At 72.0% G+C, this 54,748-nt stretch carries 56 protein-coding genes (2 of these 56 cut by a window edge); 24 read left to right on the top strand and 32 right to left on the bottom strand.

What is annotated here, in order from left to right; translation table 11 throughout:
* A protein-coding gene (locus ABIA36_RS01375; RefSeq protein ID WP_369960482.1) for an ROK family protein crosses the window boundary here: on the bottom strand, positions 1-451 show its 5' portion. Its footprint begins 506 nt before the window's first position; 451 of the gene's 957 nt are visible here — the first part of the coding sequence; it begins with the start codon at positions 449-451; its stop codon lies beyond the left edge, outside the window.
* An 80-nt stretch (positions 452-531) separates the two neighbouring features.
* Between ABIA36_RS01375 and ABIA36_RS01370 the strand changes: the two genes are divergently transcribed.
* Genes ABIA36_RS01370 through ABIA36_RS01350 form a run of 5 tightly spaced genes read left to right on the top strand, consistent with a single transcriptional unit; the run spans position 532 to position 5,593 of the window.
* On the top strand, positions 532-1,503 hold the full coding sequence (locus ABIA36_RS01370) for a sugar-binding transcriptional regulator (protein WP_369960481.1): 972 nt from the start codon (positions 532-534) through the stop codon (positions 1,501-1,503).
* Entirely contained in the window at positions 1,500-2,540 is a 1,041-nt protein-coding gene (deoC, locus tag ABIA36_RS01365) for a deoxyribose-phosphate aldolase (protein WP_369960480.1), read from the top strand. Before ABIA36_RS01370 ends, deoC begins: the two co-directional genes overlap by 4 nt.
* A 17-nt stretch (positions 2,541-2,557) precedes the next feature.
* Positions 2,558-4,084, top strand: coding sequence for an aldehyde dehydrogenase family protein (locus tag ABIA36_RS01360; RefSeq protein WP_369960478.1), 1,527 nt, complete (start codon positions 2,558-2,560; stop codon positions 4,082-4,084).
* Positions 4,081-4,941: an aldehyde dehydrogenase gene (locus tag ABIA36_RS01355; protein WP_369960476.1), complete on the top strand. Its 861-nt coding sequence runs from the start codon at positions 4,081-4,083 to the stop codon at positions 4,939-4,941. Before ABIA36_RS01360 ends, ABIA36_RS01355 begins: the two co-directional genes overlap by 4 nt.
* Positions 4,942-4,999: 58 nt before the next feature.
* Positions 5,000-5,593 (top strand): SGNH/GDSL hydrolase family protein, encoded by a 594-nt coding sequence (locus tag ABIA36_RS01350; protein WP_369960474.1) that lies wholly within the window; start codon positions 5,000-5,002, stop codon positions 5,591-5,593.
* Between the two features lie 26 nt (positions 5,594-5,619).
* Here the strand turns inward: ABIA36_RS01350 and ABIA36_RS01345 are convergent, their stop codons facing one another.
* The 3 genes from ABIA36_RS01345 to ABIA36_RS01335 form a co-directional block, all read right to left on the bottom strand.
* A complete protein-coding gene (locus ABIA36_RS01345; protein ID WP_369962053.1) occupies positions 5,620-6,894 on the bottom strand; it encodes a M20/M25/M40 family metallo-hydrolase in 1,275 nt (424 codons plus the stop codon).
* A 68-nt stretch (positions 6,895-6,962) separates the two neighbouring features.
* Positions 6,963-7,490, bottom strand: coding sequence for an O-acetyl-ADP-ribose deacetylase (locus ABIA36_RS01340; protein WP_369960472.1), 528 nt, complete (start codon positions 7,488-7,490; stop codon positions 6,963-6,965).
* Between the two features lies 1 nt (position 7,491).
* Positions 7,492-7,770 (bottom strand): metal-sensitive transcriptional regulator, encoded by a 279-nt coding sequence (locus ABIA36_RS01335; RefSeq protein ID WP_345836414.1) that lies wholly within the window; start codon positions 7,768-7,770, stop codon positions 7,492-7,494.
* A gap of 153 nt (positions 7,771-7,923) precedes the next feature.
* Here ABIA36_RS01335 and ABIA36_RS01330 point away from each other — a divergent pair, with 153 nt between their 5' ends.
* The 3 genes from ABIA36_RS01330 to ABIA36_RS01320 all read left to right on the top strand — a co-directional run bounded on the left by ABIA36_RS01330 (position 7,924) and on the right by ABIA36_RS01320 (position 11,181).
* Positions 7,924-8,349, top strand: a complete 426-nt coding sequence (locus ABIA36_RS01330; protein WP_369960469.1) for an RbsD/FucU domain-containing protein — start codon at positions 7,924-7,926, stop codon at positions 8,347-8,349.
* A 112-nt stretch (positions 8,350-8,461) separates the two neighbouring features.
* Positions 8,462-8,797: a DUF6804 family protein gene (locus ABIA36_RS01325; protein ID WP_369960467.1), complete on the top strand. Its 336-nt coding sequence runs from the start codon at positions 8,462-8,464 to the stop codon at positions 8,795-8,797.
* A 218-nt stretch (positions 8,798-9,015) separates the two neighbouring features.
* Positions 9,016-11,181, top strand: coding sequence for a DEAD/DEAH box helicase (locus tag ABIA36_RS01320; protein ID WP_369960465.1), 2,166 nt, complete (start codon positions 9,016-9,018; stop codon positions 11,179-11,181).
* Between the two features lie 21 nt (positions 11,182-11,202).
* Here the strand turns inward: ABIA36_RS01320 and ABIA36_RS01315 are convergent, their stop codons facing one another.
* The gene (locus ABIA36_RS01315) at positions 11,203-11,394 is read right to left on the bottom strand and encodes a hypothetical protein (protein WP_369960463.1); all 192 of its coding nucleotides are present in this window, start codon (positions 11,392-11,394) and stop codon (positions 11,203-11,205) included.
* Positions 11,395-11,438: 44 nt separating this feature from the next.
* Entirely contained in the window at positions 11,439-11,834 is a 396-nt protein-coding gene (locus ABIA36_RS01310; RefSeq protein WP_369960461.1) for a DUF3224 domain-containing protein, read from the bottom strand.
* Positions 11,835-11,909: 75 nt separating this feature from the next.
* Between ABIA36_RS01310 and ABIA36_RS01305 the strand changes: the two genes are divergently transcribed.
* From ABIA36_RS01305 to ABIA36_RS01295, 3 genes are all read left to right on the top strand, one after another.
* Positions 11,910-12,530 (top strand): CYTH domain-containing protein, encoded by a 621-nt coding sequence (locus ABIA36_RS01305; protein ID WP_369960459.1) that lies wholly within the window; start codon positions 11,910-11,912, stop codon positions 12,528-12,530.
* A gap of 79 nt (positions 12,531-12,609) precedes the next feature.
* Entirely contained in the window at positions 12,610-13,638 is a 1,029-nt protein-coding gene (locus ABIA36_RS01300; protein ID WP_369960457.1) for a 6-phosphofructokinase, read from the top strand.
* Between the two features lie 68 nt (positions 13,639-13,706).
* Positions 13,707-14,633: an NADP-dependent oxidoreductase gene (locus tag ABIA36_RS01295; RefSeq protein WP_369960455.1), complete on the top strand. Its 927-nt coding sequence runs from the start codon at positions 13,707-13,709 to the stop codon at positions 14,631-14,633.
* Between the two features lie 7 nt (positions 14,634-14,640).
* Here ABIA36_RS01295 and ABIA36_RS01290 read toward each other — a convergent pair whose 3' ends face one another.
* Positions 14,641-15,933, bottom strand: a complete 1,293-nt coding sequence (locus ABIA36_RS01290; RefSeq protein ID WP_369960453.1) for an alpha/beta hydrolase — start codon at positions 15,931-15,933, stop codon at positions 14,641-14,643.
* Between the two features lie 137 nt (positions 15,934-16,070).
* Between ABIA36_RS01290 and ABIA36_RS01285 the strand changes: the two genes are divergently transcribed.
* On the top strand, positions 16,071-16,478 hold the full coding sequence (locus tag ABIA36_RS01285) for a hypothetical protein (RefSeq protein WP_369960452.1): 408 nt from the start codon (positions 16,071-16,073) through the stop codon (positions 16,476-16,478).
* Here ABIA36_RS01285 and ABIA36_RS01280 read toward each other — a convergent pair.
* Positions 16,456-17,769: an alpha-hydroxy-acid oxidizing protein gene (locus ABIA36_RS01280; RefSeq protein ID WP_369960450.1), complete on the bottom strand. Its 1,314-nt coding sequence runs from the start codon at positions 17,767-17,769 to the stop codon at positions 16,456-16,458. The two genes, ABIA36_RS01285 and ABIA36_RS01280, sit on opposite strands and share 23 nt — an antisense overlap.
* 95 nt (positions 17,770-17,864) lie before the next feature.
* The gene (locus tag ABIA36_RS01275; RefSeq protein ID WP_369960449.1) at positions 17,865-18,536 is read right to left on the bottom strand and encodes a LysR substrate-binding domain-containing protein; all 672 of its coding nucleotides are present in this window, start codon (positions 18,534-18,536) and stop codon (positions 17,865-17,867) included.
* Between the two features lie 53 nt (positions 18,537-18,589).
* On the opposite strand from ABIA36_RS01275, the gene ABIA36_RS01270 reads away from it, so the two are divergent.
* Positions 18,590-18,976 (top strand): DUF5997 family protein, encoded by a 387-nt coding sequence (locus ABIA36_RS01270; RefSeq protein ID WP_369960447.1) that lies wholly within the window; start codon positions 18,590-18,592, stop codon positions 18,974-18,976.
* A 1-nt stretch (position 18,977) separates the two neighbouring features.
* On the opposite strand, the gene ABIA36_RS01265 is transcribed toward ABIA36_RS01270, so the two are convergent.
* The 6 genes from ABIA36_RS01265 to ABIA36_RS01240 form a co-directional block, all read right to left on the bottom strand.
* Positions 18,978-19,391, bottom strand: a complete 414-nt coding sequence (locus ABIA36_RS01265; RefSeq protein ID WP_369960445.1) for a DUF1622 domain-containing protein — start codon at positions 19,389-19,391, stop codon at positions 18,978-18,980.
* Positions 19,392-19,456: 65 nt separating this feature from the next.
* Positions 19,457-21,436: an amino acid transporter gene (locus ABIA36_RS01260; RefSeq protein WP_369960443.1), complete on the bottom strand. Its 1,980-nt coding sequence runs from the start codon at positions 21,434-21,436 to the stop codon at positions 19,457-19,459.
* Positions 21,437-21,758: 322 nt separating this feature from the next.
* Entirely contained in the window at positions 21,759-23,255 is a 1,497-nt protein-coding gene (locus ABIA36_RS01255; protein ID WP_369960441.1) for an SDR family NAD(P)-dependent oxidoreductase, read from the bottom strand.
* An 85-nt stretch (positions 23,256-23,340) separates the two neighbouring features.
* Complete coding sequence (locus ABIA36_RS01250; protein WP_369960439.1) at positions 23,341-23,604, bottom strand: DUF6510 family protein; 264 nt, start codon at positions 23,602-23,604, stop codon at positions 23,341-23,343.
* On the bottom strand, positions 23,601-24,353 hold the full coding sequence (locus ABIA36_RS01245) for a ferredoxin reductase (protein ID WP_369960437.1): 753 nt from the start codon (positions 24,351-24,353) through the stop codon (positions 23,601-23,603). Before ABIA36_RS01245 ends, ABIA36_RS01250 begins: the two co-directional genes overlap by 4 nt.
* Positions 24,350-24,943 carry a sulfite oxidase-like oxidoreductase gene (locus ABIA36_RS01240; protein WP_369960435.1) on the bottom strand — a complete coding sequence of 198 codons (594 nt, stop codon included), beginning with the start codon at positions 24,941-24,943 and terminating at the stop codon, positions 24,350-24,352. The genes ABIA36_RS01245 and ABIA36_RS01240 overlap by 4 nt, the downstream gene beginning before the upstream one ends.
* Positions 24,944-25,004: 61 nt before the next feature.
* Between ABIA36_RS01240 and moaA the strand changes: the two genes are divergently transcribed.
* The 3 genes from moaA to ABIA36_RS01225 are packed head-to-tail and all read left to right on the top strand — an operon-like array spanning position 25,005 to position 26,713.
* Positions 25,005-26,087: a GTP 3',8-cyclase MoaA gene (gene moaA, locus ABIA36_RS01235; protein ID WP_369960433.1), complete on the top strand. Its 1,083-nt coding sequence runs from the start codon at positions 25,005-25,007 to the stop codon at positions 26,085-26,087.
* Positions 26,080-26,331 carry a MoaD/ThiS family protein gene (locus ABIA36_RS01230; RefSeq protein WP_369960431.1) on the top strand — a complete coding sequence of 84 codons (252 nt, stop codon included), beginning with the start codon at positions 26,080-26,082 and terminating at the stop codon, positions 26,329-26,331. Before moaA ends, ABIA36_RS01230 begins: the two co-directional genes overlap by 8 nt.
* Before the next feature lie 43 nt (positions 26,332-26,374).
* Positions 26,375-26,713: a hypothetical protein gene (locus tag ABIA36_RS01225; RefSeq protein WP_369960429.1), complete on the top strand. Its 339-nt coding sequence runs from the start codon at positions 26,375-26,377 to the stop codon at positions 26,711-26,713.
* Positions 26,714-26,781: 68 nt separating this feature from the next.
* Here ABIA36_RS01225 and ABIA36_RS01220 read toward each other — a convergent pair whose 3' ends face one another.
* From ABIA36_RS01220 to ABIA36_RS01180, 9 genes are all read right to left on the bottom strand, one after another.
* Complete coding sequence (locus ABIA36_RS01220; protein WP_369960427.1) at positions 26,782-27,828, bottom strand: sulfate/molybdate ABC transporter ATP-binding protein; 1,047 nt, start codon at positions 27,826-27,828, stop codon at positions 26,782-26,784.
* Positions 27,825-28,622, bottom strand: a complete 798-nt coding sequence (locus ABIA36_RS01215; protein WP_369962052.1) for an ABC transporter permease — start codon at positions 28,620-28,622, stop codon at positions 27,825-27,827. The genes ABIA36_RS01220 and ABIA36_RS01215 overlap by 4 nt, the downstream gene beginning before the upstream one ends.
* Positions 28,623-28,648: 26 nt before the next feature.
* Positions 28,649-29,458 carry a molybdate ABC transporter substrate-binding protein gene (modA, locus tag ABIA36_RS01210; RefSeq protein ID WP_369960426.1) on the bottom strand — a complete coding sequence of 270 codons (810 nt, stop codon included), beginning with the start codon at positions 29,456-29,458 and terminating at the stop codon, positions 28,649-28,651.
* Entirely contained in the window at positions 29,455-29,874 is a 420-nt protein-coding gene (locus ABIA36_RS01205; protein WP_369960424.1) for a molybdopterin-binding protein, read from the bottom strand. The genes modA and ABIA36_RS01205 overlap by 4 nt, the downstream gene beginning before the upstream one ends.
* Before the next feature lie 57 nt (positions 29,875-29,931).
* Positions 29,932-30,345 (bottom strand): molybdenum cofactor biosynthesis protein MoaE, encoded by a 414-nt coding sequence (locus tag ABIA36_RS01200; RefSeq protein ID WP_369960422.1) that lies wholly within the window; start codon positions 30,343-30,345, stop codon positions 29,932-29,934.
* Positions 30,342-31,460, bottom strand: coding sequence for a bifunctional molybdenum cofactor biosynthesis protein MoaC/MoaB (gene moaCB, locus ABIA36_RS01195; RefSeq protein ID WP_369960420.1), 1,119 nt, complete (start codon positions 31,458-31,460; stop codon positions 30,342-30,344). Before moaCB ends, ABIA36_RS01200 begins: the two co-directional genes overlap by 4 nt.
* A complete protein-coding gene (gene glp / locus ABIA36_RS01190) occupies positions 31,457-32,671 on the bottom strand; it encodes a gephyrin-like molybdotransferase Glp (protein ID WP_369960418.1) in 1,215 nt (404 codons plus the stop codon). Before glp ends, moaCB begins: the two co-directional genes overlap by 4 nt.
* Positions 32,672-32,794: 123 nt before the next feature.
* Complete coding sequence (locus tag ABIA36_RS01185) at positions 32,795-34,012, bottom strand: ThiF family adenylyltransferase (protein WP_369960416.1); 1,218 nt, start codon at positions 34,010-34,012, stop codon at positions 32,795-32,797.
* 4 nt (positions 34,013-34,016) lie between these two features.
* A complete protein-coding gene (locus ABIA36_RS01180) occupies positions 34,017-35,633 on the bottom strand; it encodes a molybdopterin-dependent oxidoreductase (protein WP_369960414.1) in 1,617 nt (538 codons plus the stop codon).
* Between the two features lie 69 nt (positions 35,634-35,702).
* Between ABIA36_RS01180 and ABIA36_RS01175 the strand changes: the two genes are divergently transcribed.
* The 3 genes from ABIA36_RS01175 to ABIA36_RS01165 all read left to right on the top strand — a co-directional run bounded on the left by ABIA36_RS01175 (position 35,703) and on the right by ABIA36_RS01165 (position 39,971).
* Positions 35,703-38,258: a DEAD/DEAH box helicase gene (locus ABIA36_RS01175; protein ID WP_369960412.1), complete on the top strand. Its 2,556-nt coding sequence runs from the start codon at positions 35,703-35,705 to the stop codon at positions 38,256-38,258.
* Between the two features lie 169 nt (positions 38,259-38,427).
* Positions 38,428-39,642, top strand: a complete 1,215-nt coding sequence (locus ABIA36_RS01170) for an anion permease (protein WP_369960410.1) — start codon at positions 38,428-38,430, stop codon at positions 39,640-39,642.
* On the top strand, positions 39,639-39,971 hold the full coding sequence (locus ABIA36_RS01165) for a peptidase (RefSeq protein ID WP_369960408.1): 333 nt from the start codon (positions 39,639-39,641) through the stop codon (positions 39,969-39,971). The genes ABIA36_RS01170 and ABIA36_RS01165 overlap by 4 nt, the downstream gene beginning before the upstream one ends.
* A 7-nt stretch (positions 39,972-39,978) precedes the next feature.
* Here the strand turns inward: ABIA36_RS01165 and ABIA36_RS01160 are convergent, their stop codons facing one another.
* From ABIA36_RS01160 to ABIA36_RS01140, 5 genes are read right to left on the bottom strand one after another with little or no spacing between them, the layout of a single operon-like run.
* On the bottom strand, positions 39,979-40,722 hold the full coding sequence (locus ABIA36_RS01160; RefSeq protein ID WP_369960406.1) for a GolD/DthD family dehydrogenase: 744 nt from the start codon (positions 40,720-40,722) through the stop codon (positions 39,979-39,981).
* Positions 40,719-41,174, bottom strand: coding sequence for a ribose-5-phosphate isomerase (locus ABIA36_RS01155; protein WP_369960404.1), 456 nt, complete (start codon positions 41,172-41,174; stop codon positions 40,719-40,721). The genes ABIA36_RS01160 and ABIA36_RS01155 overlap by 4 nt, the downstream gene beginning before the upstream one ends.
* Entirely contained in the window at positions 41,171-42,949 is a 1,779-nt protein-coding gene (locus ABIA36_RS01150) for a dihydroxyacetone kinase family protein (RefSeq protein ID WP_369960402.1), read from the bottom strand. Before ABIA36_RS01150 ends, ABIA36_RS01155 begins: the two co-directional genes overlap by 4 nt.
* Positions 42,946-44,268 (bottom strand): RbtT/DalT/CsbX family MFS transporter, encoded by a 1,323-nt coding sequence (locus ABIA36_RS01145; RefSeq protein ID WP_369960400.1) that lies wholly within the window; start codon positions 44,266-44,268, stop codon positions 42,946-42,948. Before ABIA36_RS01145 ends, ABIA36_RS01150 begins: the two co-directional genes overlap by 4 nt.
* 31 nt (positions 44,269-44,299) lie before the next feature.
* Positions 44,300-45,418, bottom strand: a complete 1,119-nt coding sequence (locus tag ABIA36_RS01140; protein WP_369960398.1) for an alcohol dehydrogenase catalytic domain-containing protein — start codon at positions 45,416-45,418, stop codon at positions 44,300-44,302.
* Between the two features lie 254 nt (positions 45,419-45,672).
* On the opposite strand from ABIA36_RS01140, the gene ABIA36_RS01135 reads away from it, so the two are divergent.
* Entirely contained in the window at positions 45,673-46,632 is a 960-nt protein-coding gene (locus tag ABIA36_RS01135; protein WP_369960395.1) for a sugar-binding transcriptional regulator, read from the top strand.
* A gap of 21 nt (positions 46,633-46,653) precedes the next feature.
* Here the strand turns inward: ABIA36_RS01135 and ABIA36_RS01130 are convergent, their stop codons facing one another.
* Positions 46,654-47,931 (bottom strand): uracil-xanthine permease family protein, encoded by a 1,278-nt coding sequence (locus tag ABIA36_RS01130; protein ID WP_369960393.1) that lies wholly within the window; start codon positions 47,929-47,931, stop codon positions 46,654-46,656.
* A gap of 149 nt (positions 47,932-48,080) precedes the next feature.
* Between ABIA36_RS01130 and ABIA36_RS01125 the strand changes: the two genes are divergently transcribed.
* The 4 genes from ABIA36_RS01125 (at position 48,081) to ABIA36_RS01110 (ending at position 53,397) form a co-directional block, all read left to right on the top strand.
* Complete coding sequence (locus tag ABIA36_RS01125) at positions 48,081-49,481, top strand: NCS2 family permease (protein WP_369962051.1); 1,401 nt, start codon at positions 48,081-48,083, stop codon at positions 49,479-49,481.
* 35 nt (positions 49,482-49,516) lie between these two features.
* Positions 49,517-50,200, top strand: a complete 684-nt coding sequence (gene trmB / locus ABIA36_RS01120) for a tRNA (guanosine(46)-N7)-methyltransferase TrmB (RefSeq protein WP_369960391.1) — start codon at positions 49,517-49,519, stop codon at positions 50,198-50,200.
* Between the two features lie 24 nt (positions 50,201-50,224).
* Positions 50,225-51,649, top strand: a complete 1,425-nt coding sequence (locus ABIA36_RS01115; protein ID WP_369960389.1) for an aldehyde dehydrogenase family protein — start codon at positions 50,225-50,227, stop codon at positions 51,647-51,649.
* 179 nt (positions 51,650-51,828) lie between these two features.
* Positions 51,829-53,397: an aspartate ammonia-lyase gene (locus tag ABIA36_RS01110; protein WP_369962050.1), complete on the top strand. Its 1,569-nt coding sequence runs from the start codon at positions 51,829-51,831 to the stop codon at positions 53,395-53,397.
* A gap of 78 nt (positions 53,398-53,475) precedes the next feature.
* Here the strand turns inward: ABIA36_RS01110 and ABIA36_RS01105 are convergent, their stop codons facing one another.
* Positions 53,476-54,381, bottom strand: coding sequence for an alpha/beta fold hydrolase (locus ABIA36_RS01105; protein WP_369960387.1), 906 nt, complete (start codon positions 54,379-54,381; stop codon positions 53,476-53,478).
* A 64-nt stretch (positions 54,382-54,445) separates the two neighbouring features.
* On the bottom strand, positions 54,446-54,748 hold the final stretch of the coding sequence (locus tag ABIA36_RS01100) for a fumarylacetoacetate hydrolase family protein (protein WP_369960385.1). Its footprint extends 573 nt past the window's final position; only the last 303 of its 876 coding nucleotides appear in the window; its start codon lies beyond the right edge, outside the window — the gene reads right to left on this strand; it ends in the stop codon at positions 54,446-54,448.

Here is a 54,748-nt window from a genome sequence, read left to right as displayed (position 1 = left end):
CGATGCCGGTCGAGATCACCATGCCCATCACGTTGTCGACGCCCTGCGCGGCGCCGACCCAGTGCTCGGCCATCGTGATGGCCACGCCGTCCATCTCCAGCGTCACCGGCACGTCGAGGCCGAGAGAGGCCGCCACCGAGCCGATGAAGTCGCGGAGCGGGTAGTCGCGCCAGTCCGGCACATTCAGCGGCGAGACCAGGCCGCGTCTGCGGTCGATCGGGCCGGCGCAGCCGATGCCCACGCCGACGATCGTCGCGCCGTCCGGGAGCGCGGCGAACGCGTCGCGCACGACACCGCCCACCGAGGCCTCCAGGTCGGCGACCGTCGCGCCGCGGCCGGTGGGGAGGCGGTGGCGGGAGCCGGGGAGGAGGACGCCGTCCGCGTCGACGAGGGCGGCTTCGACCTTGGTTCCGCCGAAGTCGACGGCGAGTGCGAGGGGAGTGGCAGACACGAGCCAACGATAAACGAAAGCAGCCCTGCTCATTTGAGCGTAGAGCGCGCAACCGTTGCACACCGACCTAAGCTGGTGGGGTGGCCCTGAACGATTCCGACGAGATCCTCGCCGTCAAAGCCGCAGAGCTGTACTACGAAGCCGGCAAGACCCAGGACGAGATCGGCGTCGCCCTGAACGTCTCCCGCTGGAAAGTCGGGCGGCTGCTGGTGGCGGCGCGCGAGCACGGCTTCGTGCGCATCGAGATCGTCCACCCGAGCGCCAGGAAGTTCTCGCTGGAGCGCGAGCTGTGCGGTTTCTACGGGCTCCAGGACGCCGTCGTCGTGCCCGCCGCCGAGTCCGACGCGGACTCCCAGGCCCGCGTCGCGCAGGCCGCGGCCGACTACCTGACCACCTTGCGCCCCGTCCCGCGCACCCTCGGCGTGAGCTGGGGCCGCACGCTCCACGCCGTCGCCGCGCGGCTGCGCCCGGGCTGGGCGGTCGGAGTGAACCCCGTGCAGATCAACGGCAGCGTGTCGAGCACCCGGCAGGCCACGGCCGCCGCCGACACCGCCGTCGTGATGGCCCGCAAGGCCCAGGGCACCGCCACGCTGCTGCCGAGCCCTGCGATCTTCGAGCACGAGTCCACCCGCCGTGCCATCGAGGCGGACCGGTCCGTCCAGTCGGTGCTGGAGCTCGCGCGCAGCGCCAACGCCTACCTGTTCAGCGCGGGCGTGGTCGACACCAGCTCGGTCCACGTCGACTCGGGGTACCTGTCGCCGGAGGACGTGCTCGCGCTGGCGGCCAAGGGCGCCGTCGGCGACGTCGTGGGCCGCTTCATCGACGAGGACGGGCAGGTCGCCGACCCCGAGCTGGACGGTCGCACCCTCGGCCTCAGCCTGGACGAGCTCCGCAACGCCGGCACCGCCATCGCCGTCATCGCGGGGGAGGCCAAGCACGGCATCGCTCATGCGGTCGTCGCCAGCGGCCTGTGCACCATCCTGATCACCGACGAGTCGACCGCCAACGACCTCCTCGGCCGTGCGCCGAACATGAGAAAGCAGACGCCATGACCATCGAAACGACACCGCCCGTGCGCACCCTCGCGCCGGCGGCCCGCGCCGTCGAGGTGCTGGGCGGCGACCTCACCGAGGGCTCGCTCCGGCGCTACCTCGGCGGCATCCCCGGCGTGGATGCCGTCGGCCTGGAGCAGCGCGCCGCCGGCCTCGGCACCCGCTCCATCAAGACCACCAGCAAGGCGTGGGCGCTCGACAAGATCATCGAGCTCATCGACCTGACCACGCTGGAGGGCGCCGACACGCCCGGCAAGGTGCGCTCGCTCGTCGCGAAGGCGCTCACGCCCGACCCGAGCGACCTGACCGCGCCGCGGCCCGCCGCGGTGTGCGTGTACGGCGACATGGTGCCCTACGCCGTGGAAGCCCTCGGTGCCGCCCACGCCGGCCGCGTCGCCCGCGAGACCGGGCAGCACGGCGGCATCAACGTCGCCGCGGTCGCCACCGCCTTCCCGTCCGGCCGCGCCTCCCTGCCGGTCAAGCTGGCCGACACCGCCGACGCGGTCGCGGCCGGCGCCGACGAGATCGACATGGTCATCGACCGCGGTGCGTTCCTCTCCGGCCGCTACGGCCTCGTGTTCGACGAGATCGTGGCCGTCAAAGAGGCCTGCCGCCGCGACGACGGCAGCTACGCCCACCTCAAGGTCATCCTGGAGACCGGCGAGCTCAACACCTACGACAACGTGCGCCGGGCATCCTGGCTGAGCATCCTCGCCGGCGCCGACTTCATCAAGACCTCCACCGGCAAGGTCTCCCCGGCGGCGACGCTCCCGGTGACGCTGCTGATGCTGGAGGTCGTGCGCGACTGGCACCGCCTGACCGGCGAGGAGATCGGCGTGAAGCCGGCCGGCGGCATCCGCTCGTCGAAGGACGCCATCAAGTACCTCGTGACGGTCGCCGAGACCATCGGCGAGCGCTGGCTGCAGCCGCACCTGTTCCGGTTCGGCGCCTCCAGTCTCCTGAACGACGTGCTGCTGCAGCGCCAGAAGCTGCACACCGGGCACTACTCCGGCGCCGACTACGTGACGATCGACTGAGACGGGACGACAACACCATGAGCTTCCTCGAATACGCCCCGGCCCCCGAGTCGCGCGCGATCCTCAACCTGCGCGACCAGTACGGCCTCTTCATCGACGGCGAGTTCGTCGACGGGCACGGCACGCCGTTCCAGACCATCTCCCCGGCGACGGAGGAGCGCATCGCGACCATCGCGACCGCCGACTCCGCCGACGTCGACCGCGCCGTCGCCGCGGCCCGCCGCGCCTACGAGCGCACCTGGTCGCGGATGAGCGGCAGCGACCGCGGCAAGTACCTGTTCCGCATCGCGCGCCTCATCCAGGAGCGCGCCCGCGAGCTCGCCGTGGCCGAGAGCCTCGACAACGGCAAGCCGATCAAGGAGAGCCGCGACGTCGACGTCCCCCTGGTCGCGGCCTGGTTCTTCTACTACGCCGGCTGGGCCGACAAGCTGGAGCACGCCGGCCTCGGCCCCGCGCCCCGCGCACTCGGCGTGGCCGCCCAGGTCATCCCGTGGAACTTCCCGCTGCTGATGCTGGCGTGGAAGATCGCTCCGGCCCTTGCCGCGGGCAACACGGTCGTCCTCAAGCCCGCCGAGACCACCCCGCTGACCGCGCTGCTGTTCGCCGAGATCGTGCAGCAGGCCGACCTCCCCGCCGGTGTCGTCAACATCGTCACGGGCGCGGGGGAGACCGGCCGCGAGCTGGTCGCCCACCCGGACGTCAACAAGGTGGCCTTCACCGGCTCCACCGCCGTCGGCCGCGAGATCGCGCGGTCGGTGGCCGGCACCGAGAAGAAGCTCACGCTGGAGCTCGGCGGCAAGGCGGCGAACATCGTCTTCGACGACGCGCCGATCGACCAGGCCATCGAGGGCATCGTCAACGGCATCTTCTTCAACCAGGGCCACGTCTGCTGCGCGGGCAGCCGCCTGCTGGTGCAGGAGAGCGTGCACGACGAGGTCGTGGACCGACTGAAGCGCCGCCTCTCAACGCTGCGCCTCGGCGACCCGCTGGACAAGAACACCGACATCGGCGCGATCAACAGCGCCGAGCAGCTCCAGCGCATCCGCGAGCTCTCCGACATCGGTGAGGCCGAGGGCGCCGACCGCTGGACGGCCGAGTGCGCCATCCCGGAGAACGGCTTCTGGTTCGCGCCGACCATCTTCGACAACGTGTCGACCAGCCACCGGATCGCCCGCGAGGAGATCTTCGGCCCGGTGCTGTCGGTGCTGACCTTCCGCACCCCGGCGGAGGCCATCGCCAAGGCGAACAACACGCCGTACGGCCTCTCGGCCGGCATCTGGACCGACAAGGGCAGCCGCATCCTGGCCGTCGCCGACAAGCTCCGCGCCGGCGTGATCTGGGCGAACACCTTCAACCGGTTCGACCCGGCCAGCCCGTTCGGCGGCTACAAGGAGTCCGGCTACGGCCGCGAGGGCGGCCGCCACGGCCTCGGCGCCTACCTGGTGCCCGGGCGCTCGCTGCCCGCCGCACGCTCGCTGCCCGCCGAGCGCACCTCCACCCGCACCACGACCCGCACCACGACCCGCAAGGGAGCGACGAAATGAGCCGCCTGGCCGTGCCCAAGACCTACAAGCTCTACATCGGCGGGAAGTTCCCGCGTTCCGAGTCCGGCCGCACCTACGAGGTCGTCTCCGCGAAGGGCGCGTTCCTGGCGAACGCCGCCAAGGCCTCCCGCAAGGACGCCCGTGACGCCGTGGTCGCCGCGCGCGGCGCGCTGTCCGGCTGGGCCGGCGCTACGGCGTACAACCGCGGCCAGGTGCTGTACCGGATCGCCGAGCTGCTGGAGGGCCGCCGGGCCCAGTTCGTCGACGAGATCCAGCAGGCGGAGGGCGTCTCCGCGGCCGCCGCCGGCGCCCAGGTGGACGAGGCGATCGACCGCTGGGTCTGGTACGCCGGCTGGGCCGACAAGTTCGCCCAGGTGGTGGGCAACGCCAACCCCGTCGCCGGCCCGTACTTCAACATCTCGGTGCCGGAGCCGACCGGCGTGGTCGCGATCGTCGCCCCGCAGGACTCCGGCCTGCTCGGCTTCGTCAGCGCCGTCGCCCCGGCGCTGGTGGCCGGTAACACGGTCGTCGTCGTGGCCAGCGAGCGCTTCCCGCTCTCGGCGATCAGCCTGAGCGAGGTGCTCGCGACGAGCGACGTGCCGGGTGGGGTGGTCAACATCCTCACCGGGTCGCCGGCGGAGATCGCGCCATGGCTGGCCTCCCACGCCGACGTCAACGCGCTCGACCTGGTCGGTGCGGGAGCGCTGGAGTGGGTGGACCTGCAGATCGCCGCGGCGGACACGCTGAAGCGCGTGCTCACCCCCGAGAACGGCCCCGACGCCGCAGCGCCCTCGCTCGACCGCATCGCGTTCTTCACCGAGACGAAGACGGTCTGGCACACCAAGTCGCTGCTGTAACGGCCTGGTCGCCGTCGGCACCCTTCCGACCTCCCGCGATCTGAGGGAGGATGGGAGGATGAGCGACGGGTGGGGAGCGGGGCACGGAACTCTCGTCCTGGTCGGCGACAGCCTGACCCAGGGCGGCGACTGGGCGGCCTGGCTGCCCGGTGAGGACGTCGTCAACCTGGGCGTAGCGGGGGACACCTCGGACGACGTGCTCGCCCGCCTGGGCGACGTGGTGGAGGCCCGCCCGGCGGTGGTCGCCCTGCTCATCGGGACCAACGACCTGGCCTGGCGCCGGTCGGTCGAGCACGTCGTCCGCAACATCGAGAGCATCCTGGTCACGCTCCGCAAAGAACTGCCCGAGGTGCGCATCCTGGTGCAGTCGGTGCTGCCGCGCGGCCACGAGTTCGCCGACCAGATCCGCGACATCAACCGCCACCTGTGGCAGTTCGCCCCCACCGTCCACGCTGCCTGGCTCGACCTCTGGCCGGCGATGGCGCTGGAGGACGGCGAGCTGAACCCGGCCTACACCGACGACCGCCTCCACCTCAACGCGGAAGGGTACCGGGCCTGGCTGGGGGAGCTGGTGCCCGGCCTGGAGCGGGCGCGGCAGTTGCCGCCGAGCAGTCGGGCGATCCAGTTGCCGGATCTGGGCGGGGCGGCGTAGGCGGGGCAGCGTAGGCGGGCCTGGGCCTACCGCCCCCGCAACAGCGACTCGTAGAACCGGATCCCGCGCAGCCACGTCGCCACCCGGATGCGCTCGTTGCGCGCGTGCAGCGTTCCGCGCTCCTCGCCGCTCATCTCGAACGGGGTGAACCGGTAGACCGCGTCGCTGATCGCCGTGAAGTGGCGGCCGTCGCTCGCGCCGAGCATGATGTACGGCGTCACCACCGCGTCCGGGTGCACGGCCGCGATGCTTGCCGCCACCTCCTCCCACTCCGGGCCGGTCGTGGGGGAGACCGGGGACGGTTCGCTCGCGTCGACCGCCTCGATGCGCACCAGCGGGTCGTGGATCGCGCGGCGCAGGTGCGCGAGGGTCGCCGCGACGCTCGACCCGACCGCGATGCGCACGTTGACCACCGCCGAAGCGGTCTCCGGCAGCGCGTTGGCGGCGAGACTGCCGCTGAGCTGCGTGACCGCGGTCGTGGTGCGGACGATCGCGCGCGTCTCGTCGCTCAGCCGGCCGAGCACGGCGACCAGGGCCGGCTTCAGCCGGCGGGCCCGCGTGAAGACCGCGCGCAACGGGCCGGTCGCGTGGGCGCCGAGCGTCTCCACCATCTGCAGGTTCGTGTCGCTGAGGCGGGCCGGGAACGGTCTGTCGTTCAGCCGGGTGATCGCCCTCGCCAGCCGCACCGTCGCCGTCATCCTCGGCGGGGTGGACGCGTGGCCGCCGTGCTGCTCGACCGTCAGCCGGACGCTCGTGATGCCCTTTTCACTCACGCCGACCACGGCGATCGGCTTGGTCACGCCCGGGAAGATGCCGTCGACCACCGCGCCGCCCTCGTCCAGCACCAGGGCCGGCCGCACGCCGCGCTCGGCGAGGGCGGCGACGATGGCCTGGGCGCCGGAGCCGACCGTCTCCTCGTCGTGGCCGAAGCTGAGGTACACATCCGCCGCGGGGGTGTGGCCGGCGGTCACCAGGGCCTCCACCGCTTCGAGGATGGCGACGAGCGCGCCCTTGTCGTCCAGCGTGCCGCGGCTCCACAGCACGCGCTCGTCACCGGACCCGGTGAGCTCCGCGCCGAACGGCGGGTGCTGCCAGCCCTCGTCGGTGGCGGGGACGACGTCGTAGTGCGCCATCAGGACGGTCGGGGCGCCGTCCCCAGTGCCGCGCCAGCGGTAGAGCAGCGAGTGGCCGTGCTGCTCCCGCTCCAGCGCCGAGTGCAGCCTCGGGTACAGCGCGGGCAGCGCCGCCACGAACGCGTCGAACGCTGCCCAGTCGGTCTCCTCGACCGCGTTTCGTGACATCGTCGGGATGCGCAGCAGCGTGCGGAAGCGCTCGACGGCGGCGTCGCCGTCGAGGGGGGCGGCGTCGCTCACTCGCCCGCCGCCGCGCGGAACGCCGCCAGTGCGTCGTCGCTGAACAGCACGAAGCGCACCAGCTCCACCGAGCCGACGCCCGACGACAGCACCGCGCGCACGGTGCTCACCGCGATCCGCGCCGCGTCGTCCATCGGCCAGCCGTAGATGCCGGCGGAGATGGCGGGGAACGCGACGGTGGCGGCGCCCAGCTCGCGGGCGACCCGGAGGGAGGACCGGTAGGCGTTCTGCAGCTCGGGGGTGCGGTCCTCACGTTTCGCCCAGACCGGGCCGACCGTGTGGATGACCCACTGGGCGGGGAGGTCGCCCGCCGTGGTCGCGACCGCCTGGCCAGTCGGCAGCCCGTCGGGCAGGGTGGTGGCGCGCAGCTCGCGGGTGGCGGCGAGGATGGCGGGCCCGCCACGGCGGTGGATGGCGCCGTCGACCCCGCCCCCGCCGAGGAGCGAGCTGTTGGCGGCGTTGACGACCGCGTCCACGGCCTGCTCGGTGATGTCGCCGCGGACGATCTCGATGGGGTCCGCCACGTCAGCCCCGGTTGTTCGAGAGCTCGTACACCTTCAGGAGCTCGAGGATGGCGTCGTCGCGCTGGTCGCCGCCCTCCTCGAACATCGTGGAGATGTGCGTCTTCAGGTGGTTCTCGACGAGCAGCTTGTTGAGCGAGCCGAGGGACTTCTGGATGGCGAGCGACTGGGTGATGATGTCGACGCAGTAGTCCTCGTTCTCGATCATCTTCTCGAGGCCGCGAAGCTGCCCCTCGAGGATGCGCGTGCGGTGCAACGCCCGCTTCTTGATGTCTGCGATCACGCCTCCCAGGATACCGCGCGAAGCCGGATACCCCGGCGAGGTATACGGAAGTCGGGCGTGCACCCCCTAAAGGGGGGTGTGAGAGGACATACGGCCGGGTCTATCCTCCCAACAGGGGTTGAGAAATATTCGTTTTACAGGAAAGGCCCGACTTTGCTGAAGAACCTCAGCCCGCTGCTGTCCGGTGCGCTCTTGAGCGCCTTGGACGCTATGCACGATGGCGACACGCTTACCCTTGTCGGCAGCGGCTATCCCGAAGAAGCACTCACCGCGCCCGTCGTCCTCCTCGGGGACGCCACCACCGAAGCAGCCGCCGAGGCGATCCTCAGCGTCTTCCCGCTCGACACCGCAGACCCGTCTCCGATCGTGTTCCTCGACCTCGCCGACGAGCCGTACGACGTCCCCGACGTCGCATTCGCGGTCGCCGGCATCGCTTCGGACGCGGAGCTGCGCCGCATCCCGATGAGCCGGCTCGACCTCGAGCCGTTCGTCGAGCTGGCCCGCCGCTCCGCCGTCATCGTCCGTGTCGGATCGGACGCGCCGCCGTGCGCGTTCCTGTTCCGCAGGGGCGCACTCTGAACAAACTTGCGCCGCACGCCGTCCGCGCCCCGGGGATGAGGTCTCGTCCCAGGGGCGCGGACCGTTCGGGGGCGCGGCCGGCGCCTCGCGGTCGGTCGCTTAGAGTTGGACGGTGCCCTACACCCCGCAGCCGCCCGCCTACAACCGTGCCGCCCTGGCGCCCGGCGTCCTCGGCGCGCTGGTGCTGCTCTTCGGGCTCGCGTTCGCGGACTGGTACACCTACGTGGAATACGCGGTCTGCATCCTGGCGCTCATCCTCTGCGTGTTCTCCTGGCAGGCCAAGCGCCGGTGGTGGCCCGCCGGGCTGATCCCGATCGCCGTGCTCTGGAACCCGATCTTCCCGATCCCCGGCCTCACCCCGGTGCTGCCCCTGCTGAGCCTCGCTGCGGCCGCCGTTTTCGTCGCAGCGGGGCTCCTGATCAAGATTCCGGCCGACACACGCCGCTGACCTCTCCCGATACGGTAAAATGGCAGTTGCACGGCCGTCCTGCGTCGTGCGCCCGGCGTTCTGCGATGCTCGGTCCGGACCACTCGGTTCCGCTCCCCGCCGCCCCGCCGGCCCTCACGCCAAATGGCGTCGCGTCCGCTGTCGGCGCGTGACGCATCCACTGGAGGACCATGTCTCGTTCGGGTCAGCGCATGCCGGGTCAGCGCACGGATAAGCGCATGTCCGGCCAAGGAGCGTCGCAGCGCACGTCGTCGCGGCCGCAGCAGCAGCGCCGCAACCGCCACGCCAACAACGACGGGCTCATCCCCGTGCTCGCACGCAAGGTGCGCGAAGTGGAGGCCAAGGCCGCCGACGGCAAGAAGCTCGGCCCGACCAACCGCACCAAGTTCCAGGTCATCGCCTTCCTCATGCGCGAGGAGCGCGCCCGCGCCAAGGCCGACACCGAGCTGAGCGACGCCGCCCGCGCCGAGCAGCTCAAGCGGCTGGACGGCATCGCCACGATCCTGGCCAAGACCGCGGCCCGCGACACCTCGCTGATCTCCCTGCTCGAGAGCGAGGCCCCGCCGACGGCGACGGCCCAGAAGATCCGCCGCGACTGGCTGCTGGAGTCCGGCACCGAGCTGAAGCCCGACGACCTCATCATCACCGTCGAGCGCGTGATCGCGCCAGAGAACATCATCCCGCCGGAGCTCGCCGAGAAGCAGGTCGTGCCGGCCTCCGTCAAGGCCCGCCAGCTCTCCAACCCGTTCCTCGCCCCCGACTTCAGCAAGGCCGCCGCGCCCGCCCCGGCGCCGCGCCGCCGCCTCGACTCGTGGGAGCTGCTCGGCCCGCTGTTCAAGTCGTTCGAGTACGGCGCGGGAGGCCAGGCCGCGAGCATGGAGCTCCCGCCCGCGCCGAAGATCGACCGCTACTCGCCGCAGGGGCTCGAGCTCATGCACCACCAGTCGCGGTTCATCGAGAGCGTGCGCCAGGGCCACCGCCGCTTCCTGCTCGCCGACGAGCCCGGCCTCGGCAAGACCGCGCAGTCCATCCTCGGCGCCTCCGTCGCCGGCGCGTACCCGCTGCTGGCCGTCGTGCCCAACGTGGTCAAGATGAACTGGGCGCGGGAGGTCGAGCGCTGGACGCCGCTCCGCCGCGCCACCGTCATCCACGGCGACGGCGAGGGCCTGGACGCGTTCGCCGACGTCGTCATCGTCAACTACGAGGTGCTCGACCGGCACCTGTCCTGGCTGCGCACGCTCGGCTTCCAGGGTATGGTCGTCGACGAGGCCCACTTCATCAAGAATCTGCACTCGCAGCGCTCGCGCCTGGTGCTGGGGCTCGCCGAGGCGATCCGCGAGAAGGCGGCCGACCCGCTGCTCATCGCGCTCACCGGCACGCCGCTCATCAACGACATCGACGACTTCAAGGCGATCTGGCAGTTCCTCGGCTGGATCGACGGCAACAAGCCGGGCGCGGAGCTGATGGAGAGCCTGGAGGAGACCGGCCTCACCCCGGCCGACTTCGGCTTCTACGCCGCCGCGCGCGAATCCGTCATCGACCTGGGCATCGTCCGCCGCCGCAAGGTCGACGTGGCCGCCGACCTCCCGAGCCGCCGCGTGGTCGACCTGCCGGTGGAGCTGGACGACGACCTCGGCCGCTCGATCAAGCAGGCCGAGAAGGAGCTCGCCGCGCGCCTGGTCACGCGCTTCCACCGCGCAGCGGCGGCCGGCCGTCCCGACTCGTTCGACGGCGACGACGAGGCGCACCGGAAGCACCTCATCCGCCTGGTCGCGCAGTCCGAGCTGGAGGAGGCCAAGTCGTCCAAGACCGGCGACAACGTCTTCACGATGGTCCGCAAGATCGGCCAGGCGAAGGCGGGGCTGGCCTCCGACTACACCGCGCAGCTCGCGCGCTCGGTCGGCAAGGTGGTCTTCTTCGCCAAGCACATCGACGTGATGGACGCGGCCGAGGAGGCCTTCGCCGCCCGCGACCTCAAGACCATCTCCATCCGCGGCGACCAGAGCGCTCTCGCCCGGCAGAAGGAGATCGACGCCTTCAACAACGACCCGGAGGTCGCGGTCGCGGTCTGCTCGCTCACCGCGGCGGGCGTCGGCCTCAACCTCCAGGCCGCGTCGAACGTCGTGCTCGCCGAGCTGTCCTGGACGGCCGCCGAGCAGACTCAGGCGATCGACCGCGTGCACCGCATCGGCCAGGACGAGCCGGTCACGGCGTGGCGGATCATCGCCGCGCAGACCATCGACTCCAAGATCGCCGAGCTGATCGACTCCAAGCAGGGCCTCGCGGCCCGCGCGCTCGACGGCAGCGACGTGGAGCTCGGCTCGGCCGACTCGGTGCAGCTCGACGCGCTCATCCACCTGCTGGAGGACGCGCTGGAGGCGTAGCCCGGGGATGCGGCGGACGTGTCAGGCGATCTCGGCGTCGTCGGGGTCGAGCGGCACGGGCCGGTCGTCGTCGGGCAGGATCTGGTCGTCGTCCTCGTCGTCGTCCACCGGCAGGTCGTCCTCGTCGCGGATGACGCCGGCGGGCTCGTAGTCGCCCTCCTGCGCCTCGAGGAAGTCGTCGTCGTCCTCGCGGCTGCGGTCCGTCTCGCTCATGCACCGAGGGTACCGCGCACACCGACGGCGCACGAGAGCTCGGCTCAGGCCAGCGCGAACTCGAAGTAGGCGCCGCGGGCGTCGTGGCGGATGCGCGCGGCGCCGACGAAGCCGACGAAGTCGTCCGTACCGGTGCCGGGCACGATGTAGCCGAACGCCGACGGGTCGTCGGGGTGCTGCAGCGCGCCGTGGTGGACCGTGAACGAGCCGGAGCGGCCGTCCGCCAGCGTCCCCGTGATCCGCTCGGCCGCGAGGTAGCCGCGGCCGCCCTCCTCCGTGCCCGAGGACACGAAATGCGCGACCGACTCGCCGACCAGCCCCTCGGTGTAGGTCTTGCGCATGACCACGGCGCCGAGCCAGTCGCCCGGGATGCCGGGCAGCTCGACCGGGTCCCAGCCGGTGACGTCGAAGCGGGCGGTGACGATGGTGTCGTTCTCCATGCCGCGAGCCTATTGAGTGTGCTCGCGCAGAGCTTGCAATTTCGCGACAGCGCCGAAGTGGACTAAACAGGGGACATGGCGCAGCACCAGACCCAGCTCGAGATCGAGCGCAAGTACGACGTGGACGGCGACCTCCGGCCGCCCCCACTCGTCGGCGTCGGGGCGATCGCGGTCGAGAGCGGGCCGGAGACCGCCGAACTGGTGGCGACCTACTACGACACGGCCGACCTGCGGCTGGCCCGCCGGCGCGTCGCCGTTCGCGCGCGGCGCGGCGGCTCCGACGAGGGCTGGCACGTCAAGCTGCCGCCGACGGACGAGGGCCGTCCGGAGCTGCAATGGCCGCTCGGCGACGGCCAGGAGCCGCCGGCGGAGCTGCGGGAGACCATCCGCGAGCAGCTCGGCGACGGCGTGCTGATCCCCGTGGCGCGGGTGACCAACAGTCGCGACACCACCGTTCTCAAGGACGCGGCGGGCTTCGAGCTCGCCGAGCTGTGCGACGACCATGTGCGCGGCGAGAACCTGCAGACCGGCGCGAGCGACGCGTGGCGGGAGTGGGAGGTCGAGCTGCTCAGCGGCGCCCCCGACTCGCGCGAACGCCGCACCGCGCTGCTCGACGGCATCGAGGCGGAGCTCCTCGCGGCGGGCGCCCGGCCCTCCGCGAGCTCGTCCAAACTCCAGCGGGCGCTCGGTCTCTGAGTCGCCGGGAGTCGCGGATTTTGGCGCTCCGGTCTCCCTCGTGCATGATGCTCAAGGGCGCAACGAGAAAGAGAGCAGCATGAAGATCGGCATCCTCACCAGCGGCGGCGACTGTCCCGGACTGAACGCGGTCATCCGCGGCGCGGTCCTCAAGGGCGACCGCGTGTACGGGTCCGAGTTCGCCGGCTTCCGCTACGGCTGGCGCGGCGTGGTCGAGGGCGACATCATGCCGCTCGACCGGCACAGCGTGCGCGGCCTCTCGCGCCAGGGCGGCACCATCCTCGGCTCCAGCCGCACCAACCCGTTCGAGGGCGACAAGGGCGGCCCGGAGAACATCCAGCGGATGATGGACGCCAACGGCATCGACGCGATCATCGCGATCGGCGGCGAGGGCACGCTCACCGCCGCCCGCCGGCTCACCGACGCGGGCCTCCGGATCGTCGGCGTTCCGAAGACCATCGACAACGACCTCGCCGCCACCGACTACTCGTTCGGCTTCGACACCGCGGTGGAGATCGCGACCGAGGCCATCGACCGGCTCCGCACCACCGCCGAGTCGCACCAGCGCTGCATGGTGGTGGAGGTCATGGGCCGCCACGTCGGCTGGATCGCCCTCCACTCGGGCATGGCCGGCGGCGCGCACGCCATCCTCATCCCGGAGCAGCCGCAGTCCATCGAGCAGATCTGCGAGTGGGTGGAGTCGGTGCGCGACCGCGGCCGCGCCCCGGTGATCGTCGTCTCGGAGGGCTTCCACCTCGACACCATGGAGGAGGCGCACTCGCACAAGGGCCTCGACGCCTTCAACCGTCCGCGCCTCGGCGGCATCGGCGAGATGCTGGCCCCGATGATCGAGGAGCGCACCGGCATCGAGTCGCGCGCCTCCGTCCTCGGCCACATGCAGCGCGGCGGCGTGCCGAGCGCCTACGACCGCGTGCTCGCCACCCGCCTCGGCATGGCGGCGGTCGACGCGGCCTACGAGGGCCGGTGGGGCTCGATGGTGTCGCTGCGCGGCACCGATGTCGTGAACGTGTCGATCGCCGACGCGACCGGCGGCCTCAAGACGGTGCCGCCGGCGCGGTACGAGGAGGCGGCGCTGCTCTTCGGCTGACCTGCCGGCCCTCCCTTCCCACGAGGAGCGGGGTTAGGCTCCACCGTATGAGCGGAAGGAGCCCGCAGGTGCCCAGATTCGTCCAGCTCGAGGAGTTCGGCTCGCGCGAGTTCCTGCACCTCGTCGGGCGGGAGCGACCGTGGCCCGGGCCAGGACAGGTGCTGGTGCGGGTGATGGCCGCGGGCCTGAACCCGATGGACTACAAGGCGTACCGCAGCGAGAAGGCGGCCGCCCGGATGGGCGTGACCCTGCCGAGCGGGATGGGACAGGACTTCGCCGGCTTCGTGGAGGAGCGCGGGGAGGGCGCGGAGCGTTTCGCGCTCGGTCAGGCGGTGCTCGGCACCGCACCGTTCGCCGCGCTCGCGGACTTCGTCGTGGTCGCCGAGGACGGTCAGATCGTCGAGAAGCCCGACCCGCTCACCTTCGAGGTGGCCGGGTCGCTGGGCGTGGTCGGGCGCACCGCGATGGCGACGGCGGCCTCCCTCGACCTCGGCGAGTCCGACACCGTGCTGGTGAGCGCGGCGGCCGGCGGCGTGGGGGTGCTGGCGGCGCAGCTCGCGATCCGTTGCGGCGCGACGGTCGTCGGCACCGCGAGCGAGGAGAACCATGAGTTCCTGGAGACGCTGGGGATCATCCCGGTCGCCTACGGGGACGGCCTGGCAGACCGGGTGCGGGAGGTCCTCGACGACGGTCAGCGGGTCACGGCGGTCCTCGACAACCACGGGCCGGACACCATCGACGCCGCGCTCGAGCTCGGCGTCCCGCCGGAGCGGATCAACACCATCGCCGCCTTCGGCCCCGATGCCCGCGGCGCGCGCACCGTCGGCGGCCGGGCGGCGGGCAACGCCGAGTTGGCGGAACTCGCCGAACTGCTCGCGCAGAACGAGCTGGTGCTGCCGATCGACTCGATATTCCCGATCGAGCGCACCGTGGAGGCCTACGGCCGGCTGGAGGCGGGGCACGTCCGCGGCAAGATCGTGATCGTCACCGACTGAGCGTCGGCTACGCGGGTTTCTGCAGCCCCAGGGTCCCGAACAGCAGCGGGAGCCCGCCGTTCAGCCCGCCCATGAGCGCGCCCATGCCGTGGCCTCCGGTCGGGAGGTCGACGAACGTGCTCGAGACGCCCGCGCGCTGCGTCGCCCGCACCTCCAGTTGCGCGATGCTGTGGTACCAGGGGTCGTCGCGGCAGGCGGTGAAGATGATCGAGCCGGGGAAGACTCCTGGCACGAGACGACTGAGCGGCTTGGACCGATCGTAGGCGGCCTTGTCGCCGTGGAAGATCTCGGCGAGCGTCGCCGCCGGATGCTCGGCGCCGGGGTACTCCTCTCCGGAGATGTCGAGGACGTTGGCGAACAGGTCGGGATGGTCGATGCCGAACGACAGTCCGCACAGGCCGCCGTTGGAGTACCCGGCGACGGACCAGAACCGGTGGTCGTGGGTGATCGGGAGGTGCCGGCTGGCCCAGTCGGTGACGTCCTGCGTGATGTAGGTTGCTGCATTGCCGTACCGTGCCGTGTCCAGGCACAGGGTGTCGGGCATCCCGGGGCCGAGCTGGTCGGCCACGACGACGACGGGCGCGAGGCCGTGATGCTGTGCGGCGAGCCCGTTCAGCACCGCCGCGATGGGCTCCGGGTCGGGGTTGCCGGGCTGTCCCATCATCATCACGACGAGCGGCAGCGCGGGCGGGTGCTTCACGAGGGCGGCCGGCGGCAGGTAGACGCCGGCCTCCCTGGCCTGGAAGCCGCTGATGGTCCCGGGGATGTGCGCCGTCCCCGTCCGGCCCTTCAGCGGCATCCCGGCCGGGGCCTTCCAGTGCTTCCAGAGCGCGCTGTCGTAGGCGGTGCTCCGGTCCGTGAGCGGCTTGGCCTTGATCGGGTTCGGGACCGTGATGGCGAGGACGTTTCCGACGGTGCGGTCGAGTCCGTAGTTCAGGTTGATGCCGAGGGTCGCCGCCAGGAGGAACACCGGGACGGCCACCGCAGCAACGATCGTGCGCCAGCGCGGGGTGCGGCCGAGGCTGGCCACGCAGAGCGCGACGCCGCAGAACACCGCGGCCACCCAGAGGTAGTTGCCTGCGCCGAGCGATTCGCCGAACAGGTCGAGCCAGCGGATGCAGACGAGCCAGGCGATGACCGCGCCCAGCAGGCCGATGGCGCCGGCGAGGCCGAAGCGCCGGAGCAGTGCGAGCGAGGGTCGGCGCGCCAGGAGGACGACCAGGAGCGCGGCCGCGAGGGCGAACACCAGGATCGGCGCTGGGCCGGAGAGGACGTCGATCGAGAGCAGCGCGTCAAACACGGCGTCTCGTCGGCATTCCCATGAACCGAATCTATGGCCGAGAATCGAACGGACGGTGAACGAAACCCGTGCGCCAGGGCGTATTCTCCGGGTTTGCACCCGAACTGGGGGTGCGCCGGAACGCGAGAGGAGCGGCAATGATCGACGAGGACACCGCACGGCTGCTGCGCGCCGCCGGCCTGCGCTGGCAACCGGCATCGGGGGACACCTTCGCCATCGACCGGCCCGGCATGGCGGGCGAGCACTTCACCGTGAGCGAGATGACGATCGAGCCGCACCACTTCGACACCGGCACGATCCTCGGCTTCAACGGCACCACCGAGTGGGCGCTCGACTCCCTCGCCGTCGAGGACGCGCTGTGGATCCCGCGCGAGGACCAACTCAGGGAACTGCTCGGCGGCTCCTTCCGCCACCTCGCCCGCACGGCCGACGGCTACCGGGTCACGCTGGAGCTGGAGGGCGTCGAGCGCTACTTCGAGGAGGAGGAGGCAGCGTCGGCCTACGCGCAGGCGCTGCTGTCGCTCATCGCCCGGGCGGTGGCGTAGCCAGCGCCGAGCGGTCGAGGTCGGCCACCCGGGCTACGCCGCAGAGGCCGAGGGTGATGTCGAGCTCGGCCAGCAGGTTGCGGAGCAGCTCGCGCACCCCGCGCTCGCCGGCCAGGGCCAGCGCGTAGGCGTAGGGCCTGCCGACGGCGACGGCCCTGGCGCCGAGCGCGAGCGCGATCACCGCGTCCGCGCCGCCGCGGATCCCGCTGTCGAACAGCACGGGCAGGCGGCCGGCGACCGCGTCGACCACCCCGGGCAGCGCGTCCAGCGCCGCGATCTCCCCGTCGATCTGCCGGCCGCCGTGGGTGGACACCTGCACGGCGTCCACGCCCGCCTCGACCGCCCGCCGGGCGTCGTCGGGGTGCAGGACGCCTTTGAGCACGATCGGGAGACTGGTCTGCTCGCGCAGGAAGGCGAGGTCGTCCCAGCCGAGCGACGGGTCGGCGAACACGTCGAGGAACGTCTCGACCGCCGCGAGCGGCTCGCCGGAGCGCAGGTTCTCGCGCAGGTCGCCGGGATGGCGGCGCAGGATGCTCGCGAACGACGCCAGCGCGGCCGGCGTGACGGCGGTGCGCTCACGGGGCCCTGCGGCCGCCATCCGCTCACGCACCAGCCGGCGGAAGACGGGGTCGCTGGTGTACTGGGCGATGCCGAGGCCGCGGCTGAACGGGAGGTAGCCGAGGTCCAGGTCCCGCGGGCGCCAGCCCAGCACGTGCGTGTCCAGGGTGACGACGATCGCCTCGCAGCCGCTCGCCTCCGCCCGGGCGACGAGGCTCGCGACCAGGTCGCGCGACGAGCTCCAGTAGAGCTGGAACCAGCGGGCGGCGCCCGGCCGGGCGTCCTCCATGGCGGCGGCCACGGACTCCATCGGCGCCGAGGCCTGGGTGGAGAGCACGGCCGGGATGCCGTGGGCGGCGGCGGCGCGCGCGGCGGCCAGGTCGCCGTCGCGCCGGGCGAGCTCCAGGACGCCGATGGGCGCCAGCAGGAGGGGAGCGGGCAGCCGGCGGCCGAACAGCTCGATCGAGAGGTCGCGCTCGGAGACGTCGCGCAGCACGCGCGGCACGAGCCGGTGCCGCGCGAACGCGTCGGTGTCGGCCCGGTCGGTGCGTTCGAGGCCCGCGGAGCCCGCGATGTACGCGAAGGCCGCGCGCGACAGCCGGCGGCGTGCTGCGCGCTCCAGCTCGGGGAACGCGACCGGGATCGCCGGCCGCCTCCCGCTCACGCCCGCGCGGTACACGACGCTCTGCGCCGCGCGCCCGATACTGGTGCCCAGCGTCGTCGTGGTGGTCATGCGCCCATTCTGCCCATCGATGTGGCAGGACACGCCGCCTCGCGCCGCGCGCAGACGGCGTGTCCTGCCAGGCAGATGGTGCCAGCGGGATGGTGTCAGCGCTTGCGCGGGCGCTTGGCGGCGCCGCGCTTGGCGGGCGTGCGGGCCGTCGCGCCCTTGGCGGCCCGAGTGCCCGTGGCGCGCTTGGCGCCCTTGGCGGACTGTTCGGCCTGCGCCGCCTCGGTCGCGGCGACCTCCGGGTTGCGCGAGCTGTGCGCCGTGCGGCCGCGCACGATGCCGATGAACTCGTCCACCAGCGGATGCTGCCCCTCCCGCGGCCAGGTGAGGCCGATCTGCGAGGTCGGGCCGTCCTCCAGGCGCATCGCCGTCACGTCCTTGCGGCGCAGGGCCTTGGCGACCGAGGCGGGCAGCAGCGCGATGCCGTCGCCCGCGGCCACGCTGCGCATGAACGCCTCCGACGGCTCGCCCGTGACGCGCGCCTCGCCGTCGAGGTCGGCCACGTGCAGTTTCTCCTCCAGGGTCAGCAGGTGCTCGTGGTGCATCACGACCACCACGTCCTCCGTGTAGAGCGGGATGAGGTGGCGGTCGTCGGCGGCCTCGGCGTCGCGCGCGAACACCATGTCGGCCTCGCCCGCCGCCAGGGCGGCCAACGGGTCGGCAGACGGCCGCACCACCAGCTCCACGCCGGGCTGCCGCTCGGCGAAGGCGCGCGTCCACTTGCCGATCGTGACACCGAGCGGGAAGGCGAGGACGAAGCGGGAGGCCATGCACGCCAGGCTACCGTCCGGCCGAGGGCCCGGCGGACGATACCCTGGAAGGCATGAAGCCCCAGACCATGAAGGCGGCCACCGCGGCCAAGAAGCTCGGCATCCTGCTGTCGGCGGCGCCGGAGGAGTTCCGCGACCGCGAGATCAGCCGCACCGAGCTCGACGAGCTGAACGCGAACCCGCCCGCCTGGCTGGTGACCCTCCGCGCCGACGGTCCGCACCCGCGCGACGTCGTCGCCCACAAGCTCGGCGTGAGCAACTCGGGCCTGGCCCGCGGCGGCGTCACCGAGCCGCTCACCACCGCCGAGATCAAGGCGCTGCTGGAGGAGAAGCCGGAGTGGCTGGTCGCCGAGCGCGCCACGCAGGCGCAGGTGCACGCCGAGAACGCCCGGGTGAAGCAGCGCAACGCTGAGCGCGCCGCACGGGCCGAACGCGACTGAGCTAGCCCCGCTCCGGCGTCTCCGCCGCACCGGCCTTCCGGACGGCGTGCGCCAGCACCTCCGGACCGGTGACGAACGCGCGGCGCCACGGTGCGACGCCGTCGATCTCGACCTGCAGCGAGAAGCTCAGGATGGTGCGGATCAGCACGATGATGCCGAGCACCAGCGCGTCGGTGAGCGTCGGGTTCGAGGTCACGGTCTTGACGAGGTCGGCCGCGACCAGGAGTTCGAGGCCCAGCAGGATGACGCCGCCGAAAGCCTCCCGCAGCGTGCGGAAGGCGTCCGCCCCGCTGCGCGTGCGCAGCCAGACCGCCAGCGCGATCGCGAGCGCCACGACGAACCCGACCGCCAGGGCGGCGACGCCGGCGAACTCGAAGGCGATGCCGACCGCCTCGAAGACCGCGTGGGTGTCCATGCGCACATGGTGCCACAGCGCCGCCCACGCTGGAGAGGGGGCGCGCAGGCTCAGTGCGCGCGGCCTCAGGCCACGTGGACGGCCGGCCTCCGCTTGACGTCCTTCTCGGCCTCGCGCAGCACCTCACGGGTCACCGGGGCGACCTCGCCGACGCCGGTGATGAGGTAGCGGAACATGTTCGAGATCGGGTTGCCCTCCGTCCACTCGAAGTAGATCGTCGGCACCACCCCGGTGATGTCGCGGATCTCCAGCAGGACCGCCGCGATGGTGTTCGGCACGTTGCCGCTCTTCACCTGCAGCACGCGGTAGCCGTACTTGACGACGCCGTGCACGACCAGGTCCTCCTCGAAGTCGGAGGAGTCGGACTTCAGCACCTCCAGGAAGATGGTGCGTGACCGCTGCGGGATGTGGCTGAACCGGCGTTCGTCCTTGTTCTTCTGCTCGTATTCCTTCGTGGTGTCGACGTCCGGTTCGTGCGAGATGATGCGGATCTCGCCCTCCTCCGCGTCCTCCAGGATGAAGTCGAGGGCGGTGACGTCGAAGGTGACGCTCGTCGCGCGCACCTGGAACGACCGGCCGATACGCGACACGATCGACACCACCAGGATGCCCAGGATGAACAGCGTGGCGATCCTGAGGCCGTCGGGACGCTCGATGATGTTGTCGATGGTCGTGTAGACGAAGATCGCGGTGATGATCGCGAACAGGACCGTGCGCTTCGGCTGCTTCTTGCGCCACGCCGACAGGCTCACCGCGAGCGAGGCGGACGTGATCAGCACCAGCACGCCGGTCGCGTACGCGCCGCCCTGGGCGTCCACATTCGCGTCGAAGACCAGCGTGATCAGGAAACCGATCGCGGTGAAGACCAGAACCAGCGGACGCACGGCGCGCGCCCACTGCGGCGCCATCCCGTAGCGGGGGAGGTAGCGCGGCACCAGGTTCAGCAGGCCGGCCATCGCGGAGGCGCCGGCGAACCACAGGATGAGGATGGTGCTGATGTCGTAGACCGTGCCGAAGCCGTTGCCCAGATACTCGTGCGCCAGATAGGCGAGCGCGCGGCCGTTGGCGGCGCCACCGGGCTGGAACTCCCTCTGCGGGATGAGCAGCGTGGTCGTGAAGCTCGAGGTGATGAGGAACACGCTCATGATGATCGCGGCCGTGGTGAGCAGCTTGTGCGCGCCGCGGATCCGGCCTTCGGGCTGGGCGGGGTCGTCGCCGGGCTTGCCCTTGATCTGCGGCATGACCGCGACGCCGGTCTCGAAGCCGGAGAGGCCGAGCGCGAGCTTCGGGAACACCAGCAGAGCGACCCCCACGACCAGCAGCGGATCGCCGTGCGTCACGAACACCGCGGTCCACCAGTCGTCGATGGCGGTCGGGTGCTGGACCACCTGGACGATGGAGGTGGTCACGACGACCACGTTCAGCGCCAGATACACGGCCACCAGCACGACGGCGATGCCGATCGCCTCCTTGAAGCCCTTGAGGAACACCGCAGCGAGCAGCGCGAGCAGGAAGAGCGTGATGAGGACGTTGTTGCCGTGGAACCACGATGGCGCGAACGGGTTCTCGATCGCGTGCGCCGAGGCGTCGGCGGCGGACAGCGTGATCGTGATCATGAAGTCCGTCGCGGCGAACCCGAGCAGCACGAGAACGAAGAGCTTGCCCGCCCACCACGGCAGGAACCGCTCCAGCATGGCGATCGAGCCGGAGCCGCGGAAACTCTCCCGGGCGACCCGGCGGTACACCGGGAGCGCGCCGAGAAGGGTCAGCGCCACCAGGACGATCGTCGCGAACGGCGAGATCAGGCCGGCCGCCAGGGCCGCGATCGCGGGCTGGTAGCCGAGGGTGGAGAAGTAGTCGACACCGGTGAGGCACATGACCTGCCACCACGAGTGGGTGCGCTCCGGGTTGCGACCGTGCGGGCCCTGCTGCGTGCCGCGCTCGTCGACCATTCCGCGCAGCAGCCAATGCTTGAAGCGGCCGCCGTGCGTCGGCGGGAGAACCGCGTGCGCCTGCCCCGGGATGGGGATCGGCTGCTTGGGCATGACCCGGGGTGCTACGCCGCCGGCTCGTTCGGCCGGGACGGAAGCCGCACCGCCCGAGGACGGTTCGTCCGATGTCGCAGAGCCTGTGCCCTGCGCCTTGTCACCGGACGGGGAAGTGCTCGACATCGGCTGCCCTTCGTTCACCTTCGTGCCTCACTGTACGTTCACCGCACTGGCGGCCGGAAGAGGCCTTGCAGAGGGCGCTCCGGCGGCCTCCCCGCGATGCCTTGGAGAGTCTAACCAGGGCGCCGTCACCATTCGTGACGAATGTGGGCTTACACAGCGGCGAAGGCGACATTCGTTACGAATCGTGATGCGCCCGTCACCACGCGGACGACCTGTAGTCCTTCAGGAACACCCCGCGCAGATCCTCCCCGGCCTCCCCGCGCACGATCGGGTCGTACACCCGCGCCGCACCGTCGACGAGGTCGAGCGGGGCGTGGAAGCCCTCCTCCGCGAGGCGGACCTTCGTGTAGTGCGGGCGCTCGTCGGTGATCCAGCCGGTGTCGACGCTGGTCATCAGGATGTTGTCCGTCTCGAACAGCTCTTCGGAGCTGGTGCGGGTGAGCATGTTGAGGGCGGCCTTGGCCATGTTGGTGTGCGGGTGGCCTGCGCCCTTGTAGCGGCGGCCGAAGACGCCCTCCATCGCCGAGACGTTCACCACGTACGCGCGGCCCGCGGCGGCCATCGCGGGGCGGAGCCGGTCGATCAGGATGAACGGCGCCGTCGTGTTGCAGAGCTGCACCTCCAGCAGCTCGAGCGGGTCGATGCCGCCGACCGCGCGCGTCCACGTGTTCACGCGCTGGACGTCGGGGACGAGGCCGCCGGCGTCGATCGCGGTGCCGTCGTGGTGGCGTTCCAGCGACGACGAGCCCGCGGCCATCGCGGCGGAGGCGAGGTCGTTCGCGGTGAGGGCGGCCGCGCCGACCAGCTCGGCGACGGTGCCGTGCACGTTCGCCGACGACAGCAGCGGGTGCGCGGCGACGGAGGCCTCCAGCGCCTGCGGATGCGGGTCGGCGGTGTGGCCGAAGGTCTCCAGCTCGGGGAGCGGACCATCCGGCAGCGGGTGCGACTCGGCCTCCGCCAGCAGCGAGTAGGCGCCGGGGGAGCGGCGGACGGTCTGGGCGGCGTTGTTGATGAGGACGTGCAGCGGCCCGCGGGCGGCGACGGAGTCGGCGAGGCCGATCACCTGGGCCGGGTCGCGGAGGTCGATGCCGACGACGCGGAGGCGGTGCAGCCAATCCTTCGCGTCGGGGAGCTGGGAGAACCGGCGCACCGCGTCGCGCGGGAAGCGGGTGGTGATGGTGAGGTCCGCGCCGTCGCGCAGCAGGCGCAGCGCGATGTGCATGCCGATCTTGGCCCGGCCTCCGGTGAGCAGGGCGCGCTTGCCGGTCAGGTCGGTGCGCGCGGTGCGCTTGGCGTGGCTGAACGCGGCGCAGGACGGGCAGAGCTGGTGGTAGAACCAGTCCACCTCGGTGTAGTGCTGCTTGCAGATGTAGCAGGCCTGCGAGTTGATCAGCGTGCCGGCGGTCGCGGAGCCGGAGGTGGGGGAGGTCAGGTCGCGGCCGCGGGTCTCGTCGTCGATGCGGTCGGGGGCGCCGGTCGCGGTGGCGGCGATGACGGCGCGGTCGGCGGCGAGCTCGGCCTCCCGCAGCTCGCGCCGCCTGGCCTGCTTGACGGCCTTGAACATGTGCGCGGTCGCGCGGCGCACGGAGACGAAGTCGGGGTGCTCCTGGTCGAGCTCGTGGAGCTGCGCGAGGACGCGGAGGGTGGTCGCGAGGTCGTCGGGGTCGAGGCTCGCGGGGGTTTCGGCTGGCACCGGACGATTGTACTGGGGAGCGGTTGACCGTCGGCTGAGGGCGCCGACCCCTCCGCGCGGGAGGCCCAGTGAGGTTCAGGGAGGCTCAGACGTCCAGTTCGAGCCAGTCCAGTCCCCGCAGGTCCAGGCAGAGTCGGCCCTCGCGCTCGGTCGCCATGGCGATCACGTCGCCGCAGACGCGGCAGCGCAGCACCATCCCGTGGTCGTCGGGCCAGAGGTGCGCTTTCGCGATCACCGTCACGTCGCCGCAGTGCGCGCACTTGCCGCGAGCTACCGTCACGTCCACGGCGAAGACCTCCGACAGGAGGCCTGCCGCTGCGTTGCCGTCCAGGTAGTCCATCTCGCTCATGCTGCCCCTCCGATCCCGCCGTAGCGTTCGGTGCGGATGCGGTCGGGGTCGTGTCCGGCGTCCACCAGCCAGTCGGAGACCGCCTCGACGAACGGGGTCGACCCGCACAGGTAGAACCGCGGGGAGTCCGCTGCGGGCAGCACGAGAGCGCCGAGCGCCTCCTGCGTCAGCCGTCCCGCGGCGACCGGCCAGCCGGCCGGCGCCTGGCGCGTGTACACGTAGTCCACGCGCAACGGAGCGGTCGCCTCGCCGAGCGCCATCAGCTCGTCGCGGTAGTAGACCGACATTGGGGTGCGCGCCGAGTACAGCAGCCGGAACGGCGCGGCGCTCGCCGCGGCGGCGTGCGCGCGGGCCATCGACATCAGCGGCACGACGCCGGAGCCGCCCGCGATGAGCTGTACGGGGTCGTCGTCGCCGTCGCGCCAGACGAACCAGCCGCCGACCGGTCCGCGCACCTCGAGCTGGTCGCCGACCGCGAGGCCGTGCACCAGGTAGGGCGAGACCTCCCCGTCGGGCAGCTCCTCCACGGTCAACTCCAACTCGTCCGGGGCGAGGCCGCCCGCACCGGAGGCGGACGCGATCGAGTACGACCGCACGGCCTGGTAGCCGTCCGGCGCGGTGAGCCGCACGTCGACGTGCTGACCGGCGAGGTGGCCGGCGAGCCCCGGGAGGCGCAGCCGGATCGTGCGGGCCGTCGCGGTCTCCTGGTGCGCGGCCACGACGTCCGCCACCCGCCACGCGCTGCTCACCAGTAGCGCTCTTCCTTCCAGGGGTCCCCGTACATGTTGTAGCCGTTCTGCTCCCAGAAGCCGGGCTGGTCGTTCGGGAGCATCTCCAGTCCGCTCACCCACTTGGCGCTCTTCCAGAAGTACAGGTGCGGCACCAGCAGGCGGGCGGGACCGCCGTGCTCGGGCGGGAGGTCGGCGCCGTCGAAGGTGTGCGCCACCCAGGCCTTGCCGTCGAGGAGGTCCTTCAACGGCACGTTCGTGGTGTAGCCGCCGTAGGAGTGCGCCATCGTGTACTCGTAGTCGGTGTCCACGTTCTCGAACAGGGTGTCGAGCGCGACGCCGCGCCACGACGTCCCGAGCTTCGACCAGCTCGTCACGCAGTGGATGTCGGTGGCGACCTCTGCCTGCGGGAGGGCGAGGAACTCGTCCCAGCTCCAGCGGTGCACCACGCCCTTCTCGGTCGTGATCGTGAACGCCCAGTCGTCTGTGGCGATGCGGGGCGTCGGGCCGGCGGACAGCACGGGGAAGGTCTCCGTGACGTACTGCCCGGGTGGAAGGCGGGGGTCCTCGGTTCTGCGCCGGCCGAGGAAGCCGGACGAGATGATTCCCATGCGCGGAGCCTATTACCGGCACGGTGCGGCGGTCTATGGCCGGCCGGTCTAGGGTGAGGACATGACCGCGGTGAATCTGGGGCTCCCGCGCAGCACGTCGCTGCGGGATGGGACGAGCGCTGCCGCGCCGAGCCTCGACGGCCGCCCCGATGTCGCCGGTCTGGTGGACCGGTTCGGCCGGGTCGCCCGCGACCTGCGCGTCTCGGTGACCGAGAAGTGCTCCCTGCGCTGCACCTACTGCATGCCGGCGGAGGGCCTGCCCGCCATTCCGCGCGAGGAGCTGCTGACGCCCGCCGAGATCGCCCGGCTGGTCGGCATCGGCGTGCGGGACCTCGGCATCCGCGAGGTGCGCTTCACCGGGGGCGAGCCGCTGATGCGCGCCGACCTCGCCGAGATCATCGGGCTGTCTGCCGCCGCCGCGCCCGGCATCGACCTGAGCATCACGACCAACGGCATCGGCCTCGACCACCGCGTGCGCGAGCTCGTCGCCGCCGGCCTGACCCGCGTGAACATCTCGCTGGACACCGTGGACCGCGAGCACTTCGCCGCGCTCACCCGCCGCGACCGGCTCCCGGCCGTGTTCGCCGGGATCGCCGCCGCGCACGCCGCCGGACTGACGCCGCTCAAGCTGAACGCCGTGATGATGCGCCAGACCCTCGCCGGCGCCCCCGACCTCCTGGCGTGGTCGCTGGAGCACGGCTGCCGGCTGCGCTTCATCGAGCAGATGCCGCTGGATGCCGACCACACCTGGCTGCGCGACAACATGGTCTCCGCCGAAGAACTGCTGGCGGTCCTCCGCACCCGGTTCGACCTGGTGGAGGTCGGCCGCCCGGACGACCCGTCGTCCCCCGCCGAGGAGTGGCTGGTCGACGGCGGTCCCGCCACGGTCGGCATCATCGCCTCGGTGACCCGCTCGTTCTGCTCGGCCTGCGACCGCACCAGGATCACGGCGGAGGGCACGGTGCGCTCGTGCCTGTTCGGCGACGACGAGACCGACCTGCGCGCGCTGCTGCGCGGCGGCGCGGACGACGCCGAGCTCGCGCGCTGGTGGCGCGGAGCGATGTGGGGCAAGCAGGCCGGGCACGGCATGGAGGCCGCCGGGTTCGTCCCGCCGGTGCGGAGCATGGGGGCGATCGGTGGTTGAGCGCAGCATCCTCGTCCGGTACTTCGCGGCCGCCGAGGAGGCCGCGGGACGCGAGGAAGAGCGGCTCTCACTCGACGTCGCGACCGTCGGCGCCCTCCGCGAGCTGCTCGACGAGCGCTACGGCGAAGCCATGCGGCTCGTGCTGCGCAACGGATCGTTCCTGGTCGACGGCGTCGTGTCGCGCGACCCGGACGCGGTGATCGGCGAGAGAGTGGATGTGCTGCCCCCGTTCGCCGGGGGCTGACCCGCAGCACGCGCTTCGCTAGGCTGCGGCGAAGGGGGACACCATGAGCGTGCACATGCGGGAGCTGGCGGCCGTGCGGCGCAGGCAGGGGAGGTTCGCGGCGCTCGTAGTCGCGGCCGCGCTGACCGGGGTCGGGACGTGGCTCGCGCTGCCATTCGGCGTCGTGCTGCTGACCCGCGGCGCGGTGTTCGGGCTGGCGCTGGTGGTCGCGGGGGTCGTGCTGCTGGCGGCGTGCGTGGTCGCGATCGTCGGCGCTTCGCGGGCGCGGGTGGCGCCGCAGAGCCTCCCGGGCAAGCCGAACCCGGCGTTCGACGAGCCGCGGCCGTCGGCGAACCCCGACGGCGGCTTCTCCACCGCCGGGATAGGGATCGGCTCGCACTAGCCCCGCGCCATTCGTGCCGAATGTCGGGAATCGCGGCGGCATTCGCGACATTCGTCCCGAATCGCGCGTCAGGCGGGGGAGATGCGGACCTCGGCGGCCGGCACCGTCAGGGTCACGCGGGCGCCAGGAGTGAGCCGCAGCTCCGCGACCACGGCCGCGGGGACGAGCGCGGTGAGCCGGTCGGTCCGCACCCGCACCAGGTCGTCGCGCGGCTCCAGGGCGGTCACGGTCGCGGCGATACCGCCCTCCATCGGGGCGCCGATCCGGACCGCGACGGTCGAGGGCCGCACCACAGCGGTCACCGGCAGGCCCTCCGGGATCGGCGTCGTCGGCGTGCCGTCGAGGGCGAGACCGTCGCCCGTGACCAGCCCGGTCGCCGTGCGTCGCCCGGTGAGGAGGCTGAGGCCGGTGAGCTCCGCGGTGAACGGGTGCCGCGGCTGGGTCAGCACGTCGCGCGCCGCGCCCTCCTCGACCACCCGGCCGCCGCCCAGCACCGCCACTCGGTCCGCGAGCAGGTAGGCGTCCAGCGCGTCGTGGGTCACGACGACGGCGGTGCGCCCGGCGAGCACCTCGGCCAGCATCCCGCGCAGCTCGCCCGCCACGCTCACATCGAGGGAGGCCAGCGGCTCGTCCAGGAGGATCAGGTCGGGCTCGGCGGCCAGCGCGCGGGCGATGGCGACCCGCTGCGCCTGGCCGCCGGACAGCTCGTCCGGGCGACGCTCCGCCAGCGCGCCGACGCCCGTGCGCTCCAGCCACTCGTCGGCCTTCGCGCGCGCCTCCGCCCGGGAAGCTCCCGCCGACCGTGGCGCGAACTCCACGTTGCGGCGCACGGTCAGGTGCGGGAAGAGCAGGGCGTCCTGGGCAAGCAGCGCGATCCCGCGGCGATGGGGAGGCAGCCACACCGCCGGCCGATCCAGGCCGGGGAGGTCGAACAGCGTCTCGTCCGCGAGCGTCGCGCGCCCCGAATCCGGGCGGATCAGCCCCGCCAGCACCCCGAGCACCGTCGACTTGCCCGCGCCGTTCGGCCCGAGCAGCGCCAGTGTCTCGCCCGTGCCGAGCCGCAGATCCACCGCGACATCGCGCTCGGCGACCGCGGCGGAGAAGTCGAGGCTCACGTCGACGCCCCACGGACCGGCCGCGGCCTCCGGCGCAGCGGCTCGCCGGCCCCGTGCGCCACCGCCACCACGGCGATGGCAACCGCGATCAGCACCAGCGACAGCGCGACTGCGGCGTCCGGGTCGGTCTCGCGCTGCAGGTAGATCTCCAACGGGAGCGTCCGCGTCGTCCCCTGCAGGCTCCCGGCGAAGGTCAGCGTCGCCCCGAACTCGCCGAGTGCGCGCGCGAACGACAGGATCGACCCCGACACGATCGCCGGCACGACCAGCGGCAGCGTCACCCGGAACAGCACAGCCGACGGCCGCGCACCGAGCGTGGCGGCGACGGCCTCGTAGCGCCGGCCGGTGGTCCGCAGCGCGCCCTCCAGGCTGAGCACCAGGAACGGCAGCGCCACGAACGTCTGCGCGATGACCACCGCGGGCGTCGAGAACGCGATCGGGATCGCCCCGTCCAGCAGTCCGCGCCGGCCGTAGAGGGCGAGGAGGGCGAGGCCGCCGACCACGGGAGGCAGCACCAGCGGCAGCAGTACGATCGCCCGCACGAGGGCTCGGCCGCGGAACGGCACCCGGGCCAGCACGATCGCCATCGGGATCCCGAGCACCAGACAGCCGATCGTGGCCGCGACGGAGGTGCGCAGGCTGAGCAGCAGCGAGTCCACCGACGACGGCGAGGCGATCAGCGCGAGGAAGTGCGCCCAGTCCACCCGGGTGACCATCGCGACGATCGGGAGCAGCACGAACAGCGCGCCGAGGGCGGCGACGACGAGCACCCAGCCGGGGATGCCGGTCCCCATCTCCGGGCTCGCGGGCGGCCGGCGGGTCACGGCTTCCCGAAGCCGGCGGCCCCGAGTACCTTCCTGCCCTCCGGGCCGGTCACGTACGCGATGAAGGCGGCGCCGCCGGTGACGTTCTGCCCCTGCTTGACGTCGGCGATCGGGTAGGTGTTGACCACGTCCTTCGCCTCCGGGAACGGCACCGATCCGACGCTCTTCCCCGCGCCCTTCACATCCGTCGCGTAGACGATGCCGGCGTCGGCCTCGCCCGAGGACACCTTGCCGAGCACGTCCGTCACCGACGACTCCTGGCTGACCGGCTTGAGCGTGACGCCGGTCTTCGACTCCACCGTGGCGGTGGCGGCGCCGCAGGGGACCTGCGGAGCGCAGACGACGACCTTCAGACCGGGCCCCGCGAGGTCCGCCCACTTTGTGACGTGGGCGGGGTTCCCGGGAGGCACGGCGATGGCGAGCACGTTCGTCGCGAAGTCGACCGGGTCGCCGGAGACGACGCCCGCACCGACGGCCTTGCCCATGTTCTTCTGGTCGGCCGAGGCGAACACGTCGGCGGGGGCGCCCGCGCCGAGCTGGGTGACCAGGTCGGACGAGCCGCCGAAACTGAAGCTGACGGTGCTGCCCGGGTTGGCCTTCTCGAAGCCGTGGCCGAGCTCGGTGAAGGTCTTGGTGAGGGAGGCCGCAGCGAAGACGGTGATCGTGCCGGTGATGGCGTGCTTCGTCGGCGTCTGGGTGGGTGTCGTAGAGCCCACGCCGGCCGAGCATCCCGCCAGCGCGACGGCGAGAGCCACCGCCGCCAGCGTCGCCCCTGCGACTCCGGCCCGCCTGCCTGCGCCGCTCACTCCGCCGCCCCTCGCTCGGCGGGCCTGGTCGTCTCCACGATGACGTTGGTGGCCTTGACCACCGCGACGGCGACCGAGCCCAGCTCCAGGCCGAGCTCGCGGACGGCCTCGCTGCTGATCAGCGACACGACGCGGTGCGGGCCGCACTGCAGCTCCACCTGAGCCATGACCCGGTCCATGACGATGTCGGTCACGATTCCCACGAAACGGTTGCGGGCCGACCGGCCGACACCGGACGGGTCGGCGGGCAGCACGGCGTTCTGCTTGGCGAGCTGCGCGAGCTCGAGTCCGTCCACGACGGTGCGCCCGGCGTCGTCCTTGGCGCTGGAGAGCACCCCGGCGTCGACCCAGCGACGCACGGTGTCGTCGCTCACCCCCAGGAAGCTCGCGGCATCCCTCACCCGTATCTGCGGCACGAACAGCACTCTAGACCGGCAGGAGCGTCAAAATCGACCCCACGCGCGGGTTGCGGGTCAGAGCCCGACCCACTCCGAGGCGCCGTCGCCGAAGTGCTGGCGCTTCCAGATCGGCACCTCCGCCTTGATCCGCTCGACCAGTTCGGCGCACGCGGCGAACGCCTCCGCCCGATGCGGGGCCGCGACCGAGGCGACGAGCGCGAGGTCGCCGATGGTCAGCGAGCCGACCCGGTGCACCGCGGCGACGCGCAGCCCGGTGCGCTCGGCGACGTCCTCGCAGCAGCGCCGGAGGAACTCGGCGGCTTCGGGATGCGCGCGGTAGTCGAGCGAGACGACCGAGCGGCCGCCGTCGTGGTCGCGCACGATGCCCTGGAACGACACGACCGCCCCGGCCTCCCGGCGCCAGACGAACTCGTCCAGCGTGGACGGGTCGAGCGGCCGGTCGGAGATGTCGGCGAAGACGGCGCTCATCGGCGTTCTCCGTGGTGGCTGGGCTCTCCGGCGTGGCCGCGCTCACCGTCGTGGCCGCGTTCTCCGTCGTGGCCGCGGTCGCTGTCGCCGCGGAGCTGGTCGAGGAGGTGGGCCAGCACGTCGTCCAGGACGGCGAGCCCGTCGGCCACGCCGCCGCGGGAGCCGGGGAGGTTCACGATCAGCGTGCGGCCGGCGACGCCCGCCCGGCCGCGGCTCAGCGCGGCGAGCGGGGTGGAGGCCGCGCCTCTGGCCCGCAGCGCGTCGGCGAGCCCGGGCAGCTCCCGGTCGAGCACCGCGGCGGTGGCCTCCGGGGTGCGGTCGTCGGAGGCGACGCCGGTGCCGCCCGTGGTGAGGACGACGGCGGGGCGCTCGGCGACGGCGGCCTTCAGCGCGGGCGCGATGTCGGCGTCCGCCACGACGCGCACCTCGGCTTGGAGGCCGTGGGCGTCGAGCCAGGACGCGATGACCGGGCCGGTGGTGTCGGCCGCTGCGCCAGCCGCGGCGCGGGTGGAGGCCACGAGGACGACGGCGGCGGTGGTGGGTGCTGCGGTGGTGAGTGCGGAGGGGTTGGATGCAGAGGTGGCGGATGCAGTGCTCGCGGAGTCGCGCTCTGGCGCCGCCGGCACGGGATCAGCCTCGCCCTCCCGCCGCCACTGCCCGCGTTTCCCGCCGCTCTTCGCCACCAGCCGCACCTCGGTCAGGCTCGCCGCCGGGTCCACCGCCTTCACCATGTCGTGCAACGTCAGCCCCGCCACGGCCACCGCGGTCAGCGCCTCCATCTCCACGCCGGTGCGGCCGTGCGTGCGCGCGACCGCCTCGATCGCGATCGACCCCGACGTCTCGTCGAGCGCGAAGTCCACGCGGAGCGAGTTCAGCGGAAGCAGGTGGCAGAGCGGGATGAGGTCGCTGGTGCGCTTGCCGCCGGCGATCCCCGCGATCCGGGCGGTCGCGAGCACGTCGGCCTTCGGGAGGTCGTCCGCGGCGACCAGGCGCACCACCTCGGGTGTCGTCACCAGCCGGCCCCGGGCGACGGCCTCCCGGTCGGTCTCCGGTTTCGCGCCGACGTCGACCATGCGGGCGCGGCCGTCGGCGTCCAGGTGGGTGAGCTCGCTCATAGGGTCCAGACTGTCACGTCCGAGCCCGACTCGACGGCCTCCACCTCCGGGGGCAGGTCGATGAGCACGTCCGCGGTGGCCATCGCCGCGACGAGGTGCGAGCTCGGCCCGGACACCGGCGCCACGCCGTCCTCGCAGACCCGGCCGCGCAGGAACTGCCGCTTGCCCGGCACCGAGCGCACCGACTCGGCCAGTCGTTCGCGCCGGAGTGGCAGCGGCGGCAGCCCGGCAGCGTCCCGCAGCGGCCCACGCAGGAACACGGCGAACGACACCTGCGTGCTCACCGGGTTGCCCGGGAAGCACAGCACCGGTACACCGTCGATGACCGCCGTCGCCTGGGGGCCGCCCGGCTGCATCGCAACCGTGGTGACCTCCGCGCCGCGCGGCAGGAGCACCTCCCGCACCACCTCGTAGGCGCCCTTCGAGATGCCGCCGGAGGTGACGACCAGATCGGACGAGGCGACCGCCGCGTCGAACACGCGCGCGAACGCCGCAGGGTCGTCGCTGCTGCTTGCCCGCAGCGACACGACGGCTCCGGACTCCTCGACCAGCGCGGCGAGGGCGACACCGTTGGCGTCGAAGACCTGCCCGAACCGCACGCCGCGGCCGGGCGCCGCGAGCTCCGAGCCGGTGGTCAGGACGGCGACCCGCAGCCGCGCCCGCACCGCCACCGAGCTGACGCCCGCCGCCGCGAGCGCCGCCAGGTGCCGGGCCGCCAGCCGGGTGCCGGCCTTCACGAGCACGTCGCCGCGCTCCAGGTCGCTGCCGCGCTCCCGCACGAACTCGCCGCGCTTCCGCGAGCGCCGGATCTCGACCACCGCGCCGGCCAGGTCGTCGTCCCTGCCGAGGACGAGCTCGGTGTCCTCCACCGGCACGATCGCGTCCGCGCCGCTCGGCACCGGGGCGCCGGTCATGATCCGGATGGCCGTGCCCGGCGTCAGCGTCAGCGGCACCTCGTGGCCGGCCGGGACGTCGCCGGTGACCTCGAGCGCGACCGGCACGCGGGAGATGTCGGCCGCGCGCACCGCGTAGCCGTCCATCTGGGAGTTGCGGAACAGCGGGAGGTCGACCTCCGACCGGACGTCCGCCGCGGCGACGCGCCCGGCGGCGTCGGTGAGCGGGACGGTCTCCACGTCCGGCTCCGCGGACAGCGGCTCCAGCAACCGCTTGACGTGCTCGACGTGCTCCTCGACGCTGCGCGGTGGGGTCATGGCTTCAGTATCCCGCGCGGCCCCTGACCATGCGAGGCCCGGCCGCCACAGGGGTCGCAACACGCCGCTCTGCCGGCGGCGATACGGCGTGTTGCGACCCCTGTTGCTGTCAGTCGCGGGGAGTCAGTAGCGGGGGAGGGAGGGGTCGACCTCGCGCGACCAGGCGTCCAGGCCGCCCACCAGCACCACGCCGGGGGCGCCGGCGGCCTCCAGCAGCGTCCGCGCGGTCTCCGCACGGATGCCGTGGTGGCAGATGATCACCAGCGGGTCGTCGCCCAGCCGCGCGGCCACGCCGGGCGCATCGCGCACCACCACGTCGAGCGGCACCAGCAGCGAGCCGGGCAGCTCGGCGATGTCCGCCTCCCAGGGCTCGCGCACGTCGAGGAGGATGTGCGGCTGTCCCGCGGCCAGGCGCGCAGCCAGGTCGGCCGGCGAGACGGTGGTGGCCGCCGCCGACGGCGCCTCCGCCCCCGCCACTACCTCTGCGGAGGACACCCCGCAGAACAGCTCATAGTCGATCAGCTCCGTCACCGGCGCCGCCTGAGGATCGGCCGCGTACGGCAGCTCCCGGAACGTCCCGCGCAGCCCGTCGTGCACCACGACCCGCCCGAGCAGGAGGTCGCCTTCCCCGGTCACGACCTTGGTCGCCTCGCTCGCCATCAGCGACCCGATCACCCCGCACACGCTGGGCAGCACGCCCGCCTCCGCGCAGCTCGGCACGCTGCCGGGCTCCGGAGGTACCGGGAACAGGTCGCGGTAGTGCGGCCCGTGCGCCGCCCAGCTCAGCCCGACCTGGCCGCCGAACCGGTGCACCGCACCCCAGACGACGGGTACGCCCGCCAAGAGCGCCGCGTCGTCCACCAGGTACCGGGTGGGGAAGTTGTCGCTGCCGTCGAGCACGAGGTCGAAGCCGTCGAGGATGCTCAGCGCGTTCTCCGAGGTGAGGCGCTCTGGGAACACCCGCACCTCGATCCCCGCGTCGATGGCGTGGATGGCGTCGGCCGCCGACGCGGTCTTCGGCCGCCCGAGGTCGCGCTCGCGGTGGATGGTCTGCCGCGGGAGGTTGCTGAGCTCCACGCTGTCGTCGTCCACGATCCCGATCGTCCCGAACCCGGCCCCCGCCAGCAGCGGCAGCACGGCGGAGCCGAGGCCGCCCGCGCCGACCACGAGCACCCGAGCGGCCCGGAGGCGGCGCTGGGCGACCTCCCCGAAGCCCGGGAGCTGAACGGTGCGTGCGTAGCGGGCGCGCTGCTCCGACGGCAGTACGGGCCCGGGCGCGACCAGCGGCGCGGGGCGATCGGGGACGGGGCGATCGGGGGCGGTGCGATCGGGGGCGGGCATGGCGCTAGCTAACCACCGTCACGCCGATGGTGTGCAATCCGGTCGCGCCGTCGGGTACGACGTCCTGCACCTTGGCGGTCTGCACCGTGCCGTGCGCATCGGTGGCGCGCACCTTGATGGTGTGCGCGCCGGGCGTCGCGTCCCACGCGTACTTCCACTGCCGCCAGGTGTCGGCCGAGATGGCGTCGGCGAGGGTGGCCTCCTGCCAGGCGCCGCCGTCGACCTGCACGTGCACGGCGCTGACGCCGACGTGCTGCGACCAGGCGACGCCCGCCACAGCGACCGTGCCCGCCTTGACCTGGTGGCCGTCCGAGGGCACGTCGATGCGCGACTCCAGCTTGACCGGGCCGCGCTCCGACCAGCCGCGGTCGGTCCAGTACGAGGTCGCCTTGTCGAAGCGCGTCACGTTCAGCTCGACCACCCACTTCGTCGCCGAGACGTAGCCGTACAGCCCGGGGACGACCATCCGTACCGGGTAGCCGTGCTCCAGGGGGAGCGGCTGGCCGTTCATCCCGACGGCCAGGATGGCGTTGCGGCCGTCGGTGAGCGCCTCGAGCGGGGTTCCGGCCGTCCAGCCGTCCTGGCTGCGGGAGAGCACCATGTCCGCGTCGGCGGACGGCTTGGCCCGGGCGAGCAGGTGGCGGATCGGGTAGCCGAGCCATTTCGCGTTGCTGATCAGGTCGCCGCCGACCTCGTTGGAGACGCAGGTGAGCGTGGTGATGGACTCCTCCAGCGGCAGGGCGAGGAGCTCGGCGAAGGTCAGCTCGACCTCCTTCTCGACCATCCCGGTGATCCGCAGCCGCCAGGCCGACGGGTCGATGCCGGGGATCTGCAGCGCGGTGTCGATGCGGTAGAAGTCGGCGTTCGGGGTGATGATCGGCGCCAGGCCCGGGAGGTCGAACGACGCCCCGGCCGGGACGGGCGGGGCCGCGACGGCGGGCTTCGGCAGGTGGAAGGCGGCGCGCGCGGCCGAGGCGGCACGGTAGCCGGTGGCGATCGCCTGGCCCACGATCGTCGCGACGACGCCCGCCGCGGCGGTCGCAGCGGTCGCCGTGACGAAGTGCCGCCGGGAGACCTCCCCCTCCGGGGCGATCCGGGTCGGCCGGGTGCCGCGCAGCAGGTCGGCCAGCCAGCCGAGGATCAGGATGGCGACCAACGCCGCGAGCGCCGAGGGCACGACGTTGACGATCGAGGATCCCGCGCGGGTGAGCGCGGCGAGCACGCCCAGCGCTCCGCCCACGCCGATCAGGATGCGGCCGAGCGGGGGCCGCCGCAGCTCCAGCCAGCCCGCCAGCGCGCCCCCGATGAGGAGCACGACCGCGAGGGAGGAGATGAGGAACGCCTTGTCGCCGGTCCCGAACACGCCGATCACGGCGTTCTTCAGCCAGGCGGGGGTGAGATCGATGACGAGCGCGCCGACGACCAGGATCGGGCTGCCGTCCTGTACGAAGAACGCGCTCAGCAGCTCGGCGGCGCCGACCCCGGCCACGACGCTCGCGGCGCCCACGGCGGCGGAGCGCCAGAACGAGCCTGCCCGCGCCGGCTCCGTGCCGCGTGCCGACCCGGCAGCCTCCGGCGACCCTTCGGGCCGGGCCGGCCCCGCAGACACAGGCGATCCCATAGCGGAAGGATAAGCGCGCGATCCGGTGGATATGCCGAGCATCCCCGCGCTGTGACAGGCTTGGGCCCTATGGCCTCCCTGCGCGTCGACGACCTCCCCGGCTGGGCCGGCCCCGGCTCCGTGAGCGAGGACGCCGTCTACGAGGCGTTCGTCGCCTGGGCCGAGTCCACCGGCATCACCCTCTACCCGGCGCAGGACGAGTCGCTGATCGAGATCGTCGGCGGCGCGAACCTCATCCTCTCGACGCCGACCGGGACGGGGAAGTCGCTCGTCGCCGTCGGCGCGCACTTCGCGGCGCTGGCCCGCGGCGAGCGCAGCTTCTACACCGCGCCGATCAAGGCGCTGGTGTCCGAGAAGTTCTTCGCCCTGGTCGACATCTTCGGCGCCGAGAACGTCGGGATGATGACCGGCGACTCCGCGGTGAACGCCGACGCGCCGATCATCTGCTGCACCGCCGAGATCCTCGCCAACCTCGCCCTCCGGCAAGGGGAGGACACCCCGGTCGGCCAGGTCGTCATGGACGAGTTCCACTTCTACTCCGACCCGGACCGCGGCTGGGCGTGGCAGGTGCCGCTGCTGGTGCTGAACCGCGCCCAGTTCGTGCTCATGTCGGCGACCCTCGGCGACGTGACGGCGCTCGCCGCCGACCTCTCCCGCCGCACCGGCCGGGAGACCGCGGTGGTCACCGGCGTCGAGCGTCCGGTCCCGCTGCACTACTACTACGAGCTGTCGCCCATCCATGACACCGTCGAGGACCTCCTGCACACCGGCCAGGCGCCGATCTACATCGTGCACTTCTCGCAGCTCGCCGCCCTGGAGCGGGCGCAAGCGCTCTCCAGCGCCAAGATCGCGAGCCGTGAGCAGCGCGACGCGATCGCCGAGCTGATCGGGGAGTTCCGGTTCACCACGTCCTTCGGGCGCACCCTCTCCCGGCTGCTGCGGCAGGGGATCGGCGTCCACCACGCCGGGATGCTGCCCAAGTACCGCCGGCTGGTCGAGCAGCTCGCCCAGCGCGGCATGCTGCGGGTGATCTCCGGCACGGACACGCTCGGTGTCGGCATCAACGTCCCCATCCGCACCGTGCTGCTGACCGCGCTGACCAAGTTCGACGGCACCCGGATGCGGCAGCTCAACGCCCGCGAGTTCCACCAGATCGCCGGGCGCGCGGGCCGCGCGGGCTACGACACCGCGGGGACCGTCGTCGTCCAGGCCCCCGAGCACGAGAGCGAGAACCTCAAGGCGCTCGAGAAAGCCGGCGACGACCCCAAGAAACGTCGCAAGATCGTGCGCAAGAAGGCGCCGGAGGGCTTCGTCTCCTGGGGCGAGCCGTCCTTCCGCAAACTCGTGGAGGCCGAGCCGGAGACGCTCACCTCCTCGATGCAGATCACCAGTGCCATGCTCATCAACGTCATCGGCCGCGGCGGCGACGTCTTCGCCCACGTCCGCGACCTCGTCTTCGACAACCACGAGCCGTGGAAGCGCCAGCTCGCCCTCGCCCGCCGCGCGCTCGGCCTCCACCGCTCGCTGCTGACCGCCGGGGTCGTGGAGGTCGTGGACGGCGAGATCCGCCTCACCGTCGACCTCCAGCCCAACTTCGCACTCAACCAGCCGTTGTCGCCGTTCGCGCTCGCCGCATTCGAGCTGTTCGACGTCGAGTCGCCCGGCTACGCGCTCGACATCGTCTCGGTGGTCGAGGCCACGCTGGACGACCCGCGCCCGGTGCTCTCCGCGCAGCAGTTCCAGGCCCGCGGCGAGGCCGTGGCGGCGATGAAGGCCGACGGTGTCGAGTACGACGAGCGGATGGAGGTGCTGGAGACCGTCACGCACCCCAAGCCGCACGACGAGCTGCTGCACGAGGCGTTCGCGACCTACGCCTCCAGCCAGCCCTGGGTGGCCGACTTCGAGCTGCGCCCGAAGTCGGTGGTCCGCGACCTCTACGAGCGGGCGATGACCTTCGGCGAGTTCATCGCCTTCTACAAGCTCGCCCGCTCCGAGGGCGTCGTGCTGCGCTACCTCTCCGACGCCTACCGTGCCCTGAACCAGACCGTGCCGCTCGACCTCCGCACCGAGGAGCTGCGCGACATCGTGGAGTGGCTCGGCGAGCTCGTCCGCCAGGTCGACTCCAGCCTCCTCGACGAGTGGGAGGAGCTGGTGCATCCGGACGCCGCCCGGCACGCCGCCGAGAGCACCGAGCTCGCCCCGCCCGCGCCGCGCAACGTCACCACCAACCGCCGCGCCTTCTTCGTGCTCGTGCGCAACGAGCTGTTCCGGCGCGTCCAGCTCGCCGCGCTCGACCGCGTCCAGGAGCTCGGCGCGCTCGAGAACGAGGCGGCGGCGCTCGCCGAGGCGTCCGCGCCGTCGTTCACCGAGCTGCAGTGGGACGAGGCGCTGGATGCCTACTACGCCGAGCACGACGAGATCCTCACCGACGCGTCGGCGCGCGCCGCGAGCATGATCGTCGTGGACGAGACGCCCGCCGCGGCGGAGGGCCTCTGGAGGGTGCGCCAGATCCTCGCCGATCCCGCGGGCGACCACGACTGGGGGATCGCCGCGGAGGTGCTGCTGGCGGACTCCGCCCGCGCAGGCGTCGCGGTCGTGCGGGTGACGGCGGTCGACCGGCTGTGACCGCTCGTGCCGGTCGTTCCGGCCGCTCGCCGCAGCCCTCCCGCGAAGGTTTGACGTGCGCGAGACGGCCGTGAAAGCATGTCCTCGGCCGCTTAACAGCGCCAGGCATCCCGCATGAACGTCCGGTGAACTCCCGCCGGCCGTCCGTCTCCACACGAGAAAGAAGCCGGTGGATCTCACCCTCATCATCGTGCTGGTCATCGCGCTGGCCCTCTTCTTCGACTTCACCAACGGGTTCCACGACACCGCGAACGCCATGGCGACACCGATCGCGACCGGCGCCATGCGGCCCAAGGTGGCGGTCGCGCTCGCCGCGGTCCTGAACCTCGTCGGAGCGTTCCTCTCGACGGAGGTCGCCAAGACCATCTCCGGCGGCATCATCAACGAGGGTTCGGGCGGCGTCCTGATCTCGCCGGAGCTGATCTTCGCCGGCCTGGTCGGCGCGATCGTCTGGAACATGGTGACCTGGCTCTACGGCCTGCCGTCCTCCTCCAGCCACGCGCTGTTCGGCGGCCTGATCGGCGCGGCGATCGTCGGAGCCGGGTTCGCGTCCGTGAACTTCCCGACCGTCGTGCAGAAGGTCGTCCTCCCCGCGGTCATCGCGCCGTTCACCGCCGGCGTGGTCGCGTGGGCGGCGACCAAGCTCGCGTACTGGATCACCCGGCGCTACGACGGCCGCCCGGACGGCCGAGGCGGCTTCCGCTACGGCCAGATCTTCTCGTCCTCGCTCGTGGCCCTCTCGCACGGCACGAACGACGCGCAGAAAACCATGGGCGTGATCACCTTGCTGCTGATCTCCGCGAACCTGCTGCCCGCCGGCAGCGGGCCGCCGCTCTGGGTGGTCGTCGCGTGCGCGCTCGCCATCGCGGTCGGCACCTACTCCGGCGGCTGGCGCATCATCCGCACCCTCGGCCGCGGCCTCACCGAGGTGAAGCCCGCGCAGGGTTTCGCCGCCGAGACCAGCACGGCCGCGACGATCCTGGCCTCCAGCCACCTCGGCTTCGCGCTCTCCACCACCCAGGTCGCCTCCGGCTCGGTGATCGGCTCCGGCCTCGGCCGCCGCGGCGCTTCGGTGCGCTGGGGCACCGCCGGCCGGATCGCGATCGGCTGGGTGCTGACGCTGCCCGCCGCGGGTGTGGTCGGCGCTCTCGCCGCGTTCCTCGGCCTGCTCGGCCCGATCGGCATCCTCATCGACACCGTGGTCGCCGTCGTCGTCATCACGTTCATCTTCTGGCGCTCGCGCCGCAACCGGGTGTCCAGCGCCAATGCGGTCGCACCGGTCCCCGTCCAGGGCCAGAGCGATGTCGCCGCGTCCGGCCGCGTGGTGAAGATCAAGAAGGTCAAGCCGCTCACGAAGGAACGCTCCGGAAGGAACCCCGCATGAGCGCCGTGCTGCAGTTCGTCTCGGTCTTCGTCGCGTCGCTGATCGGCGCGTGCGTGGTCGTCGGCTTCTACGCGCTCGGCACCCGGCTGCTCGCAGTGGCCGGCCGAGCGCTGTTCGTCGAGCCGGCGGAGTTCACCGACGCCATCACGGTCATCACGCCCGAGCAGGCGGCGAAAGCCCAGAAGAAGGCCGAGAAGGCCCGGCGCAAGAGCCCGCTCAGCGACGGCCGCAAGCGCGCCGCGCTGACCGGCGCCTACGCGTGCTTCGCACTGTGCGGGGCGGCGGTGCTGTACGGGTTGTACCTGATCATCCCGTACTTCCACGCCTGATCGCGGGCTAGATGGAGGAGTAGCCGCCGTCGATCAGGATGTTCTCGCCGGTGACCATGCCCGCCTCGTCGGAGGCCAGGTAGCCGATCAGCGCTGCGACCTCTTCCGGCTGAGCGAACCGGCGGGCCGGGATGCGCGCCCGCAGTTCGTCGCCCTTCGTGCCCTTCCACGCCTCCCGGCCGAGCGGGGTCTCCACCACGGTCGGCGAGACGGCGTTGACGGTGACGCCGTGCGGCGCCCACTCCAGGGACAGGACGCGGGTCATCCCGAGCAGGCCGGCCTTGCTCGCGCAGTAGGCGACGTGCTCGTCCAGGCCCACGACGCTCGCCTGGGAGGCCAGGTTGACGATGCGGCCGAAGCCGGCGGTCACCATCCGCGCACCCGCGGCCTGCGCCATCCGGAAGCTCGCGGTCAGGTTGACGGCCAGCGTGGCGTCCCAATCGGCGCTCGTCGTCGCGAGCGCGGGGGAGAGGCGGGCGATGCCGGCGGAGTTGACCAGGATGTGCGGCGTCCCGGCCTCCGCCTGGATGCGGGCGACGGCCGTCTCTGCGGCTCCCGGCTCGGTGAGGTCGGCGACGACCGGGAGGTGCCCGGCGCCCGGCAGCCCGGCGAGCGCGCCGGCGACGCTCTCGCTGAGGTCAACGCCGGCCACGGTGGCGCCGCGCTCGGCGAACCAGCCGGCGACGGCGAGACCGATGCCGCTCGCGGCGCCGGTGACGATCGCGATCCGTCCCTCGAACGTGCCGCTCATCGCTCCAGCTCTCCGATCAGCTCGACCTTGCGGGCCGAGGGGCTCGCCGGGTCGAAGCGGTAGCCCAGCCACTCCTTCACGAGGCGGCGGGCCAGCTCCGTACCGATCACGCGCTGGCCGAGGCACAGCACCTGGGCGTCGTTGGAGAGCACCGACCGCTCGACCGAGTAGGAGTCGTGGGCGGTGACGGCGCGGACGCCGGCGACCTTGTTGGCCGCGATGGCGACGCCGAGCCCGGTGCCGCACACCAGCAGCGCGCGGTCGGCCTCGCCGGACGCGACTAGCCCGGCGGCGGCTGCCGCGACCGCGGGGTAGGCGGTGTGGCCGTCGCGGTCCACGCCGACGTCCACGAGCGAGGCGACGAGGGGGTGAGCCTCCAGGTCGTCGCGGAGGGTCTCCTTGAGCGTGAAGCCGGCGTCATCGCTGCCGATCACGACCCGTAGTGCGGTCATGGTGTCGTCCTTTCGGTCCGGTGGTCGTTCTTCGGCCGCTCGCTGCGCGCCAGCACCTCGCCGCGCGCCAGCAGATCCCCCAGCGCGCCCGCGATCAGGGCGAGGGAGGTCGCGCCGGCGTCCGGCGTGCCCACCGACTTGTCGGCGAGCGGCCGGGCACGGCCGCGCTTCGGGCGCAGCGCGGAGGTCGCGGACGCGGCGGCGGACGCGGAACGCGCGGCGTCCCGCCACGCGTCCGCGAGCGGCGCGCCGGCGGCGAGCCGGGCGGCCAGCCCGTCGCGGAAGGGCAGCAGTGCGTCCACGAGCGTCTTGTCGCCGGGCTCCGCGCGGCCGAGGGCGAGGATCGCGTCGGTGAAGGCGCCGACCGCCGTGGCCGCGCTGTGGTCGGGGAACGCGGCGGAGGTGTCGTCGAGTGTCGCGCCCGCAGCCTCCAGGGCCGCGCCCCAGAGAACGCCGGAGGTCCCGCCCGCCTGTTCGGCCCACGCGCGTCCGCCGGCGGCGAGCGCCGCTCCCGCTCCGGCGCCACGCTCGGCTGCGCGCTCGATCGCGGTCGTGGCCGCCTCGGCGCCGCGCAGCATCCCGCGGCCGTGGTCGCCGTCGCCGGCGACCGCGTCGATCGCGCCGAGCTCGTCCTCCCGGTCGCGCAGCAGTTCGCGCACGAGCCCCGCAGCGTGGGCGACGCTCGCGGCCAGCGCCGCGGAGGCGGGGGACGGCACGACGAACGCGTAGGCGTCGTCCGTCACCGCGTCGTCCGCCTCGGCGGCCGATGCCCGGGTCGCGGCGAGTGGTGCGGCCTGCTTGCGGTAGGCGGGAGCGTAGGCGTCCGCCCGCCAGAACTGCTCCAGTTCGTCGTCCAGCCAGGTGAGCGTCAGCGAGCAGCCGCCCATGTCGAGGCTCGTGACGAGTTCGCCGACCTCCGGCTCGACGACCTCCAGCCCGGCGGCCTCCAGCAGGGGGAGCACACGTGCCCAGAGCAGGAACAGCTCCTCGTACTTGGTGGTGCCGAGGCCGTTGAGGATCGCGCCGACCCGCGCGGGCCCCGTGCGCGGGGCCGCCTCCAGCACCCCGGCCACGAGCAGCTCCGCGAGGCCGGTCGCCGTGGGCATCGCGACGTCGCGGATGCCGGGCTCGCCGTGGATGCCGAGGCCGAGCCCCAGCATCCCCGGCTCGACCCGGAAGAGCGGTTCGCGCGCACCGGGCATGGTGCAGCCCGAGAACGCGACGCCGAGCGTGCGCGTCGCGGCGTTGGCCGCCCGGCCCGCGCGCTCCACGGCGTCGAGGTCCAGACCCGCGGCCGCGGCGGCGCCGAGTGCCTTGAAGACCACGAAGTCGCCCGCGATCCCGCGCCGGTCGTCCTCGGCGGGAGCGGACGCCACGTCGTCGGTCACCAGGACGATGCGGGTGTCGATGCCCTCTGCGCGCAGCCGCTCGGCGGCGATCCCGAAATTCATCACGTCGCCCGCATAGTTGCCGAAGGTCAGCACGACGCCGCGGCCGCGGTGGGCGGCCTTCGCGACGGAGTACACGTGCGCCGCCGACGGCGAGGTGAAGATGTTGCCGACCACGGCGCCCGTGGCGAAGCCCGGGCCGACGAGGCCCGCGAAGGCCGGGTAGTGGCCGGAGCCGCCGCCGACCACGACGGCGACGGTCGGCGTGCCGGCGGCCCGGCCGACGACGCCGCCGGGGACGCGGCGCAACCGGTCGCCGTAGAGCGCGACGAAGCCGTCGAGCTGGTCCTCCGCGAAGTCGGCGGGGACGTCGGCGATGCGGGTCATCGGACGCCCTCCAGCGCGGCCTCGACGGCCGGCTCGTCCTCGGCGTGCTGGTTCACCTTCAGGAAGCCGATCATCGCGAACGCGCAGGCGTACAGGGCGACGAAGGCCCACACCACGCCGACCGCACCGGCCAGGGGGAACACCAGGGCGACCACGCCGCTGCCGAGGAACGTCGCCCCACCGGCCGCGGTCGTGTACATGGCCATCGCCGCGCCCTTCTGCTTCGGAGCGAGCGCCGGCATGATCGCTCCCATCGGCACGAAGCCGGCGAGCATGATGCCGAAGACGGTGCCCGCGATCGTCGCGACGACGAAGCCCCAGTCGCTGCCGGCCGGCACCCAGTGCGGCACGTACCACCACAGCAGGAGGCCGATGGAGGACCCGACGATGCCGAACCAGCGCACCGTCCGGCCCCAGCCCATGCGGTCGCCGATCGCGCCGAACACCGCGTTGAAGGCGATGTTGCCCGCGAAGATCACCACCGTCATGATCAGCCAGCGGCTCTGCCCCCAGCCGAGCTGGTCGGCCATGACGGCGGGGAGCACGATGAACATCCCGAACTCCGGCGCGGTGTTGATGAGCCGGATGAGGAAACCCATCAGCACCTTCGGGTTGCGAGCGGTGAGCACGATCCCGGAGGTGAGCACCCGCGCGGCCGAGTCGGTCGGCGACGCGAGCCGGCGCGAGCCGTGCGGCTCCCGCACGCCGAAGTTCGCGATGGCCCAGCCGACGAGCACGAGCGTCGCGGAGGCGAGCATGGTCAGCGTCTCGCCGCCCGCCCCGCCGCCGAACGCCGGGATGGCGAAGACCGCGAAGAGCGATCCGAGCGTCGGCAGGCCGCCGGTGAACATGACGTAGAACCAGCCGACCGCGGTGCCGTTGCGCTTCTTCGGGACGATCTGGTTGATCCAGACCAGGAACGCGAAGGCGAAGAACGGGAAGCCGAAGCCGCGCAGGAAATAGCTGACGAACAGCAGCGGCACGCTCCCGATCGAGAGCGAGAACAGGAACGCCCCCTCGAACACGACCCACAGGATCATGCCGAGCGTCATCACGCGCCGCGGGCCCCACAGGTCGGCGAGCGCCCCGGACAGGTACGACGCGATCAGCACGGCCAGGCTGTACATGGCGATGATCTGCGCGACGATGGCGAACTTGTCCTCGCCGAGCGCGTGCGTCATGTGCGGGGACAGGAAGTTGGACTCGACCCCGTTGCCCGTCATGAAGACGAGGACGCCGAGGAAGCCCCAGCGCAGGGGGTGGGGGATGCCGATCCGGTCGAGGAAGGTCTCGCGGACGGGTGGTGCGGTGGTGGTCATCAGGAACTCCGGTGATGGTGGGGCGGCTGCCTCACGGCAGGATGGTGACCTTGATGGAGGCGCCTGCGGTGTCGCCGACCAGGTCGAGGGCGCTCTGGAAGTCGGCGAGCGGGAACTGGTGCGTGCAGATCTCGTCCATCGGGAGCACGCCGGATTCGAGGAGCTCGATCGCGGCGGGCCAGCAGCCGGGACCGAGGTGGGCGCCGCGGACGTCGAGCTCCTTGTCGTCGCTGATGATCGACCAGTCGACCGCCACGTCGGAGCCGAAGACCGAGTACTCGACGTACGTGCCGAGCTTGCGGAGCAGGTTGAGGCCCTGGCCGACCGCCGAGGGGTGGCCGGTGGCCTCGATGTAGACGTCCGCGCCGTAGCCGTCGGTGAGCGCCTTGACGCGGGCGACCGCGTCCTCCTTCGTGATGTTGATCGTGAGGTCGGCGCCGCATTTGCGAGCGAGCTCCAGCTTGTCGTCGCTCATGTCGAGCGCGATGACCGTCAGCGGGTTCTTCTGGCGGACGCCCGCGATGGCGCCGAGGCCGATCGGGCCGGCGCCGGCCACGACCACCACGTCGCCGAACTGGATGGTGGCCCGCTCCACCGCGTGCATCGCGCACGAGAGCGGCTCCGCGTAGGCGGCGTGCTGCGGCGCCAGGTCGGAGGAGACCGGGTGCGTCAGCGCGCGCGGCGGGACAAGGGCGTACTCGGCCATCGCGCCGTCGAACTCCTTGAAGCCGAACATCGCGTGCGGCGCGCACATCCAGTACTGGCCGCGCTCGCAGTACCGGCACTCGCCGCACGGGACGATCTGCTCGCACGCGACGCGGTCCCCGACCGCCACTCCGCGCCGGGCCAGCGTCGCCGGGTCGCCGGCGACGACGCGCCCGACGAACTCGTGGCCGGGGATGCGGCCGGTCTGCGCCCAGGCGGGGCGGTTCTCGTCGCCCCAGAACTTGGGGGCGCCGTGGTAGCACTTGAGGTCGGACGCGCAGACGCCGACGGCCTCCACCCGCAGCAGCAGCTCACCGGCGCCCGGCCGGGGGACGGGGACGGTCTCCAGCCGGTAGTCCTCCGGACCGTGGACGACGACGGCGGTCATGGTCTCGGGAAGCGGTGCGCCGGTGCGCGCCTCGGTTTCGGACAGCGATGTGGACATGACCCTCCTCGGGATCGGTTGGTGAGGCGTGTTCGTGCAGGGCCCCGCACTCGACGCCAGTGCGGTCGTAGCCGGGGGTGTGGATGAGCTGCGCGGTCGTTCTTTCGCCGATTCGTGGACAGCCTACGGGTGTGAGAACGAATGTGCAAGAACATTTGTTCACGCCTGACCGGGCGGGTCGCTGCCACCGACGGCGACCCCGTGCAATAGCCTGCGATAGAGCAGCCGTCTCCCCGACCCCGGCTGCGCAGCGCATGACCTCTCTCCCGCCTGGCTCGGCCAGCAGATTCCCCCTCGACACGCTGTACGGCGCTGCGCACATGTACTACCTGGAGGATGCGACCCAATCGGAGATCGCGGGCCGGCTCGGTGTGTCGCGGCCGACCGTCAGCCGCCTCCTGGCCGAGGCCCGGCGCATCGGGCTGGTGCGCATCGAGATCGTCAATCCTCGTGAGCCGGAACTCGACGCTCTGGCGTCGCGGCTGCGCGACGTCCTCGGCATCGATCGGGTCTGGATCGCACCGGGGGACCAGTCGGGGAACCTGCGCACCGGACTCACCGCGCAGGTCGCGGTCGCGCTCGCCGAGATGGAGCTGGCTCCCGGCGACGGGCTGCTGATCGCCTCCGGTAACACGCTGTACGAGGTGGCCAGGGGCCCGCTTCCGAGTCTCCCCGGCGTCGTCCTGATCCCGACGGTCGGCGGGGTGGCCGAGCCGGAGCCCTGGCACCAGCCCAACGAGATCGTGCGATCGATGGCCGAGCGCACCAACGCGCGCCCGGTCTTCCTGTTCGCGGAGGCGATGCCGTCCGCCCCGCTCTACGAGCGGTTGCTGGACGACCCGTCCTTCCAGCGTGTGCAGGAGCTCTGGGCGGGGGCGAAGGGCGCCCTGCTGGGTGTGGGCGCGCCACCGCTCTCCCGCGGGTCGATCTCGCGCTCCGTGCCGTTGGACGACGAGCAGATGTACCGCGCCGTTGGCGACGTCGCCCTCAACTTCTTCGACATCGAGGGAGAGCCCGTGGAGTTCGAAGGCAGTGACCGCATGGTGCGTCCGCCGCGCGACGTCCTCCGCGCCATCCCGCATACGGTCGGGATCGCGGTCGGAGCGGGCAAGGCGGTCAGCATCCGCGGCGCCGTCCGCGCCGGTCTCATCGGCGCGCTCATCACCGACGAGCGCACTGCGGGCGAGCTCATCGAGCTGTCCGGTCGGCGCTGAGGGCGCCGTCGGGCGTTGCCGCTACGCGGTCCCGCGGACCCGCGCGATCGAGTTCATCACGTGGTACACGACGATGGCCGCGATGGCGCCGAGCGCGATCCCGTTGAAGGTCAGCTGACCGAGGTTCAGCGTGAAGTCGCCGATGCCGATGATGAGGGCGGTCGCCGCGGTGAACTGGTTGACCGGCTTGGAGAAGTCGACCTTGTTGTCCAGCCAGATCTTCACGCCGATCACGCCGATCAGGCCGTACAGCGCGGTGGTCACGCCGCCCAGCACGCCGGCCGGGATGGTGTTGATGACCGCGCCGACCTTGGGGGAGAGGCCGAGCAGGACGGCGACGATGCCGGCCACCCAGTACGCCGCCGTCGAGTAGACGCGGGTCGCGGCCATGACGCCGATGTTCTCGCCGTAGGTGGTGGTGCCGGAGCCGCCGAAGAAGCCGGCGATGGTCGTCGCGAGACCGTCCGCGAACAGGGCACGGCCGGTGAGCTTGTTGACCGCAGGGTCGGTGAGCTGCGCCACACCGCGGATGTGGCCGACGTTCTCGGCGATCAGCACGAGCACGACCGGGAGGAACGCGGGCAGGATGCCCCAGGTGGAGGCCGCGTCCGTGAACGGGTTCGCGGGGAAGGTGAAGTGCGGGAGGCCGATCCACGCCGCCTTGTCGATCTTGCTGAAGTCGACCTGGCCGGAGAGCGCCGCGAAGACGTACCCGACGATCACGCCGAGGAAGATCGAGAGCCTCCCCAGCATCCCCTTGAAGAGCACCGTGCAGAGGATGACCGCGGCGAGCGTCACGAGCGCGGTGACCGGCGCCTGCATGAAGTTGTTCTTGGCGGCCGGCGCGAGGTTGAAGCCGATCAGCGCCACGATGGCGCCGGCGACGATCGGCGGCATCAGCCCGTCGATCCACTTCGTGCCGGTGGCGACCACGATCAGGCCGACGACGGCGAGCAGGAGGCCGGTGACGACGATGCCGAACAGCGCGGACGGCATCCCGTGCGCCTTGGTCGCCGCGACGATCGGCACGATGAACGCGAACGACGATCCGAGGTAGCTGGGCAGCTTGTTGCGCGTGACCAGCAGGAACAGCATCGTCCCGACGCCCGAGAACAGCAGCGTGGTGCTCGGCGGGAAGCCGGTGAGCAGCGGCACCAGGAAGGTCGCGCCGAACATCGCGACGACGTGCTGCGCACCGAGCCCGATCGTCCGGGGCCAGGTCAGCCGCTCGCCGGGGAGCACCACCTCGCGTGCTCCGACCTTCTTACCGTCGCCGTGCAGCTTCCAGGGCAGAGCCATGCGTGTCCTTATCGTGTCGGGAGGGGAATTAGGCTGGTACTGCGCTGTGACATCGCCACGAATGCGCCACGAACCAAACCCAACCGATACTACGGGAGACCACCATTTCCGCTTCGACTTCCACGCCGACGCCGACCGTCAAGGGGCGCCTGGACCGGTTCTTCGAGATCACGTCACGCGGCACCACCTGGGCCACGGAGATCCGCGGCGGCCTGCTGACCTTCGTGACCATGGCGTACATCGTCATCCTCAACCCGATCATCCTGAGCTCGGCGCCCGATGTGTCCGGTCACACGCTGGGCTTCGAGCAGGTCGGCGCCGTCACCGCGCTGAGCGCCGGCGTCATGACCGTGCTGTTCGGTCTGGTCGCCCGGCTGCCGTTCGCCTTCGCCGCCGGCCTCGGCATCAACTCGTTCCTCGCGGTGAACGTCGTCAAGGTGCTCACCTGGCAGGAGGCGATGGGCCTCGTCGTCATCAACGGCCTGATCATCGTCCTGCTCGCCGCGACCGGCCTCCGCCGCCTGATCTTCAACGCCGTCCCGCCGCAGCTCAAGACCGCCATCACCGTCGGCATCGGCCTCTTCATCGCCTTCATCGGCTTCGTCGACAGCGGTTTCGTGCGCAGCACCAAGACGGCGTCGCCGCCTGTGCAGCTCGGCGAGGCGGGCTCCATCGCCACGCTTCCCACGCTGGTGTTCCTGCTCGCGCTGGTCATCATGGGTGTGCTCATGGCGCGCAAGGTGAAGGGCGCGCTCCTGATCGGCATCGTCGCGGCGACCGCTGTCGCCATCATTATCGAGGCGATCTTCCACCTCGGTTCCTCCGCGAAGAACCCGAACGGCTGGAACCTCTCGGTCCCCGCCCTGCCCACCTCGTTCGTCTCGGTGCCGAACCTCAGCCTCGTCGGGCAGTTCGACCTGTTCGGCTCGTTCGCGCGGATCGGCGGTCTCGCCGCGATCATGCTCGTCTTCACGCTGGTCTTCACGAACTTCTTCGACGCGATGGGGTCGATGACGGGTCTTGCCCGCAGCGCCGGCCTCGCGAACGAGGACGGCACGTTCCCGCGCCTGCAGTCCGCGCTCATCGTGGAGGGTGTCGGCGCGGTCGTCGGAGGTGGCACGTCGGCGTCGTCCAACACCGTGTTCGTCGAGTCGGCCTCCGGCATCGGCGAAGGCGCGAAGACGGGATTCGCCAGCGTCATCACGGGTGTGCTGTTCCTGCTCGCGATGTTCTTCACGCCGCTGACGAGCGTCGTCCCGAGCGAGGTGGCGGCCGCGGCGCTCGTCATCGTGGGTGCGCTCATGGTCGTGCAGATCCGCCACATCGACTTCCACGAGTTCTCCAGCACGCTGCCGGTCTTCCTGACGATCATCGTCATGCCGCTGACCTACTCGATCGCGAACGGCATCGGCGTCGGCTTCATCTCCTGGGTGCTCGTCCGGTCGCTCTCCGGCAAGGCGCGCGAGATCAGCCCGCTGCTCTGGATCGTCGCGGCCGGCTTCCTGGTGTACTTCGCGCGCGGCCCCATCGAGACCCTGCTGCCGCACTGATCGGCGACGCCGGCGCGGCCTGCGAGAATGGAAGGATGGAACCGTCCCCCCTCGTCAGGCCGCGCAGCTTCGTCATCCGCGGCAGGAAGACCGAAGCCCAGCAGCGGGCGATCGACGAGTTCTGGCCGGTCTTCGGCGTGGACTTCGACGGCTCGCCGCTCGACCTGGACGCGATCTTCGGGCGCACCGCGCCCCGCGTGGTCGAGATCGGCTTCGGCAACGGCGAGAACCTGCTCGCCCTCGCCGCACGGCACCCCGAGAAGGACTTCCTGGGGGTGGAGGTGCACGGCGCCGGCGTCGGCCGGGTGCTCGCGGCCGCGCACGAGCAGGGGCTCACGAACGTCCGCGTGGTCCGGCACGACGCGGTGGAGGTCTTCGAGCAGGGGCTCGGCGCCGCCGGCGTGGACGAAGTGCTCATCTTCTTCCCTGACCCGTGGCCCAAAGCACGCCACCACCGCCGCCGGCTCGTGCAGCCCGACGTCGTCCGGCTCATCGTCGCCGCGCTGAAGCCGACCGGTGTGCTCCGGCTCGCGACCGACTGGGAGCCCTACGCCGAGCACATGATCGACGTGCTGGACGCCGAGGCCGCCCTGGTGAACGTCGCCGGACCCGGCGGCTTCATCCCGCGGCCCGACGACCGGCCGGCGACGAAGTTCGAGCGTCGCGGCGAGCGGCTCGGGCACGCGATCTTCGACCTGGAGTATCGGCCGCGCGCGTGAAGCCGCGCGTGTGATGATGGGCGCATGACCTCCGAGTCCGCGCTCACGTCCGGCACCGTCGCCGGCGACAGCATCCCGCACACCGTCTCGACCCTGCGCGCCACGTTCGACAGCGGCCGGACCAAGCCGCTCGCGTGGCGGCTCGCCCAGCTCGCCGCCCTCCGTCGGATGCTGACTGAGCGCGCCTCCGAGTTCGAGGACGCCCTGCGGGAGGACCTGGCCAAGAACCCGACCGAGTCGCAGATCGCCGAGGTCGGCTTCGTCGTCGGCGAGATCGACCACATGCGCCGCAACCTCCGACGCTGGCTACGGCCCCGTCGGGTCGCCGTCCCCGGCGCCCTGATGCCCGCGCGGGCGCGGGTCGTGCTGGAGCCGGTCGGCGTCGTGCTCGTGATCGCCCCCTGGAACTACCCGGTGCAGCTCCTGCTGGCTCCGCTCGTCGGAGCGCTGGCCGCCGGCAATGCGGTCGTGCTGAAGCCGAGCGAGCTCGCGCCGGCCACCTCGGCCGCGATGGCGCGGCTCGTCCCGCAGTACCTGGACCGGTCGGCCGTCGCCGTCGTGGAGGGCGGCGTCGCGGAGACCACCGAACTGCTCGCCCAGCGCTGGGACCACATCTTCTTCACCGGCAACGGGCGCGTCGGCCGCATCGTCGCGGCGGCCGCGGCGGAGCACCTGACGCCGGTCACCCTGGAGCTCGGCGGCAAGTCCCCGGTGTACGTGGACGACTCCGTCGACCCGGCCGCGGCGGCGCGGCGGATCGCCTGGGGCAAGTTCATGAACGCGGGCCAGACCTGCGTCGCCCCCGACTACATCCTGGCCACGAAGGCGGTCTCCGACCGGCTCGCCGCCGAGCTCGGGAACGCCGTGCGCGCGCTCTACGGCGACGACCCGGCGGACAGCCCCGACTACGGGCGGATCGTCAACGACCGGCAGTTCGCCCGGCTCACCGGGCTGCTCGGCTCCGGGACGACCGCGGTCGGCGGTCAGTCGGAGGCGGCCTCCCGCTACCTCGCCCCGACCGTGCTCGTCGACGTGCCGCGCGACTCCGCGGTCATGGGGGAGGAGATCTTCGGCCCGGTGCTCCCGATCGTCGCGGTCGACGGGCTGGACGACGCGATCGCGTTCATCCGCGCCGGCGACAAGCCGCTGGCCCTCTACGTCTTCAGCGAGCGCCGCGAGGTACGCCGTCGCTTCCTCACCCAGACCAGCTCCGGGGCGGTCGGCTTCGGCGTGCCGGCCGCGCACCTCGCGGTGGGCGGCCTCCCGTTCGGCGGCGTGGGGGAGAGCGGCTCCGGCGCGTACCACGGCCGCCGTTCGCTGGAGACCTTCAGCCACGAGAAGGCCGTGCTGTCGAAGGCGCTGGCGCCCGACACGCTCCAGCTCATCTACCCGCCGTACACCGAGGGAAAGGACCGGTTCGCCCGCGGATTGCTGCGCAAACTCGGCTGAGCGGAAGCCCTCTCGACACGCTGTCGAACAGCGTCCGGGATACCGGACGAAGTGTCCATCGCCCGTGCAGGTGCCAGGGGTAGGCTCGGCTGTGCCGGGTGCCACGAACGGCCGGCAAACCCCGAAAAGCCAACGCACAACGAGAGGCAATGGAGCCAAGCGTGGATTCCACAGCAACGATGGACGAACCGAAGACTCACCCCATCCCGGTCGTCGACCCGGCCACCGGCAGCACGGTCGTCGACGCGTCCGAGAACGTCTCCGACGTCCCGACCCCCAGCGCCGAGGGCCGACCCACCCGCATCGAGACCGACTCCCTGGGCAGCAGGGAGATCCCGGCCGACGCCTACTGGGGCGTGCACACCTCGCGCGCCCTCGAGAACTTCCCGATCGCCAAGCGGCCGATCTCCGTCTACCCCGACCTGATCGTCGCCCTGGCCGACGTCAAGCAGGCCGCGGCGCGCGCCAACCTCGAGATCGGCGTGCTGGACAAGCACAAGGCCGACCTGATCGACCGGGCCTGCCAGCTCATCATCGACGGCAAGTTCCACGACCAGTTCGTCGTCGGCGTCATGCAGGGCGGCGCGGGCACCTCCACGAACATGAACGCCAACGAGGTCATCGCGAACATCGCGCTCGAGCTCGACGGCCACCCCAAGGGCGACTACGCGCACATCCACCCGATCGACGATGTGAACCGCAGCCAGAGCACGAACGACACCTACCCGACCGCGATCAAGATCGCGCTCACGTTCGCGCTGGGCCATCTGCTCGACGAGCTCGCCCTGCTGCGCGACTCGTTCGCCGCCAAGGGCCGCGAGTTCCGCCACATCCTCAAGGTCGGCCGCACCCAGCTCCAGGACGCCGTGCCGATGACGCTCGGCCAGGAGTTCCACGGCTTCGCGACCACCCTCACCGAGGACCACGCCCGGCTCACCGAGAGCAAGTGGCTTCTCGCCGAGATCAACCTGGGCGCCACCGCGATCGGCACCGGCATCACCGCCGACCCCGGCTACGCTGCGGCGGCGGTCAAGCACCTCAACCTGATCACGGGCCTCAACCTGGAGACCGCGCCCGACCTCATCGAGTCGACCAGCGACGCCGGCGCCTTCATGTCGTTCTCGGGGGCGCTCAAGCGCAGCGCCATCAAGCTGTCGAAGATCTGCAACGACCTGCGACTGCTCTCGTCCGGCCCGCAGGCCGGCCTCGGCGAGATCAACCTCCCGCCGCGCCAGGCCGGGTCGTCGATCATGCCAGGCAAGGTCAACCCGGTCATCCCGGAGGTCGTCAACCAGGTCGCGTTCTCCGTGGCCGGCGCCGACGTCACCGTGACCATGGCGGCCGAGGGCGGCCAGCTCCAGCTCAACGCGTTCGAGCCGGTCATCGCGCACTCGCTGCTGCAGAGCATCACCTGGATGGCACAGGCCTTCCACACGCTGCGCGTCAACTGCGTCGACGGCATCACCGCCAACGAGGAGCGCCTCGGCGCCATGGTCGGCTCGTCGGTCGGCGTCATCACGGCCCTCACCCCGCACATCGGCTACGCCGCCGCGGCAGCGCTCGCCAAGTCGGCGCTGCTGACCGGCCACAACGTCGCCGACCTGGTCGTGGACGCCAAGCTGATGAGTCGCGAGGAGGTCACTCGCCTGCTGTCGCCCGCTCGCCTGAGCGGCCTCGAGGCGATCACCACCTCGATCCCGGTCGTCGAGGCCGAGGCCATCGAGAAGGCCGAGAAGGCCCGCGAGTAACCGCGGACCAAACGACTTGGCAGGACATGCCGCGTGGGCGGTCGCCGACGCGGCGTGTTCTGCCAGGTCGTTGGCGGGCTAGTTCTCAGCGGAGCGGAAGAGGGCGATCATGTCCCGGCCGAGCTGGTTCGGAGCGGTCTCGCACGGGCTGTGGCCGGTGCGGTAGACGGCGAGCCGGGCACCGAGGGCCTTCGCGTTCGCGGCGTGCAGGTGCGTCGGCCACAGGTCGTGGTCGCCCGTCGCCACCAGCACCGGCAGGCCGATCGCCGCGACCTGCTCGCGCACGTCGGGCACGTGCTTCATCAGGCCCACGATGTCGTCCACGCTCGACCGCCGGGTGAGCGCGAACCGGGAGCGGACGAACGCCAGCCGGGTCGGCCCGACCTTGTTCTTGTTGGTGACGATGCCCCAGATCATCAGGCCGGCGCCCTGCCGCCCGTTCAGGAACCAGCTCAGCCAGCCGATGACCCGGACGCTCCGGAACGCCTGGCCGGGCTCCGGTGGCGAGGTCAGCAGCGTCAGCGTCCGGAACAATTCTGGGTGCCGCACGAGCGCGAGCTCGGCGAGGATGCCGGCGAACGAGTAGCCGAGGACGTGCGCGGGGTCGCCGTCGCGCAGGAACGCGACCAGATCGGCCACGAGCAGGTCGTAGGTGTAGTGCTGCCCCTCCGCGGGCCCGGCCGCCGCCGACTCGTATTGGCCGGCCAGGTCGTAGCTCTGCACGTAGTACCCGGCCGCGACCAGGATCGGCGCGAGCAGGAAGAAGTCCTCCTTGGAGCCGGTGGCGCCGGGGACCAGCACGACGCGCGGGTCGGCGGGGTCGCCGAGCGCGACGACGGCGAGCTCGCCGCTGGGCGCGCGGAAGCTGGAGAAGGTCGCGCCGACGGGCGCGATCGACCAGTCGATGTCGGGGAGGACCGCGTCGAGACGGGCCGCCTCGTCGTCTCCGCCCGAGAGCCCGGGCCGCCGCTCGCCGATCGACATGCTCTCACGCTAGCCGACAGGGCCGACTAATGCAGGTAATGCCCGTAATGGCCGGCAGCAGGCCTCAGGTGACGCGGCAGTACGTCGTCAGGTAGCCGATCCCGCCGATCGAGACCGTCACGGTCGAGCGGTCGTGCAGGAACACCGGGGGAGTGCGCGAGTAGCCGGCGCCGCCCGGGCTGCCCGTGGAGATCAGCGTGCCGGGCAGGATCGTGGCCGACCGGGACAGGAACTCGATGATCTCGGCGACCGAGCGCACCATGTCGGCAGTGGACGCGTCCTGCAGGATCGCGCCGTCCACGTTCGTGGTGAGCCAGAGGTCCTGCGGGTCGGCGATCTCGTCGGCCGTGACGACCACCGGGCCGTT

The sequence above is a fragment of the Leifsonia sp. EB34 genome (genome assembly GCF_041260585.1).
Classification (GTDB): Bacteria; Actinomycetota; Actinomycetes; order Actinomycetales; family Microbacteriaceae; genus Leifsonia.
The sequence above is the reverse complement of the archived record's forward strand: the minus strand, read 5'-3'. Positions and strand labels throughout refer to the sequence as shown.

Excerpts from the sequence above, each read along its gene's own strand:
- ABIA36_RS01250 (WP_369960439.1), bottom strand. The coding sequence starts at position 23,604 with ATGAGCGAGATGGACTACCTGGACGGCAACGCAGCGGCAGGCCTCCTG.
- ABIA36_RS01115 (WP_369960389.1), top strand. The coding sequence starts at position 50,225 with ATGACCTCCGAGTCCGCGCTCACGTCCGGCACCGTCGCCGGCGACAGC.
- ABIA36_RS01150 (WP_369960402.1), bottom strand. The coding sequence starts at position 42,949 with ATGACCCGCATCGCCGACGTCCCCGCCGACTTCGCGGAGGACCAGCTC.
- trmB (WP_369960391.1), top strand. The coding sequence starts at position 49,517 with ATGGAACCGTCCCCCCTCGTCAGGCCGCGCAGCTTCGTCATCCGCGGC.
- glp (WP_369960418.1), bottom strand. The coding sequence starts at position 32,671 with ATGACCCCACCGCGCAGCGTCGAGGAGCACGTCGAGCACGTCAAGCGG.
- ABIA36_RS01105 (WP_369960387.1), bottom strand. The coding sequence starts at position 54,381 with ATGTCGATCGGCGAGCGGCGGCCCGGGCTCTCGGGCGGAGACGACGAG.
- ABIA36_RS01350 (WP_369960474.1), top strand. The coding sequence starts at position 5,000 with ATGAGCGACGGGTGGGGAGCGGGGCACGGAACTCTCGTCCTGGTCGGC.
- ABIA36_RS01225 (WP_369960429.1), top strand. The coding sequence starts at position 26,375 with ATGAGCGTGCACATGCGGGAGCTGGCGGCCGTGCGGCGCAGGCAGGGG.
- ABIA36_RS01275 (WP_369960449.1), bottom strand. The coding sequence starts at position 18,536 with ATGGCCTCCCGCTTCGTCCTCGCCTTCCCGCTCGGTGTCACGATCGGC.
- ABIA36_RS01360 (WP_369960478.1), top strand. The coding sequence starts at position 2,558 with ATGAGCTTCCTCGAATACGCCCCGGCCCCCGAGTCGCGCGCGATCCTC.
- ABIA36_RS01135 (WP_369960395.1), top strand. The coding sequence starts at position 45,673 with ATGACCTCTCTCCCGCCTGGCTCGGCCAGCAGATTCCCCCTCGACACG.
- ABIA36_RS01270 (WP_369960447.1), top strand. The coding sequence starts at position 18,590 with ATGAAGCCCCAGACCATGAAGGCGGCCACCGCGGCCAAGAAGCTCGGC.
- ABIA36_RS01185 (WP_369960416.1), bottom strand. The coding sequence starts at position 34,012 with ATGCCCGCCCCCGATCGCACCGCCCCCGATCGCCCCGTCCCCGATCGC.
- ABIA36_RS01260 (WP_369960443.1), bottom strand. The coding sequence starts at position 21,436 with ATGCCCAAGCAGCCGATCCCCATCCCGGGGCAGGCGCACGCGGTTCTC.
- ABIA36_RS01110 (WP_369962050.1), top strand. The coding sequence starts at position 51,829 with ATGGACGAACCGAAGACTCACCCCATCCCGGTCGTCGACCCGGCCACC.
- moaA (WP_369960433.1), top strand. The coding sequence starts at position 25,005 with ATGACCGCGGTGAATCTGGGGCTCCCGCGCAGCACGTCGCTGCGGGAT.
- ABIA36_RS01300 (WP_369960457.1), top strand. The coding sequence starts at position 12,610 with ATGAAGATCGGCATCCTCACCAGCGGCGGCGACTGTCCCGGACTGAAC.
- ABIA36_RS01345 (WP_369962053.1), bottom strand. The coding sequence starts at position 6,894 with ATGTCACGAAACGCGGTCGAGGAGACCGACTGGGCAGCGTTCGACGCG.
- ABIA36_RS01320 (WP_369960465.1), top strand. The coding sequence starts at position 9,016 with ATGTCCGGCCAAGGAGCGTCGCAGCGCACGTCGTCGCGGCCGCAGCAG.
- ABIA36_RS01315 (WP_369960463.1), bottom strand. The coding sequence starts at position 11,394 with ATGAGCGAGACGGACCGCAGCCGCGAGGACGACGACGACTTCCTCGAG.
- ABIA36_RS01285 (WP_369960452.1), top strand. The coding sequence starts at position 16,071 with ATGATCGACGAGGACACCGCACGGCTGCTGCGCGCCGCCGGCCTGCGC.
- ABIA36_RS01310 (WP_369960461.1), bottom strand. The coding sequence starts at position 11,834 with ATGGAGAACGACACCATCGTCACCGCCCGCTTCGACGTCACCGGCTGG.
- ABIA36_RS01240 (WP_369960435.1), bottom strand. The coding sequence starts at position 24,943 with ATGGGAATCATCTCGTCCGGCTTCCTCGGCCGGCGCAGAACCGAGGAC.
- ABIA36_RS01160 (WP_369960406.1), bottom strand. The coding sequence starts at position 40,722 with ATGAGCGGCACGTTCGAGGGACGGATCGCGATCGTCACCGGCGCCGCG.
- ABIA36_RS01280 (WP_369960450.1), bottom strand. The coding sequence starts at position 17,769 with ATGACCACCACGACGACGCTGGGCACCAGTATCGGGCGCGCGGCGCAG.
- ABIA36_RS01155 (WP_369960404.1), bottom strand. The coding sequence starts at position 41,174 with ATGACCGCACTACGGGTCGTGATCGGCAGCGATGACGCCGGCTTCACG.
- deoC (WP_369960480.1), top strand. The coding sequence starts at position 1,500 with ATGACCATCGAAACGACACCGCCCGTGCGCACCCTCGCGCCGGCGGCC.
- ABIA36_RS01305 (WP_369960459.1), top strand. The coding sequence starts at position 11,910 with ATGGCGCAGCACCAGACCCAGCTCGAGATCGAGCGCAAGTACGACGTG.
- ABIA36_RS01140 (WP_369960398.1), bottom strand. The coding sequence starts at position 45,418 with ATGTCCACATCGCTGTCCGAAACCGAGGCGCGCACCGGCGCACCGCTT.
- ABIA36_RS01215 (WP_369962052.1), bottom strand. The coding sequence starts at position 28,622 with ATGGGGACCGGCATCCCCGGCTGGGTGCTCGTCGTCGCCGCCCTCGGC.
- ABIA36_RS01175 (WP_369960412.1), top strand. The coding sequence starts at position 35,703 with ATGGCCTCCCTGCGCGTCGACGACCTCCCCGGCTGGGCCGGCCCCGGC.
- ABIA36_RS01265 (WP_369960445.1), bottom strand. The coding sequence starts at position 19,391 with ATGGACACCCACGCGGTCTTCGAGGCGGTCGGCATCGCCTTCGAGTTC.
- ABIA36_RS01180 (WP_369960414.1), bottom strand. The coding sequence starts at position 35,633 with ATGGGATCGCCTGTGTCTGCGGGGCCGGCCCGGCCCGAAGGGTCGCCG.
- ABIA36_RS01145 (WP_369960400.1), bottom strand. The coding sequence starts at position 44,268 with ATGACCACCACCGCACCACCCGTCCGCGAGACCTTCCTCGACCGGATC.
- moaCB (WP_369960420.1), bottom strand. The coding sequence starts at position 31,460 with ATGAGCGAGCTCACCCACCTGGACGCCGACGGCCGCGCCCGCATGGTC.
- ABIA36_RS01355 (WP_369960476.1), top strand. The coding sequence starts at position 4,081 with ATGAGCCGCCTGGCCGTGCCCAAGACCTACAAGCTCTACATCGGCGGG.
- ABIA36_RS01165 (WP_369960408.1), top strand. The coding sequence starts at position 39,639 with ATGAGCGCCGTGCTGCAGTTCGTCTCGGTCTTCGTCGCGTCGCTGATC.
- ABIA36_RS01200 (WP_369960422.1), bottom strand. The coding sequence starts at position 30,345 with ATGAGCGCCGTCTTCGCCGACATCTCCGACCGGCCGCTCGACCCGTCC.
- ABIA36_RS01130 (WP_369960393.1), bottom strand. The coding sequence starts at position 47,931 with ATGGCTCTGCCCTGGAAGCTGCACGGCGACGGTAAGAAGGTCGGAGCA.